Here is a 50,277-nt window from a genome sequence, read left to right as displayed (position 1 = left end):
TCTTTTATCTTTTATCTTTTATCTTTTATCTTCGTGAAGCGTAGCGCTTCGTGGTTAATATCGTTTTAAATTAGTCATGGAAGGGTTAAATAAAGCCTAACATTGCACCAGCAACTGCAAATAACAGTACTAAAAACATAATTGGGCATTTTAAACATTTTAGTAAATAGAACCCGAGCAATACTAGCGCCATATCTATCCCATTAAAAACGGCACTCGTAAATACAGGTTGATAAAGCGCACTCAGCAACAACCCGACTACCGCAGCATTAACACCATTAATAGCAGCGGCTAGATTAGGTATTTTCGATAAGCGCTGCCAATGACTCAAACAACTTAATAACAATAAAAATCCCGGTAAAAATACAGCAATAGTGGCAACTAAAGCGCCTAAAATAGGCGAAGAGGGTAAAATAAAGTATCCAATATAAGTCGCAAGAGTAAACATCGGACCGGGTACTGCTTGTGCAATCGCATACCCCGTTAAAAACTGATCAGGAGTTACTTGCCCCTCGACAATATTCTGCAGTAAAGGTAATACCACATGCCCTCCACCAAACACTAAACTGCCCGCTTGAAAGAAGTCAGAAAACACAGAAAAGACTTGTGGCATAGAAGGCAGTAATACGGTCATAATTGGTAGAAAAAATAAAAGCAGCAAAAATAAGATCAGCGGAACATGGTTGATTGAGGAGGTTAGTACTTTCATTGCACTTTGTGTCCCCTTTTCAACACCTTCCATTTTATTCTCTTTTAATAAAAATCCCCCCACTAACGCGGCAATAATTAAAACCAAAATTTGACTTAATAATCCCGGTATTATTAATAAAGTGGCTGCGGTTAATAGGCATAAAAAAATGCGCGTTTTATCTTTACAGAAATTTTGATACATCATGAAGACAGCATCAAAAACTACCACCACGGCTAATAGCTTAAGGCCATGCATAACAGACAGAAAAAGCTGATCGCCAGCTAATTGTCCCGCACTTATTGCCAGTAATAACATGATAATAATGGAAGGTAAGGTGAACCCTAAAAAAGCACAACAAGCTCCAGCTAATCCCGCGCGATGATAACCAATAGCAAAACCGACTTGGCTAGAGCCCGGCCCGGGTAAAAACTGACTTAACGCTACGAAATCAGCATATTGCTTCTCACTTAACCAAGCTAAGCGTTGTACAAAGGTTTGTCTAAAGTAGCCAATATGAGCGGCTGGACCACCAAAACTAATACAACCTAATACAAAAAAAGTTTTAAATATTTCCCACATACTTTTATATCCTGATACAAAGGGGTAGCAATGACTGATATTTTAAAATAGTCGAAAATACAGGAGCAATATGACAAGAGAATGACACGAAGGTAACTAGGTAAACAGTTTTTATTACCGTCTCTAAATAGATTTTTTGTGTTTAACCTATTTCAGTTTTTTTAATGATAAGTGTAAATACTGCAAATCATTACTCCATAACTGTAAGAATTTTCGTGATTTATCTTTATTGCTCAAACATTTTGCAAATAGAATAATATTGGCACCAATCAAATCACTACTTTTTTGTATCGCATACTTTTTTAACAACGCCTGCTGAAAAGGTTTAATTGGAATAGCAAGATCCTTAGCCTCTGCAACATTCAACCATAAAAGATCTTTATCGGCATGACTTATTGCTCCCCAGTACATACGAGGTGCAAAATTTTCTAGTACTTCTACCTTAGTTAAAGACACGAACAAATTCTTTGCACGCCACTTATGTTTATCACTGGTATAAACCCACACATCAGAAGCAGCTAAAGAGCTATTATTTAACAAGCTCTTTAATAACTTAGGCAATGTTTGTTTAATGCTTTTTTTAACAACTTTTCTTGACGATAAATTCAAGTCAGCAATGTCTTCTAATTCAGTTTCTACTTCAGTTCCAGATTCAGATTCAGATTCAACCTTAATTATTGAAGTTGTTTTCAAGCTGGCGCTTTTAGTTGTTTGATTACGCAAAGGCTCTATCTTGGCTGAAAACTTGCTGGAAAAATCGATTGTAAATCCATCTTCAAATTCAATACTTTGTTGTAACTTTTGTTGCCCTTCATGCTTATGTTTAGTGACAGATTGTGTCTTATCTTTATCGTTTTCCAGTAAGCTTGTTTTGGGGCGGCTATTTAGCGCTGAGCAGGTTGGTAAATGATAACGAGAGCCAAAACAGGCTTGTTTACCATCTTTAGAAGCTCGCCTAAAATAAGCGTTCTGTAAACATTCAGGGCAAAATAATGAATGTCGGTATAGTGCAATTTTTTCATCCGACAGTAATTTAAATTCAAAAATAGAGAAAGTAGTTTGCGTTTGCATCTCATCTTCTATCGACAGAGGATCACGTTCAACGTCATCTTTCTTAGGTAAAATGCAAATGGCATCCAACATCAACTTCTCTCTATAACGTTATAAAATAAAGCACTCATAAAAGCACAGCTGTAAAACCACAATAATAACTATCTTAGCAAGATATCTCATCAATAAACTTTGCTAGTGCGCATTAAATGATGGTTATCTTTAATTCACTTTTTTAAGTCAATGTTTTTTAAGTCATGTTTATAACTCTATCTTTTTAAACCAGTGTTTTTAAGTCAAATCACAACGACTATCAATACTGTTAAATAAACACGTTAATGTATTGCATCCAAATGATTAAACACGATAATGTGATACTAATTCTAATCTAATGATAACGTTGGTTTTTTATGTCTTTTATTAATGAAAATAAATATACGTTTTATGGCATTGTTGCGATCCTGCTTTGGAGTTCTGTCACTGCCTTGATCAGAGACTTATCAGAGTTATTTAGCCCTATCGCAGGGGCAGCCATGATGTATAGTGTCAGCGCTATTTTTTTAATGTCTGTTATGGGCGTACCTAAAATAAAAGACTATCCGATACGTTACCTGTTGATCGGTGGGGTTTTATTTGTCACCTATGAAATCTGCTTAGCACTGTCTTTAGGCATGGCAAATAGTCGACATCAAGCGATGGAAATGTCTATTATCAATTACCTATGGCCTGCATTGACCATATTATTGAGCGTGCTAATCAGCCCTAAAAAAGTAAATATATTAGTATACCCAAGTATTCTTATTGCTTTTACGGGTGTCGGATGGTGTATTGCCGGCGACCAAGGTATTTCATTAAATACCTTAATGAATAATATTTCAGGTAATCCAATAACCTACTTAATGGCCTTTTCAGCCGCTTTCATTTGGGCTTTCTATTGCGTAATTACTAAAAAAATCAGCAACGGAAAAAATGCTATTGTGCTATTTTTTGCGGCTACCGCGATAACGTTATGGGTAAAATACTTTTTCAGTAATGAACCCAGCTTGCACTTTACACTTCCATCAACGCTAACATTAATTATTTCAGGCATAGTAATAGGAACGGGTTATGCTTTATGGAATCAAGCAGTAATAGGCGGCAATATCATTTTATTAGGTACCATCTCCTATTTCACCCCTGTCTTCTCTACGCTTTTTGCTTCTGTTTATTTATCAATTTCACTAACAAGTTCATTTTGGAAAGGTGTCGCTTTAGTGACCTTAGGGTCATTGATCTGCTTTTTAGTGACAAGAAGCAAACCTACTGCGAATAATACAACCGAGACAAACGGTAGCAACGCCATAAAGTAAAGGTTTGATCATCGACAGATTACCTCGATTGACGTACTAGATAGCGGTACGTCGACTGTTTATCAAAAAGCAATTGATAATATTTCAAATCAATTGCATTTTTTTAGCTGTAAAAAACGCTAGTAATCTTAGTCCATCTAAAGACATAGACGCTACAATATTCGATGTTAAAACCTTTAAAGAAGCGCATCCGCTTATTGATATAGCTTAGGCCACAAGCGACCTTTTAATTTGAAAGACCGATAACATTAGGCATGGCTACAATCACTATTTATTAACATCGGCTTTTCCCTTGTTTGAGTGCTTTTTCAAAGACAACTTTCTAGGCATCCCTTTCTATGTGTTTTTTAAACAGGCGACAAGCCTACTTGAATGAATGGAATCACGAGAATGCTTTATTGGATACAACAATGCCGAGAATAGTTGACGGCATTGTTGTATGAAGGCTTATAAGCAGCACATTAACCTTGCAAAGCAAGCGCATGATATGGGCTCTAGTGGAGAGGGCTAACGCAGAGGATTATGAGTGACTTAAGAAGAATGACTTAAGAAGCCATTCGCCACTAACCAGTCATGAGTCACTTGATCTTGAGCCTGCCCTTCACGGCAAACTTTGTGATCCAACTCTGCAATGATATCGTTAGAGAAACGTAGAGAGTCTAGTTTTTTAATTTGCAGCTCAGTGAACAACCCTTTTTTATCATTCCTTAATAACAGAACCGCTCTATCTACAATACCTAACAGTCCTTTAGGCTCTTTAATTTCACGAATATTATAACGGTAATGTAGAAATTGAGGTTTCCATAATGGAACAATAATCCATTCTTTATTCGCCACAGCTTGCTCATAGGCATTAAAACAATCGTCTTCTGTTCCTGTGAAAAACTCATAACCAGCATTGCTTAAGCCATAGTCTTCCATCATTTGAATAGAAAAACGAGTAATCCCCGCCCCTGCGTTGATCCCTTGAATTTTTTTACGCATTTTATTGGCAACGTCGAGCTTTAATAAATCAGCAACCTCTGAAACTTGATCTGCAGGTATATAGTCTGGCACTCCCCAATGCGCATAAGGTTGATAGTGCAACCCCAACTCAATAAGTGGTTGAATCTCTTCAACATCAGCTTTATAGAGCCCATGGCTTGAAGGTAACCAGGCAGAAGCAAGCATATCAACCTCTCCTGATTTTAGTTTTTTGAAGTTTTCTTGATGAGGAGAAAAGATTCGTTCAACCTCAAATCCCATATCAGTCAATACATTAGCCACTAATGACGCGGTTGTGTGATGGAAAGATAAGTCAGTCACCCCCATTGTAATTTTTGTTGTCATTTTAAATTTCCTCATATTAATAAGATGAGTCACATCATATTGCTAAACAACAGAGTTAAAAACAGCTTTAAAAGCGAATTATTTTCAAAATAAATTTGATAGTTATTGCTGAGTAAAAAGGCCATCATTATATTGCTATTAACACTTATTTTTGAAGAAACGCCTGCAGAGTTAAGGATAAGCAAGCACTCGCAAGTGTATTGAATCAATGATTTATATTTATGCTAAAGAAATACATATTGTAATTAGCAGCTTTGTTGATAAAACGGCCAATTAAAGGCAAGTTGCTTTGCTCATGCCCCCATTACCAAGCATGATTTAAAAATCAGCAAGCCGTAAGGTGAGCAGGTTCTACGTATAAAGGTAAAGACATAAAGGTGAAGGTCTAAGGGGTTAAATCGAGATTTTATTCCCATTTCACAACAGGAACGAAATGATTACCTGCGATTTAGCCTCAGGGTCGCTAACTCGAAATTCAATACTGCGTTGTAGCATTCGATAAGGACGAGTCATTTAAGGGGTAACGACTTTTTTAACCACCTACCGATAGAGAATTAACGAAGTTAATTGCTCCAAAGGTCATAGTGCTACACCTTGTTATGAAGTCCGAGTAAGCGACTGAGTAATACATCTTGATTGGTAACGGGTATAGATTACTAAATAATGACGGTTACTCTAAAGCAAACATAAAATCACTTTAATAGTGGAATACTAGTGTCTTTACTTATCTTATTCAGCCAAGTTTGCAGTTGCACTGGCCATTGAATTGATGGTTCACAACAGTAACCACGTAATAACGAGAAATAAATAGCTTGGTCAACTAAAGATAGTTGTGCATAACCTACTTTAAATGTTAATTGCGCTTCAGTCTCTTGTAAAAAAGCATTGCTATCAATCACTGCCTCTTCGGTTTTCTCAATAAGTTCAGTAAAGTTCACCGTATCAGTTTGTTTACGATCCAACCAAGCTTGACGAGCTTTCTCACTAGAAAACTCCTCAAGGTCAAGTGAATACCAGCGAGGGTAACCAATGCGAAGTAAAGAATTAAATGAGCGAGACTGCCAACCTAATGCTTGTTGACTCACTTCTCGCACTTCATCACTACCTGCTAACTCTATTAAATAGGCAATGATAGCATCGCTTTCGACCATCACTTGTTCGTCATCTTTAACTAAGATAGGCACCATTTTTTTGCCAATGAGTGTGTTAGGTGTTTGAGTATCGTCGTAGGCAAGCACAACCGTCTCCAGTTTAATCCCCAAGCTCTTTGCAACATATTGCACACGAGAACAAAAAGGACAGTGTTCATAAATATATAATTTCATTCGCTACTCCATAATAAAGGCATAATGTTGCATTACAACCAAAGTAAGACAACCAGATCAATGCTACCTTAGCCTATCGAGCCGCCTCCAAATAGCATCTAATACTAGAAACAGTTTCCTGTTTAAATTGAAAATATCGTGTAGTGAACACTCAGAAAATAATGACATTCGCTGAATTAAAATAGATTACCAAATATTATTGGACAATCTTTCAAATATTACCCTGTTTATAAATATTTATTTAATTTCTATAATGGTCGCATCTAAACAGTTAACCCAAACAGGACGTCATACTATGAAACAGTTAAAAACGCTTCTTGCACTAAGCACGGCACTTATTTTAAACACAGCATCTGCTGCGACCAGCGATTTAGAAATCGTTGCTAAATTTGATGGTAGCCGTCCGGGTAATCCGACAGTGACATCAGAAGGACGTATCATTCTTTCAATGCAACCTTTAGATGGACCGGAATTTCGAGTTGTAGAACTAATGGCAAATGGCGATCTTAAACCATTTCCAACGGTTGACTGGGCTGATGGACCAGAGAAAGGTGAAGTGGGCTTAGCGTCAGTGATCGGGGTCGACTCAACTGCTGATGGTGTTGTTTATATTCTAGATATGGGCAGCCAAACTTCAGCTCCACAAATCCTAGCTTGGGATAGTGTGAACAATAAACTGGTTAAAAATATCAAAATTGATAAAGAAGCAATAGTGGCTAACTCTTTCCTTCAGGATTTCGCGCTAGATAGCAAGCGTAATATGATGTACATAGCCGATACAACTTTAGGTAACTTAGTCGGTGAATCAAAATCTGCATTTGTTGTGGTTGATTTAGAAACCGGTAAAGCGCGTCGTGTTTTAGAGTCTCAGGCTGAATTGATGTCACCTAAGCATAAAGTAGTGATCAACGACTCTGTCATGGGTACTAAGCGTGAAGATGGCAGTAAAGATGCCCTTTACCTTGGTCTTAACCCAATTACTATCGACGCAGAGAATGAGTGGGTTTACTTTGGTTCTGTGAATGGCGATAAAATCTATCGTATTCCCGCAGCAGTGCTCGCTGATCAGAAAGTTTCAAAGCAAAAACAAGCTGCGAGCATTGAATTTTACAGTGAGAAAAGACCAAGTGATGGCATGATCATTGATTCTAAAGGCAATATTTACGTTGGCGATGTTGAGAAAAATGCCATTGCGGTGTCAAATAAAGATGGATACAGTATTCTAGCGCAGGATAAACAGTTACTTGATTGGGCTGATGGTTTTTCAATTGATAAGAAAAACGGTTATCTATACATGACACAAAATCAACTGCACCTTCATCCTGCTCTAAACGAAGGTGAGGAAGGTAGCAGCAAGCCTTATCATATTTTGCGCATTAAATTGCCAGAGTAATAAAGGATTTATATTTTTTAAATTGTTATAACCACTTAAATTACCAATAAGGAATAACGCATGACTCAACTCACTATTATTGCCAATATTATTGCTAAAGAAGACAAAATTGAATTAGTAAAATCTGAGCTACTTAAACTTATCGACGTGACTCGTGCAGAACAAGGGTGTATTAATTACAACTTGCATCAGGATAACGAAAATCCTAAGCACTTCTTATTCTATGAAAACTGGGAGTCACGTGAACTGTGGCAAACTCATATGGATAACCAACACCTAAAAGATTACTTGGCGGCAACAGAAGGGGCAGTCGATAGTTTTACGCTCAATGAAATGACCAGCATCGCTTAATTTCATAACATGACAACTATCACCAATACAAGCTGACTCTTAATGAGTCGGCTTTTTTAGTTTTTGCTAGATCAAAAAGAAGGAGACGCTTATGCTACTGGAAGACTTACAAGTTATACTTAAAGTCGCTGAATTTCGCAGTATTACTGGAGCAGCGACAGCCCTAGATATGCGTACTGCAACAGCAAGTGCAGCTGTAAAGCGAGTAGAGGCATCGCTGGGAACAGAGTTATTTATTCGTACTACTCGGCAGCTACGATTATCCAGTGCAGGGGAACGTTACCTACCTGAGTGCGAAAAAGCCTTGTTGGTGCTGGAACTCGCCAAGCAGAATATGCAGGAAAGTTTAGAGTTTATCGAAGGAAGTATTCGCATCGCCCTTTCCTCTGACTTAGGCCGTAATTTAGTGACTCCTTGGCTTGATGAATTTATGGATGCAAACCCTAAGGTGACGCTAAGAAGTAATATCAGTGACAGTAATATCGATTTTTACCGCGACTCGATAGATATGGCACTTCGCTATGGTTCCCCAAATGATTCTGGCATGGTCGGCTTTAAGATATGTGATGTGCCACGCGTATTATGCGCAACTCCTGAATACCTAGAAAAAAATGGCACGCCAAATCACCCCAATGATTTATTGACTCACAATGCGTTGTTCTATCAATTGCATGATATGTTGCAGAACACTTGGAAGTTTTCTAACGGTGAACAAGACTACAAAATAAAGTTAACTGGAAATCGTGCTTCTAACGATGGTGACTTAGTGAGACGTTGGTGCGTTTCAGGCAAAGGTATCGCCATTAAATCCTGTTTAGATATGTCTGAAGACTTGCTTTCCGGCAAGGTGAGCAGCTTAATGCCAGAATATAAAACCACAGCAACAGAATTGTGGTTGGTTTGCCCAAGTAAACAATCAATCACACCAAGTGTTAGATTATTACGCGATCTCTTTAGACAAAAAACGGGTGAAATTTTAAGTAAATTATCTACCAGGGGGATTATTAAATAACCTAATTGGCGGTAATAAAATGCGAATAGTTGATCATTGCTAGAGCATTAAAACGGCAAAACTGTGTCCGTACTCGTGCGAATAATGCTGTAATTAATGGTTCAATTAATGATGCAATACCCTATGACTTATTTTGAGGTGAAGCGTAATAACCATTTCATTCATTAAGTACATTATTTAATCGGTTAAAAAACTATTTCCACTAATAAATAGTTGCTAAACCTGAGTAAAGCATCTTACAACCTGTAATAAATAAAACTGAGTAGCTTATTTTATAAATTAACTCCTGTGAAATAATGTTAACTAACCACACACCCGTTCTTACTCCTAAAAAAGCAACGGGTATTAACACTAACGATGTTTTGAGGTTTTCTGCATCAAGCTGTCCTAGGTAACTATAGGGAATTAACTTGATAAAATTAAGCAGAGCAAAAAAGACCACACTGGTACCAATTAGTTGCTCTTTTGGTAACTTTTTAGGTAACAAGTACATACTTGCAGGTGGCCCACCAGCATGAACCAGTGTGCTTGAAAACCCAGAAATCATACTGAGTGCATAACCTCTTTTTGCAGAGGTTGATTGGGTTTTGCCAAGTAAAAATTTTTGGGCAAGAAAAGTTAAAGCTAAACCACCAATAATTAATTCCACAATATGCGAAGGCAAGCTGCCCATAAAGTATGAAGCAATTACCACACCGACTACCGCATAGGGAAGCATGTTTTTCAATTCAGCATAATTACAATTTTCTCGATGATAAATAAGCGCCATTAAATCCATAATACACAGTAATGGAAGTAAAACCGCCGCAGCTTGGATTGGCGAGACAGTCATTGCCATCAATGGCACTGAGAGCATGCCTAATATGCCACCAACACCACCTTTCCCCATGCCATAGAAAAAGACAGCAGGAATGGCTGCAATATAAAACCAAATATCAGTGATCATTTTTTACTCTCAAAATTATTAACATGGGTGCAATCGAAAAAATGCTATCGAAAAAGTACTATCTAAAAAGCGTTGTAGAGATCCCAGCAAGGAAACTTAGGTTTCATTCAAAACTTACTGTAATTAAAGCAACCGTAATCATTTGCTACACCTTGATATCAGTAATAGTTAGCGCTAAAAATAGGTTTGTATTCTGTTATCAAATAAAGACAACTGAATTAAAGATAACTGCTATTAAGACGATTGGTATAGGTAATTGTAAAGCGGCATCTACTAACGATAAACAGGCTAATAATTGAATTTCTTTCCACAATTAATTGATAATTAAAGTTTTCATTTGCAATTTAGACTTAATTTCACGCAGAAAAGATGACTTTATTTGAGGAGTAAATTAATAAATATGTTTTTATTTTTAAGCCAGTTACAACGATATAACAAGTGGCAGATTTAACGATAAAAATAGCCTATAACCCATTACGTCGTTTTGCATATACGAGAAAATCTCCCACTTAAGAAAATCCTCCACTTAAAATAAGCCCCATATAAAGTGGTTACTTAAAGGTGCTTGTTAACGAAACTCAGCCAACACTTCAATACTCACTTTCTAGAGCACTATTGATGACATAATTTGCTATAAAAAGGTTACAAAGTAGACATTATTTTGCATCCCATAGATTAAGAAGTAGTTATAGTTTTTTTGCTTTAGTAGAAAAATGATATGTGTAGATCTTACAACTCCCCTGTACTTATTGCATATTTTTTATAGAAGAAAATATTTTCCCCTTATATAACCAAGCATTACAGAAGGCATTACAGCTGGCATGATAGTTGCTATTTTACTGTTATTGAATTTATAAAAGGAAAATAAAAATGAACGAAGTTGCCTACTCAGGATATATAGCGTTTTATTTGTATTTAGTGATGCTACTCATTCAGTGGATAGTTGCCACCTTTAGTAAATCTAAGCAACCAGATGCTGTGCCAGGGAAAATTAATGAAAACCTATCTCACGATAGTTTTGTTTTTAGAGCACATCGCACCTTCCACAATACGTTAGAAAACAGTGCTCTATTTGCGGGGACGGTTCTCTTAGCATTTGTGCTCAACGTTCAAAGCCCTATCTTTGCTATTTTCATATGGACTTACCTTATTGCCAGAATTGTGCATATGGTTTTGTACTATGTAATTGCAACAGAAAAAAATCCAAGTCCTCGTACCTACTTCTTTTTGATTGGCGTTGTGGCAAATATAGCCATGTTGGTGATATTGGGATTAAGGCTTATCTAGCACTAAGAAACAAAGAAGCAATCTATAACCTATTCAGTGAGCAATACCAGTTAACTATTACACCTAACTGTATAAATTTAACTACATAAATCTAACTACATAAATCTAGAGGGAGATAAAATGAAACAAACATTAATTATTGGAGCAAGTGGACAAATTGGTAAACAGCTTACCCAATTAATGCTAGATAACAACCAGCATGTAGTAGCGCTAGTGCGTGATAAAAGTAAGTTATCAGATATCCATAATGACAAACTATCAATTATTGAAGGTGACCTGAGCAAAGATTTTGAACATGCTTTCAAACATTGTGAAAATGTTGTTTTTGCGGCTGGTTCTGGCGGCCACACAGGTGCAGATAAAACCATACTTATTGACTTATGGGCAGCATGCAGAGCAGCTGATTACGCCAAAAACAATGACCTGAAACACTTTGTAATGGTCAGTTCAATAGGTGCCGACATGCCATCAAAAGGATCTGAGAGTATGCAACCATACTTAGTTGCTAAGCATATGGCAGATGAACATCTAATACGCAGTGGTTTACATTACTCTATTATTCGCCCAGGAACGCTTACTAATGATCCAGAGAAAGGTAAGTTTACCGACCAACAACCAGAGCAAAAAGAGCAAGCGACAATAACGCGAGATGACGTTGCTAAAGCACTTTTATTTACGCTGAACAACCCACCTATAAAAAGTACTATTACCGAGATCTTTAACGGTAGCAAACGTATTTCTGAAGTATTGCCATCATAAAGCATTGATTCCTATGACGGCTCAACATGCATTATTTTGTCAATAGCAGGCAGCAAACTCAATATGATAGCATTCTGAGGGAGTAACCACATTAACACTCCCTCAGTCGTTATAAAAAAATGTGTCGCCTGTTTCATCGCTACAACTGAAGTTGTACTGAACAGTACCAACACAACAGTACCAACACTTTATCTCAGATGGTCTAGCTTATTTTACAGCAGTTACCGAGGCAAAATGTAAACATTTTGGTGCTGCTACTGGCTACTGGTGGTATCTCCGAAGTGTTACCTGAGAACAGTTTATTTGAGTTAACACTATGATTGCTAACGTAAAAACCAATAACTGGCACTTACCACTAAATTAAAGCAAAGCATTTACCAAGGTAATTAGCTGAATATTGTTATAGGTTCAATCGGCGTTTTATTCTTAAAGATATGCTACCTAGGTTTAGTAGCTAGGTTTATGTGCGTTGCTTTACGTACTCCACCGATGCCACAACACCATTTAAGCATGGCTGAACTTTATGGGTAAAAAGGATGATTTAAGATCTGTAATAGGATCAAAAAAGCGAACTATTTTCAGTTCGCTTTTTGTTGCTTATTTGCTCTAATTTTCCAACTTAATTGTCGTTGATCAGCTATTAACCAATAACACTGCCTAATTGGAATATAGGTAAATACATGGCGACTATCAGTCCCCCTACTACTACACCTAACACCACCATGATCATTGGCTCTAATAAACTGGTGAGACCATCGACGGCATCATCAACTTGTTGCTCATAAATATCGGCCACTTTACTCAACATACCATCTAGATCACCAGATTCTTCACCAATCATGACCATTTGTGAAACCATATCCGGGAAAGCGGCGGTGGTTTTCATGGCGACATTAATTTGCATGCCGCCCATCACTTCAGAGCGCATTGTATTCACAGCCGTTCGGTAAACATAGTTACCCGATGCACCCGCAGCTGAGACTAACGCATCCACTAGGGGAATACCGGCAGCCGAGGTAGTGGATAACGTACGTGCAAAACGTGCTACCGCGGCTTTATTGAGGATCGTTTTAATAACAGGAATTTTAAGTACAAACTTATCCGTATTATTACGTACTTTTTCATTACTGCGATGCGCCCTTTTAAACAAAAACACCGCTAATATACAAGCGCCAATAATGATGTACCAATAGCTTTGTACAAAATCAGAAATACCTAATACAAATAAAGTAAATGCAGGTAACTCTGCACCAAATCCAGCAAAAATATCTTGGAACTGTGGAATAACAAATAGTAATAAAAGTAATGTAACGACCCCTGCAACCACTAAAACCGCAGCGGGGTAAAACATAGCTTTTTTAATTTTAGACTTTAGCGCTTCTGACTTTTCTTTATAGGTGGAAATTCGGTCGTAGATGGTATCTAAGGAACCAGACTGTTCACCAGCCTCAACCAAATCACAATATAAATCATCGAAATTTCTCGGGAAAGTACGTAAAGCTTGAGACAGTGGAGTCCCCGTTGATACATCGTTAGCTATAGAAGTCATTAAGGTTCTTAAGGAGGCTTTTTCATTGCTCTTTGCTATCAACTCCAAGCTTTGAACTAGAGGTACGCCGGCACTCAGCATGGTGGCAATTTGTCGAGAGACAACGGCGATATCCATAGGTTGAATTTTATCACCAAAGGAAAGCAGCGACTTCGCTTTCTTTTGTGTTTTGGTTACACTCACGCCCTGTTTACGTAACTCAGACTTTATTTCAATCGCACTTTCTGCTTGTAATTCACCAGATACTTTTGCCCCTTTACGGTTAATTCCCTGCCAGGTAAAGGTATGTATATCGGCGACTGTCTTTTTCTTCACCATTAAAAATCCTTTAAATAATTACTGAACTGCACTATTACTAACGTTTTGAGTGAAAAGAATTAAGACTATATGTATGAGTATTAGAAGTTATTGCAGTCAGGGACTTCAGCTAATTAATACAACCTCTGGAGCAATACGAGTGTTAATTAATGCTATCAGTCAGTTTTATGCTTCTAATTTAAGTGACGCGGGTAACTTCATTTAAACTGGTAACACCATTTAACGCTTGTTTAATCGCAGATTGACGTAGGGTATGCATACCTTCATCAATGGCGGCATCAGCTATTTGCATAGCATTACCATCATTTAAGATAATACGACCCAGTTCATCTGACATCTCCATCACTTCATAAATACCTACACGGCCTTTATAACCATCGGTGCATTTACTACAGCCCACGGGTTTACATAAATGTTGTTTTTCAGCCAGATGTTCAGGTTTAAACCCTAATTCAATTAACTCGGGATCAGACATTTCCAATGGTGCTTTGCAGTGCTCGCATAAACGACGCGCTAAACGTTGCGCAATAATCAATGAAACTGAAGACGCAATATTAAAAGCAGGTACGCCCATATTTAATAAACGCGTAAGGGTTTCTGCTGCTGAATTGGTATGCAAAGTCGATAATACTAAATGCCCGGTTTGAGCGGCTTTAATACCAATTTCTGCGGTTTCTAAATCTCGAATCTCACCGACCATAACAATATCGGGATCTTGACGTAAAAATGAGCGTAAGGCAGAAGCAAAAGTTAGACCTGCTTTGTTGTTGATTTGTACCTGATTAATACCGGTTAAATTGATTTCTACCGGATCTTCTGCCGTAGAAATATTACGCTCTACGGTGTTTAAAATATTTAAACCGGTATACAGTGAAACCGTTTTACCACTTCCTGTCGGCCCAGTGATCAATATCATGCCCTGTGGTTTAGATAAGGCATTCATGTATTTGGCTTTTTGCTCATCTGTATAACCTAGTTTATCAATATCTAAACTGGCGGCAGAAGAGTCCAAAATACGCATTACAATTTTTTCACCCCACATAGTGGGTAGCGTACTGACACGTAAATCAATATTACGTTTATTAGAAATTTTTAGTTTAATACGGCCATCTTGCGGCAAGCGCCTTTCTGCAATATCTAACTTAGACATAACCTTTAAACGCGCGGAAAAACGGTTAGCTAAATTAACTGGGGGAGAAGCCACCTCATGCAAAATGCCATCTACGCGAAAACGAATTCGGTATTTTTTTTCATAGGGTTCAAAATGTAAATCCGATGCGCCTTTTTTTACCGCGTCACCTAATATGCCGTTAATATATTTAACTATCGGTGCATCATCGTCAGCTGCCTGCGCTTGGTCTAAGCGAGATTCTGTTTCGTCAATTTCAATATCATCAATGCTGCCGATATCTTCTAATGAGCTAGTGCCATCGTCTAATAAAGTTTCAATCGCCTCATTCAGTTTACTTTCTTCCACCAATAACGCTTCAGTGTGCATACTAAAGCTAAAGCCAAAATCCTCTAGGGCTGACACATTGGTGGGGTCTGACATGGCAATATAAAGTGTATTTTGCTGCATATACACAGGCAGGGCATGATGTTTCTCTATTAGTTTTTGGTTAATAAACTTTTCAGGAATATTATCCAGCTCTAATGCATCGCTATCTAATAGAGGAATACCATATTCAGCTTCGCAGAATTCTGCTAAGGCTAAACTTGCAATAAAATTATTTTCAACCAGGTAGGAGACAAGCGCTTTCTGTTCAGAAGCAGCAGAGGTACAAATTTGTTGTAGTTTATCTTGGTCAAGTAAACCACGAGCGGCCAGGCTAGAAGCCAAGCCGCTAATATTATGGATTGCCATTACTTATTAACAGATTGCATTATTAGTACAAGTGCCACCATCCACCCATTTAACAGCACCATTTGTAAGAGTACCTGTAAGTGTATAAGTAGAGCCTGCTGCTGATACAGCACTATCTATACCTTGTGAAGTTGCTGTTATGGTTGTTGCGGTTGCTGAACTAGCAGTAATTGCTACACTATTAACATATGTAGATGTAGCTCCACTTGTAACAGCATCCGCCTCAGCGCATCCTACAAAGGTACGGTTAATTTGAGCACATACATCCATTGCTTGTTTAGCAGAGCTTGTTGCTAAAACCACTTCTGAGAATTTTGCTTTTTGTGTATATGTTTGATAAGCAGGCAATGCTACCGCGGCTAGAATACCGATGATCGCGATTACGATTAATAGTTCGATTAATGTAAAACCTTGTTGTACTTTTTTCATTTTTTTATCCTTAACTTTGTTAAACCATTATTTATTTAAATAGGCTTAAACAATCTTTTTTATGAACATACATTTTCTAACCATTCAGTTTTACATTAGCACCAGCATCTGCGTTGACAAGAATGATAGCAATATAAGTTTAGCGTGACAGGCTGTTATCAGCCGCCTTATTTTATTACCTCATTTAGAGTAGTTCTTTTATAATAAAAGAAAAGAAATAAACGCATATTTTTTTAAAAAATCTTTCAAAGCCCATGAATTCGCAAGAAAATTATAAAAAAACCAAATGAAATAGATTTTATGTTGACCTTTATTTCCATTGTTTTTTTATTTTTCAAAAACAAACTTCATTTTGTCATTTATTCTCTTTTCTTGTCAAAAAACTAACCAAGCAGTCAGTATCATTTGCTATTAACACTAAACTAACTTTTAGCTTAGCTTTGCAGTTAATAGTAGACCTAAATTAATTTTGTACTTAACGATTAACAATTCACAATTAATAATTAATAATTAATAATTCCTAAAAAGTAAGTAGCAAAGTAAGTAGCATTTCGCATTAGGTCACACTACTCAAAACTATTGTAAGTTAAAGCCTTTACAGGAGTACATATTAATAGGTGTTAATTTAACTTTTCTTTGATTTAGATTAAACAGGGCTTAATTAAAATAAACGGCATTGAACCATAGGTGCGTGTAAATACTGGCGACATAACCTAATGCAATTACGGGAGCCCACTTTAGATGCACACCAAAGGTATAGATCCCTCGTGCTTGCCCCATTAATGCAACCCCTGCAGCACTACCTATCGATAACATGCTGCCACCAACACCTGCGGTTAATGTAACAAGCAACCATTGCCCGGTATTCATATCAGGCTCCATACTTAATACCGCAAACATCACCGGAATATTATCTACAATCGCTGACAACACACCTACGGTAATATTGGCATAAGTAGCATCCCAGTTGCTGTACATCGCTTCGGAAATCATGCCCAAGTAACCAATGAAACCCAACCCTCCCACACACAATACAACCCCGTAAAAGAATAACAATGTGTCCCATTCTGCTTTAGCCACTTTATGAAATATATCAAAGGGAGCGCCATCCCCTAAACCACGTAGACGTTCATGCTCTTTTTTATCCACGGTATGCTCAAGTGCAAATTCATAATGATTTTTTTGTGTTTTACGTAAAAAGAAAGCAAAGAACTGCAATACCCCTAACCCGGTCATCATACCTAACACGGGTGGCATACCTAAGAATGAATGCCCTGCTACGGCAAAGAAAATAGTCACTAAAAACAAACCAACGATACGTCTAGCACCGCGCTTCATATGCACAACCTCACCATCTCCCTGCGCCACTTCTTTAGAGATAAAGAAACTCATGATCACAGCGGGGATCAAGAAATTAACTGCGGACGGAACAAATAATGCAAAGAATGTGGTGAACTCAACCATGCCTTTTTGCCACACCATTAACGTTGTAATATCGCCAAATGGGCTGAATGCACCACCAGCGTTAGCTGCAACCACGATATTGATACAGGCTAAGGCGATGAATTTTGTATTTTTACCACCCACTTTCATTACGATCGCACACATTAATAATGCGGTGGTTAAGTTGTCTGCAATAGGCGAGATGAAAAAAGCTAAGATACCTGTTAACCAAAAAATCAAACGTAAAGTGAACCCTTTATTAACCATCCACGCACGTAGTGAATCAAATAACTTACGCTCTTCCATGGCGTTAATATAAGTCATCGCAACTAATAGGAAGAAAAATAACTCTGCGTATTCTAATAGATTATGGCGAAATGCCGCTTCAGCTTCATGACTCATGCCATTTTGAGAATAATAAAAACCAATCATGCCCCAAATAATACCTGCAGCAACCAGCACAGGTTTGGACTTACGAAGGTGGATCACATCTTCCAACATCACTAAGCAGTAGGCGATAGCAAAAAATAAAACAGCTGCATAACCAATACCATGTGAAGTGAGATCTATATGATCTCCAGTACTCGCTAATAGGGAGGAAGAAAATAAGACAGTACAAAGCATCAATATGACACTTAAGACCTTAGGCAGCTTTAACATTACATTTTCCTTAAAGTAATTAATAAATTGAAGCGATAAATTTTTTGCGCGATTCTAGCATATGCCCCACTCAGCCAACCTATAGTTAGCGAAGCTTTAGCACAAAAGTTTGAAGGCTGAAGCAAGATGACATAAAAAGTCTTGTAATTTTAAGTACTCATAAGTATTTATAAGCACTTAGAAGCAATAACTGGCTTGCTTAATAACAGACAGCAGAAGCAAGTCATGCATTTAAAGCTGATGATTAATACCAATACAACGTGATAATGCGCTTTGGTTCGGGAAAAGCTTAAGACTGGAGACACTCATTTTATCTATTTGTAATGTTAATGAATGTTGTAGTGGGATTTGCAAGAGATCAGATAAAATAGAGCGAATAACGCCAGCATGACAAATAATGATAATCTGTTGGGTTTTAGTTTGCTGTGCGAGTTGTTGCTGTAATACTTGCCAGGCGTTGACAACTCGTTGATCAAAGCCACTTGCATTTTCTCCATTTGGAAAAGTAAAGTTCAGTAAATCATTATTCCACTCTTCTATTTTTTCTTGTCCAATGGATTGCCAATTTAGCCCCTCCCATTGTCCAAAGTTGATCTCTTTAAAAGCTTGGTTTATCTGTACAGGGCTTTTTGACGGTATATTTTTAGGTGATGACGCATTTGATGTTAAGTCTTTTGATACTGCATCTTTTGATCCAGAGTATTTGTTATCAAAATAAGCTTGTAACCCTTCAGCTAATTGAGCGCAGCGTTTTAATGGGCTAGTGATAATTATTGGAGAATCTAGTTCTTGTTGATATGGCAGCTCTTGTGGATATTGCTGCTGTTCTGGAAACAAGCAATGTGTTTGAAAGTAATCAATGAGCTTTTGCACATCTTTATTAAATGAAGACGTGACTGCGCAATCTAACTGCCCATAACAAACACCAGATGGAAGATCAACATCCCCATGGCGCACAAGGAAAATGCGATGATTAATTATTGTCGCACTAGAGGCCGATGTTGAATTAGAAACTTGAGCAGTAGATAGCGACGAATCAGAAGTTAGGCCTTCAGACGTTAGTGATTGCTTACTGTTTGTTTCTTTTTTCATTCTCGCTTACCCTTGTTTTTTATGCTTTGTTTTATTCTTTACTCTTTACTCCGTAAAAGCACTTATTTTTATGGGCTTTTTTGACCGCTTTACATTCAGAAATAGCAGGTTTGAAAACAGGTCATTTAAACATAAGCCACCAGCATTAATAAAATAAGTAGTTCGTTTAACTGCTGCACAAAACCAAGACAATCTCCGGTATAACCTTGTATTTTTTTCTGAAAATAAGTGCGACAAGAGATTGTGCTAATAACAACCACAGTGAAAACTAATAATAAGCAAAAAAACGGCATCCATAGTATTGAAACAACGCTGGTCAATAGAGCGGCCAGCAAGTAGCGTTGAGGTAAGCGTTGCGAGGATCGCGTTGATTTACTGATCGATTCTTCGCGAGCATAGTCTGTACTTTGCATTAAACACAGTACACTGCATCGACTTAATACAGCCGCACTTATAAAACTCAAAGCAAAAAAGCTAATGCTATGATTTATAAGCAGGCCTAACACATGGATTTTCAACACCAATAACAGAATTAGACCAATAACTCCGTAGGTGCCTATTTGGCTATCTTTCATAATAGCTAAACGTTGTTGTTTGTTATAACCGCCACCAAAACCATCACAACTATCGGCAAAACCATCCTCATGGAAAGCGCCTGTTAATAGCACACCTGTTAACAACATTAAAATAATGCTGATACTAGGGTCAAACACCAACTGGCTAAGGGCATACGCAAGTAAACAAATAAGCGCATAAATCAATCCTATAATAGGTAAATACACATTACCTAGATGAAAAGGATAAGCAGTAAAATCCAATTGTTTAGAAGTAGGCAAACGAGAAAAAAATGATAATGCGTAACAAAATAAAACCCATTGTTTTTTTAAAAATAGCGTCATACTTTTCTCATCTGCATATTAGGTTTAATGATTAATTGGTTTGTTTCTCTTAACGATAATTGATCTGTTTTTATTAACGATGATTGATCTGTTTCTGTTAACGATAATTGCTCTATTTTTATTAACAGCGACTACTCACTATCACTGACACCTGCATCGGCAAAAGAGGCCATCTCATTTAAAAAAGCTAATGCAGAGACTAATAGCGGGTAAGCAACCGCAACACCGGAGCCTTCCCCTAAACGCATTCCTAAGTGTAATAAAGGTGTTGCTCCCATTTCAGTTAATAATAGTTGATGCGCTTGCTCTTCTGATTGATGGCAAAATTGTGTGTATTGCAAAAAGTCATCGTGCATCTCACTGGCAACTAAGGCGGCACTAGAAGCAATGAATCCATCAACAAGTACCAACATAGAAAGCTCTGCTGCTTTTAACATCGCACCAACCATCATAGCGATTTCAAAACCGCCAACACTTTGTAATACAGTTAATGGATCGGCATCATTTAATTGATATTTAGCAACAGCATGGTCGATGACTTTTGCTTTTATGGCGATGGTTTGTTGATCAATCCCTGTTCCCTTGCCCGCACATTGCTGACCAGTTAGGTTCATAATGGCAGCCATAATAGCAGCCGCAGAGGTAGTATTAGCAATCCCCATTTCACCAAAACCAATGACATTACACCCTTGCAGATGTTGCTGCTTAACAAGTTCAGCACCTTGCTCGATTGCTTGTAAACATTGTTCTTTAGTCATGGCCGCTTTTTTCGAGAAATCTTTTGTCCCTAACGCTATCGGCGCATTAACAAAGTGTGTTGCTGTTATATGCGAAAAATCAGCTTTAACCCCTGCATTCACAATTTTCAATTCAATATCATGTTGTGCAGAAAAACAGTTGATTGCCGCGCCACCCTGTAAAAAATTTAATACCATCTGTTCCGTCACTACCTGCGGAAATAAACTTACACCTTGCTCAGCAACGCCATGATCTGCGGCAAAAACAATAATGCTCGGTTTGCTAAAAACTGGCGTTAAGCTTTGTTGTAATAAAGCGACTTTAAATGCAATCGATTCTAATAAACCTAAACTCCCCTGAGGTTTGGTTTTAAAATCAATTTTTTCTTGCAATGTATTAACGAATTCAGAGGTGACTTTATCTAGCGGAGCAATAATATTAAACACTGACAATCCTTACCTTAATATAAAAGAAAACAAACAATTCAAATAGCGCTTATAAAAACACAAAGCTTACACTGTTTTTAAACCAGTCTCGCGAAGTTTGATCAGAATAATAAACAGTTAATTACTTAATAGTATTAATTTTAAATTATAAAGTTAGTTTTATATGGCAGCCTAACAACAATCCATCAACGCCTTAATAAAGCAGAAAAGTGTCAACATCACCTTTGCAAAGTGACTCATACCGTTAATTCAAACTCCATTACAGAGATATTTAAATCAATAAGCACTATTTTCTCCCTGACATAAGATTGAATTCAACTATTAAGTTAATTAATAGACAATTTCCCCCCTAAACATGATCTTTGCTTTATAATGCGCTTTTTGTTTTATTGTATTGGAAGTATTCATGTCATTTGCATCACTCGAGCTTGATCAGCATTTATTAAACGCCGTTGCTAAGATGGGCCACACACGCCCTACTAGTATCCAGAAGTTGGTTATTCCACCAGCCATGGATGAACGAGATATCATGGCGAGTGCACCTACAGGTACGGGTAAAACCTTAGCCTTTTTATTACCTGCGATACAACGCTTAATCGACTACCCACGTCGTAAAGGTGGCTCTGCACGTATTCTTGTTTTAACGCCAACGCGTGAGCTAGCAGTACAGATCAGTGAAGTTGCAGAACAATTAATCGCTGGTACACAGCTGGTTGCAGGTAATATTATCGGTGGTATTTCATACCAAGATCAAGAAGATATCATTATGGGTTCAGTGGATATAGTGATTGCCACACCGGGACGTTTAATGGAATACATCGATGCAGAAGCATTTGATTGTCGTGAAGTTGAATGCCTGATCCTTGATGAAGCGGACAGAATGTTAGACATGGGATTCATTGCAGAAATGGACCGCATTGCTGGTGAAGCACGCTGGCGTAAAATGACCGCTTTATTTTCAGCAACACTTGAAGGTAAAGGGTTACGTGAATTCGCCCGTGATGTATTAAATAATCCAGTGCAATTAAATGCGGAAGTAACACGTAGAGAAAGTGGTAAGATTTTACAATATATCCACCTTGCTGATAACCCGGAGCACAAATTACAATTATTAGCGGCACTGTTACAACAAGAACCAGAACACGAACAAATTAACAAGATGATTGTATTTGTAAAAACACGTGATCGTCTTGCTCAGTTAGTAGCTCAACTTGCTGAATTAAATATTCGCTGTAACTATTTACGTGGTGAAATGGATCAAGAAAAACGTAACCTGTCATTACGTCAATTTAAAGAAGGTACGACGAATATCCTGATTGCAACAGACGTTGCAGCTCGTGGTATTGATGTGCCTGATATTACGCATGTAATTAACTACGATATGCCACGTAGTGCCGATGTTTACGTACACCGTATTGGGCGCACAGCACGAGGCGGTAAAAAAGGAACTGCAGTGTCAATTATCGAAGCACATGATATTGATATTCTTGCAAAAGTTGAACGTTACACGGACCAAATATTAAAGCGTCGTGTGATTAAAGGTTTACGCCCACAGAATAAAGAAGCGAAAGCCAGTGTGCGTAAAACTAAAAAGCCAATTACTAAAAAAGGCAAAGCACGCGAAGAAGAAGTAAAACGCCTACAGAAAGAAAAACGTCAAAAGAAAAAACTAGAGGTAGGTAAACAACGTCATCGCACGATTAAAGGTAAAGGCAAGCCAAGCTGGGCCGGAAAGGGTAAAAAAGAAGACGACACTACTCCCTCAAAGTAGCAAGTTAGAAATGACTCACCTAACTTAACTGCTACTTAACTGCTACTTAACTGACCAGTTAAGATAACTTTCTAGCACTCGACAATTAACTTCTCTATAAAATGCGAAGTTAATTACAGAGTGCAGATAACATCCTGTTATAGTATGCATTGTTTATTTTTATCAGCAGGTGCTGTCAGAGGTCAATTATGCGTTTTTTCCTGTCTTTATTGTTTACCGCTTCTTTTGCGCTCATTTTATCTGCATGCACTATTACTCAGCCGCAAACTCAAAATACAACACAAACAACCACACCACAATCTACGCAAGAAGTCGTACATAAAGCATTTTCAAGCATATTAGAAAATAGCTTTCGAGGAAAACTCACTACACAGAATGATCAATTTTATTTTCAGGCCTGCGCAGATGATCAGCAATATACTATTGTCACAGATACCGAATTGGCGACTATCTATAAGAAAATAAGTAACAATACACAACAGCCCGTTTATATTGAATTTGCAGGTGAAATCAATTTTACGACGAATAAGCGTTCGAAGGATCTCGTTCAATTACGTGTGGATAGAATACACCATATGGCTTTAGCGCAGTCATCATTACAGTGCGCTAAACCACTGAATACCTTTCGTTTTAAAGCAAAAGGAGAAGATCCTTACTGGCGTATTAATATGCATGACAACCAACTATTTTTTGCCACAAAAGCCAGTAATCAATCTTATCTCTTAGGCAACGCTAACTTTGAAGCGACACAAATTAACCATTTAAAAAGCAGCAATGATGAAGGCCAACAGCTGGCTTTGCATATTCAGCCTGGGCATTGCTACATGTCTGACGATAAAGAATATTGGGGATATATCACTGAAGCAGAGACCGTATATGGACATTTTAGTGGCTGTGGACAACCGGGTTGGCTAGAAACTTCAGCCTCCTTTGCAGGTTATTATTTAAAAGCGGCAACTAATCAATCCCCAGAAGTTAATTTGACGTTAAATGAAAATCATAGCGTTGAATACGTACAAGGTAATGAACCTTACCAAATTATAAAAACAGGTTATTGGAAAAGTAATACGCCAGATAGCGTTGTAGTAATGCTCACACAGCAAAATGATCAATCGATACAAGAAGAAATTATCTTCAAACAAAGCGGTTTAAGCATTTCAAGCAATGCGATTAACATCAGTAATATACTAACTTCATTTGCGACTCCTTTAACCTTTAAAAAAATGAACTTGCAAGCAGGTTTATCAGAGGAGGAGGCAGTACAAATTACGCGTCAATTTAACACCCAAAATATTGCACCTAAAATACAAATAGATACAGAAGTGCAGGCAGCATTACGTCAATATTTTAAAATTCATAGAACCGATCCTAAACAAACTAAATTTAGTTCAGTTAGATTCGATTTAAATGGAGATGGACAAGATGAAGCGATCGCCTTTTTAGATTGGTGCTCTAGTACTGGTTGTGAAATGATAGTGTTTGAAGGAAAGAACGATAGTCTTGTTTTTTCAAGTAGAATATCAAGAGTTTATGCGCCGATCACCGTTGCTAAAAGCCAACATTTTTCATGGCAAAGTTTAGCCTCGAAAAACAATCAACAATGGTTACAGTTAGACTTTGATGGTTTAAGCTACCCATTACAAACACATAAAATAGCGAATTCAGAACCGAAACCAGAGCCCACTGGGGTGGTTTTATTTAGCCAAGGTAAACCAAATAAATGGTTCCCAATTAAATAATTCCCATTAAATAGTTCCCATTAAACAGAGATATCTAGGTAACTTGGAATGGCACGAATGAAAGCCTTAAATTCCTTTCTTCATGCCTGATTTAATAGGTTGAATAGATTGAATAGGTTACTCGCTGTAGATGATTGAGTAACCCACTGTAAAAGTACATTTACATATTAATGAAAAATGCGCTCAAAAAAGGCTTTTTCAAATAAATACACAGAAGCTTTTGGGTGACGAGGAATATTAGCATCTACAGCGCTATTTTCTGGATTATAACCATTAAGCATTAGCACAAATAACTTGTCTCCCGTTTTCCCTTTCACGAGCCCTACTAAATTAGCAACGCCCTTTAGAGATCCTGTTTTAGCAATCACCTTGCCTTTTAAAGCAGCCGTATTCACGCCACGGTGATACTTTAAAGTGCCGTCGATACCGGCAATGGCAAAACTACTTATCAAGCCTAATTGCTTATCCTGTGTATAAACAAATTTCATCACAGACATAAACAATTCAGCACTCATTAAGTTGTGTCGAGATAAACCTGAACCATCTGCTATATAAGCATTTTCAAGGTCAATACCATGTTCTTTAAGGATCGCTTTCATCGCCTGCGAGCCATTACGAAAGTTACCAGGTTGCTGAAAATATTGAGCACCGATGGTTTTGAATAAGCTATCGGCAATCAAGTTATCGGACTCTTTCATCATTTGTTGCAATAACACATCTAATAATGGTGATTGATAAACCGCTAACGTTGATGCGGGATCTTGTTTCAGCGCAGGAGTTATCGGCTGAGAATCAATTTTTACTGTTCCCGATACAGCGATCCCCACTTGCTGTAATTCACTTGCAATGATCCGCTGTGCATAAGTATTAGGATCTGTAACCGCAAATGCTAAAGGGAAAGCGCGTTCCCTAGGTACCATACATCCCCATAGATGATAATTATTATTGCTATTTCGAGTCACTTCTAAGGCACAAAATTGCTCTGCACGTTGTGCTTTAGAAACCACTGACACATCACTACTAATATCTACCGGCTCATAGCTTGGAATGTACAGCGTTGCTTTGGTGGCATCTTCACTGGCTAAACTTAAATTGCCTAACACACAGTTTCTATTCACAATAATAGCATTAGCCGGCGCTGTATAACATACACCTAAGTCATTCCATGCTTGTCCATCACTCCATTGATAACCATTAAATTGGCTATTATTAAGTAAGAAGTCTCCCTTAATACGATTAATCCCCTGTGCTTTAAGATTACGTAATAATTGTCGAATATTTTTCCGTGTTAAAGTTGGGTCGCCACTAAAATATAAACTAATATCACCTTGATATTGGCCTTTCTTAATGGCTTTTTTATTGCCTTTAATAACCGTTTGGTAACGATATTTTTCACCCAAATACAACTTGGCGGTGGTAGCAGTAAGCAGTTTTTGTACGCTAGCCGGCGTTCTTAATGATTCTTCTTGAAAAGAAGCGACTTTAATTTTTGTTTTAGCATCAATCACTAAATATGAAACCTGTGTCCCCTTTGGCAATAATGCCTGTAAATCCTGCCACTCTTGTGCGATAACACTTGTACAAAAAAGACTACTTATAAATAATAAACCAACTTTTAACATCTCAAACCACTCAACCAGAAAATCAATTTTGAGGATAACCTTTATCAGCGCCCCATGCGATCAAAATTTAGTAGGATTAATAACAACAAAAGCAATTGATAGTGATATAATTTTTGCCATTATCTGCTTCACTTATCCGAATAACATGGCCGACAACATGAGTGTGAAAAAATGAATAATCCGTTATACCAAAAAAATATTATCTCCATTGCTGATTTATCACGTTCAGACCTAGAACTAATCCTTCAAACCGCTCACTCCTTAAAACAAACTCCACAACCTGAACTGTTAAAAAACAAAGTGGTCGCAAGTTGCTTTTTTGAAGCTTCAACGCGTACCCGTTTATCCTTTGAAACAGCAGTACAACGTTTAGGTGGCAGCGTCATTGGATTTGATAGTGGAGGTAACACGTCATTAGCTCAAAAAGGTGAAACACTGGCTGATTCGGTAAAGATCATCGCTTCCTATGCGGATGCTTTTTTCATGCGTCACCCACAGGAAGGCGCAGCACGTCTAGCCTCTGAGTTTACTGAGATCCCGGTCATTAATGGTGGTGATGGTTCTAACCAACATCCAACGCAGACTCTATTAGATTTATTCACCATTTATGAAACACAGGCGACATTAGATAACCTAAACATAGCCTTTGTAGGCGACCTTAAATATGGACGAACAGTTCACTCTTTAGCACAAGCATTGTCCCTATTTAATTGTAACTTCTACTTTATTTCGCCGGAAGCGTTAGCAATGCCGGACTATATTATCGAAGAGCTGAATGAACGTAATATCAACTTTTCTCTGCACAGCAGCATTGAGGAAGTGGTCGATGACCTTGATATTTTATATATGACCAGAGTGCAAAAAGAGCGCTTTGATGAAACAGAATATCAGCATATGAAGTCAGCTTTTCTATTAAACGCCAGCATGCTGGGTAATGTTAGAGACAACCTGAAAGTCTTACACCCATTGCCACGCGTTGATGAAATCAATATAGATGTCGATGCCACACCTTATGCGTATTATTTTCAACAAGCGCAAAATGGGGTGTATGCACGCCAAGCATTACTTGCTTTATTATTAAGCAATCATTTTCAAGCAAACGCTTAAGGTTTTATGATGCAAAAGAAATTACAAGTAGAAGCAATTGAACACGGGTCGGTGATTGACCATATTCCAGCACAACAGGGTGTGAAAATATTAAAGTTTTTCAAATTTACACAGACCAATGAAAAAATAACCATTGGTTTAAACCTTGCAACTCATAATGGTCAGGGTAAAGACTTAATTAAAATTGAAAATACATTTTTTAATGATCAACAAGCGAATCAATTAGCTTTATTTGCCCCTAATGCAACCATTAATCAAATCAAAGATTTTAAAGTGGTTAATAAATTTCAGGTGCAATTGCCTAGCTCATTTATTGGTGTACTTGCCTGCCCTAATAGCAATTGTATTAGCCACAATGAACCGGTTCAAACACGCTTTTACGTCAAACAAAAAAACACCTTGAAGCTCAAGTGTCACTACTGTGAGAAGTCCTTTGAACGCAGTACTTTTGACGAATTAGACTAACTTAAAGGATTGCTCTAATTTTCGACAAATATCAGAGAATAAGATTGAAATAGAGTGTGTTACGTTTATACTGAACTTATACTTCATCATTAAAAGTGAGCATGCATATGCAATACAATACTTCTGTTTTATGTGATATCTACGCGGATACCATTGACGTCGCAGAACCACTATTAACTAACTTTGGTGGGCGTAACTCCTTTGCGGGAGAAGTGGTAACCATTAAATGCTTTGAGTCAGTTGGTTTAATATATAAAGCATTAGAAGAAAATGGTGCAGGTAAAGTATTACTGATTGATGGTGGTGGCTCTTTACGTCGAGCCCTAATTAATGCTCACATTGCCGATTTAGCGGTTGAAAATGGTTGGGAAGGTATTGTAGTTAACGGTTGTGTACGTGAAGTCGACGCGCTAGAAGAATTAGATATTGGCATTCAAGCGATTACCGCGATGCCAGTAGGTGCTGATGATAATGAAGTGGGTGAAATTAACTCGCCGGTAAACTTTGCTGGAGTGACTTTTTTACCTGAAGACTTTTTATATGCCGATAGCACGGGTATCGTTATTTCTCCAGAGCCCTTAGTATTAGACACTGAAGATGCCGATGAAGAAGATGTGTTCTAATGCGCTTAGTTAATGCTCTCAGTTAATGGAATTAGTGTCTCGTATGCCAATTTGCAGTAATTAGCATTTATATCAATTAGCTATTTTTAATCATTAACAAATGTAATAGACACAAAAAAGCCCAATTTATTTGGGCTTTTTAATGCTTCTTTTTTACGTTTAACTTGTCGTCACTTATTTAATCAAACCATTTTTCATTTTGAAATAGAATTTGATAAAAATCTAATATCGATTAGTCAACATTCTCTTCAGCTTGTTCAATCTTACCCACTAAAGCACTTAAGCGATCCTGCCATTGTTGATGCTCAGCATTTAAACGTTCGTTGTCAGATTGTAGTTGTTCTGTTTGGTTTGCTAGATTAACTTTATCTTCTTTAAGTTCTTCAATTTCCATTTGCAGTAGTGCAATTGTCTCTACAGCTTGGTTGATTTTGTTTTCTAATTTTTCTAATAGCTCAAATGTCATTTGGAGTCCCTTAATACAAAGTAGTTGTTAACTGGAATGCAACGAGAATAAGCATTCCAAGACGCTTATTCAACCTTTGTTTTGATTTTTATGGAAAAAACCGCCAATTCCTCTTTAAAGTTGAAGTATGTTACTCTAATCTGCAATTTTTTTAATTTTTTAGGTAACAAAATGTCAAAACAATTACAAATGGGTAAATACCAACATTATAAAGGCAGCTTTTATCAAGTTGAAGGAATAGCTTTTCACAGCGAAACTGAAGAAGAGATGGTTATTTACCGCCCTTTATACGGGCAAGGCGATTTATGGGTAAGACCCTTAGGAATGTTTGTAGAAAATGTCGAGATAGAGGGAAAAAGCCAACCACGCTTTGCGTATATTGGCTCAAAATAATGAGTGTTTTATAAAAGCTAGCATTATAAAGTCCGTTATTTATAACGGATATGGTTTATGAAGCTAGCTATTCACAAACACTGTTCCATGGATAACGACGGCATATCACAAGATGGCCTGCCAACGATTTTAGCCGGTACGCCTGCTACTGTGGTATGAGCCGGCACCGCTTCTAAAACAACACTACCCGCCCCTACTTTTGCACCGATACCGATTTCAATATTACCTAATACTTTTGCGCCCGCACCAATCATAACACCTTGGCGAATTTTAGGATGACGATCACCGCTCTCCTTACCGGTCCCCCCTAAGGTAACTCCTTGTAAGATTGAAACGTTATCTTCAATAACCGCTGTTTCACCCACTACTACACCAGTAGCATGGTCAAACATAATACCTTTGCCAATAGTGGCTGCAGGATGCACATCGACACCAAAGATAACTGAACTACGATTTTGTAAGTACAATGCTAATGCAATGCGGTTTTGTTGCCATAACCAATGCGCAACACGATGGATTTGAATCGCATGAAAACCTTTTAAATATAACAACGGAATAGAATAGTCTTCCACGGCAGGGTCACGATCTTGTACAGCAATAATATCGGCCATCGCACTTTCTAAAATAGTTGGATCATGCTCAAATGCTTCATCAATCACTTCTCGTACTAATATACCCGGCATAGTTCGGCTATCTAAGCGATTAGCTAATTGGTAACTTAATGCTGACGATAAATTTTTATGGTTTAAAATGGTAGAATGGAAAAAGCTAGCCAAAATAGGCTCACTTGATGAACTAGCCCATGCTTCTTCCCTGATTTTTTCCCATAGATCTCTAATTTTCTCTTCCATTATTTTACCCTTAAACTATCAAATCAATGTATATCCATGCAGCGCCATATCGATATCATCTCTATGCCATACCACAGCTATATCAACTATATCAACTATATATTGGTACTAGCTTATATCTTCATTATACCGGTGCGTCGATGTTTACTGCTTCGTTACGTTTCTCTATCGGCACCACGGAAATAGGATCAAGATGGATCAATATATCTGCACCAGGGAAAGCTGCTTGTAAGCCAAACTCAAGTTTGTCTGCTTTGTTATGTGCATCATATAAGCTTTGTCCATCATCTAACTCTAGATGTAATTGTATAAATTTAACGTAACCGGAAGAACGTGTTCTTAAATCATGTACACCACGCACTCCTTCTACTTTATAAGCCAATTTAAGGATTAGCTCATTATCTTCTTGAGGCAATTGTTTATCCATCAAAGCATCAATTGATTGCGTACCAATTTCCCATGCGCCGTGTAAAATATAAAGACTGACTGCAATGGCAAAAACACCATCAGCCCAACCCCAACCATACCCAGCTAAAACAATCGCCAATAACACCGCACCATTCAGCACAATATCAGTTCGATAATGCAAAGAGTCTGCTTTTATCGCCATACTGTTAGTTTTTTTCACCACATAACCTTGATATAAAACCAAGGCAAGGGTCACAACTAACGATAAGATCATCACTGAAATCCCTAAATTAGTCGCGACAATTTGATGATTGTTAATCACCGCTGAAATACCATTAATCATCAGGAAAACTGAAGACCCAGAAATAAAGGCGGCTTGCACTAACCCGGCTAAGCTTTCTGCTTTGCCATGACCAAAACGGTGCTCTTTATCGGCAGGCTGCAGGGCAACCTTAATTGCAAAAAGGTTGATAATAGAAGTGGTTACATCCATTAATGAATCGGTCAACGCAGCAAGAATACTTGATGACCCCGTCACCATCCAAGCAATAAGCTTCACAATAATCAATAAAGAGGCGGCAATAATAGCTGCTTGACCCGCTCGTTTTACTAAGTATGCATATTCTTCAGGTTGTTGTGTTTGTTTCACAATATTACAGCTCTAAAAAGTGTTGGTTGGCTATTATACCCGTTAAGATTTAATAAACAAAACACAGTGACAACACAATGAAAAGGCAGCACACATAACTCAATTTAAACAATTAACTTTAGGTCTTATGCTTTTAACTTTAGATATTGCACTTAATAGCATCGGTAAAAATCATGATTGAGCAGGCACATTAACAACGAGAATATATTGTAGTTTATTAAATCCCCCCCTATTTATGAGTGCAACTATGTTGACCTACTTCAATAGATAATCATTTATTCAATCATTTACGTGCAAGATATAAAATAGAGACCTACAATATACCTCTTTATAGGGTATATTGTAGTCAATCTATTGATTTACCTAAATATGCAGTGACAAGTTTAAGATTCACTTTTACAGCAATCTTAATAAAAAACGCTAAACATAGCTTACTTTTCCCTGAAACAACAATAATTCCACTTCAAGCAGAATCGCTACTTGAAATTGGTATTCACACGCTTTACATAGGCTATATATACAATGAAAAATTTATTATTAATCGATGATGATAAAGAGTTAGTTTCATTACTCGATAAAAATTTAACTTCCGAAGGTTTCATTGTTGAAACAGCCTACGATGGCGAGGAAGGCTTAAACAAATTCTTAATAAAAGATTACGACTTAATCATTTTAGATGAGGTGATGCCACGTATGTCTGGCTTTGAGGTGTTAAAATTAATAAGACAAAAAACGGACATCCCAGTATTAATGCTGACAGCAGAAAACGATCAAACCAAACAAGTGATCAGCTTAGGAATGGGCGCAGATGATTATTTAACCAAACCTTTTAGTGAGCGTGATTTATCCGGTCGAATTAAAGTGATGTTACGTAGAGTTCAATACAAAAAAGGCAATGCAGAGAATAAAATATCACATTTAGATATTGAGTTATTTCCTAGTCAACAACAAGCCTTATGCCAAGAACGTACCATCGAACTCACTAATACTGAATTGCTATTATTAGAAAAATTCTTAACCAATCCCGGTCAGTTATTGGAAAAATCTGCATTGAGTGAACAGGTTTTAGGTAAAAAACTACAAAAATTTGACCGCAGTATTGATATGCATTTAAGTAACTTACGTCGTAAATTACCTACTCGTTTAGATGGTCAAATTAGGGTAAAAAACTTTCGAGGTCGAGGTTATATGTGGTTAGATAACGACTCTCTTCAATAAATGAGCATTAACATAATCAGCGCCAGCAAAACTCTGGAACAAAGCCGCTGTTAGGTCATATTCTAACAAGGCGAATGCCTGTTGCGATATAGCAGTTATGGAACAACAGAAATCTTTCATTAATCTTGTCTAATTATTCTCAGTAAAGTGGTACACTTTTTATTTGAATTGAAGTTTAGATAAATAGCGTTCTTATCGTATTTATCACTGCTCATAAAATTTCGTTAGGTTAAAAAGTGATCACTTATAGACTGTAAAATAGTTAGCGACGAACAGAAAACCTTTAAACATAAATCCCCTCTTTTTTGTGGCATTTTATGGGGGTTTCTCACCATCCTTAACTATATTCAAATAAATTGATCAGTTATTTATCGGCATTAATATCAATAACAGTAGAGTAAAAAAATGATTGAAGTTGCATTGTACGAACCAGAGATCCCACCTAACACTGGCAATATTATTCGCCTATGTGCCAATACAGGATGTGTATTGCACTTAATTGAACCGCTCGGTTTTGACTTAGATGAAAAAAAAGTAAGACGTGCAGGGTTAGATTATCATGAAATGACCAATGTACATTTGCATAAAGACTTTGATAGTTTTTTAAAGGTAGTTGAAGGTAAACGTTTATTAGCCTGCACCACTAAAACAACCACCTACCATCATAATGCAAACTTTCAAGATGGTGACGTTTTGTTATTTGGCCCAGAAACACGAGGATTACCATCGTCGATATTAGATGCTTTACCCCTACAGCAAAAATTACGTATTCCAATGAAGGCTGATAGTCGCTCGATGAATCTATCCAATGCTGTATCTGTATTTGTTTATGAAGCGTGGCGCCAACTGGATTTTCCGGGGGCAGTTTAAGATTTTCTAGGCTCTGTATAGGTTTTCTTGGCACAATTTAGATTTTGGAGGCTCAATTTAGATTTTGAAGGCACAGTATAATAGTAAGTTAACACCTTCATTCCTGCGAAATTTTTAAAACATTTAAGATAAGAATCAAAAGGTAATGACTTACTTTTTGATTCTTATCTTTTAAACCTTACTAAAACTGGTTAAATGAGTAATGGCATTATCTTGACTGTAATAATTGTACTAATAACTGCACAGTTCTCTGCCCTCTAAATTCATTAACATCTAGGCTATAAACACAAAAGACTTCTTTCACTGATAAATCAGGCCAAGCTTCTGGGTCAATATTAAAAGCAATGGCATCAATTAATTTATCACCTTGTTGCAATACCATTTTTAAGTGTTTTTGCCCTACAATTCGCTGTTGTTTTAATGCAAATACACCATCAAAAATGGGCGCAGGGAATCCTTGTCCCCACGGTCCAGCATCACGTAGTTCTTGGGCAATACTCAAGTCAAACTGCTCAGGGGATAATTGTCCGTCGGATAAAATGACGTTATTTAATAAGTCCTCATCCACTTGCGCTTTTAAAATGGCATTTAATGTATCATTAAACAGAACAAAATCTTTTTCTAACAAACTCAAACCGGCAGCCATCGCATGACCACCAAACTTTAAAATAACGCCAGGAAGCGTTTTATCGACTAAATCCAACATATCGCGAATATGTACACCCGGAATGGATCGCGCAGAACCTTTGATTTCCCCCCCATTTGCACGCGCAAAAGCAAAGGTTGGTCGGTAATATTTTTCTTTGATGCGAGAAGCCACCAGCCCAATAACACCTTGATGCCAGTCGGCCTCAAACAAACATAATGCTAAAGGTAAGTTATTTTGATCAATGGATAACTTTTGTAAGCTCAGCATCGCTTCCTGCTGCATGCTTTGCTCTATTTCTCTGCGAGACAGATTTAGCGCATCTAACTCAGAGGCAAGCGTATTTGCATGTAAATAATCATCGCATAATAGTAATTCAACGCCGTGGCTCATCTCATCTAAACGCCCTGCTGCGTTAAGCCTAGGTCCTAATGAAAAGCCTAAATCCGTGGCAACTAATTGTTGTTGATTCCGTTTTGCAACTTGAATAAGCGCACTAATACCTGGTCGGCAGAATCCAGCACGAATACGCGCTAATCCTTGATGCACTAAAGTGCGGTTATTTGCATCTAATTTTACGACATCAGCAACGGTGCCTAGTGCAACAATATCTAGAAAGTTAGCTAAATTAGGTGCAGCAAAGTCAGTAAAACAGCCTTTTTCTTGCATTAAAGAGCGCAACGCCAGCATCACATAAAATGCGACACCCACGCCTGCTAAATTTTTACTGGGGAACTGACAACCTATTTGATTCGGATTAACAATAGCATCAGCAACTGGTGTTTCCTCTCCAGGGAGGTGATGGTCAGTCACTAATACTTCAATGCCTAACGCTTTGGCATGGGCAACACCGCTAATACTAGAAATGCCATTATCCACAGTCATTAACAATTCAGCACCTTGTTGCGCGGCGAGATCAACAATTTCAGGGCTTAATCCATAACCATAGTCAAAACGGTTAGGGATTAAATAATCAACATGTTGATACCCTAATGCACGCAGCGATAAAACACTCAGCGCCGTGCTCGTTGCACCATCAGCATCAAAATCTCCGACAATAATGATCTTCTTACCTTTTAAATAAGCTTGATATAGCAACTCACAAGCTTCTCCCATACCTTTCAATTGATTGGCATGAATTAAGGTTTTAGTACTGTTATCTAATTCACTGTCGGCAGTAATGCCTCGATTAGCATAAAGCTTAGTCAATAATGGGGAGCAAGATAATGACAATAAACTAGTATCATATTGAAGACGTTGCTGTACTTGTGTTTTAGGTGTTTCTGAAGACATAAAAAAACTGCACGATATAGGATTATCAATGCAGTTTATTATGAATCAGACAATAGCAGAAGACTTAGTCTATATTTTTTCTTCTAATACTTGAATTAAACGGTCTGCAGGTAAATAACCAGGCATCGCAGTACCATCTTCTAAAAACATCGTAGGCGTACCAGTGATACCCAATGCAATACCTAACTTATATTGCTCTAATACATTATTATCACAGGTCATTGTTTTGATTCCACGACCTCTTTTTGCATCATCCATCGCTGATTTAGGGTCATCCGAACACCAGACCGATACCATATTACGGTAAGCATTCGATTTTTCACCACCACGAGGGAAAGCAAGGTAACGAATAGTAATACCTAATTTATTATAATCAGCCATTTCTGCATGTAGTTTTTTACAATAAGCACAAGTAATATCAGTAAAAGCAGTAATGACATATTTTTCATTGTCTGCTTTATAAATAATCATGTCTTTTTCAAAGCTTTTAATTTTTGCAAAATGCTCTGCAGAATTCGCTTTGCGTACTTCAGCCACTTTTGTGCTGGTAATATTTTTCATGCCATTATTAGTATCATAAATATTACCACTGATTAAAAATTGTCCATCTTCACTAAGGTAATAGATAGCACCTTCACTTAAAACTTCATATAAACCTTTAATCGGTGACTCTTCAATCGATTGCGCACTTACTTTTAAGTCATCAAGCTTTTTAGTTAATAACTCATTAACTTCTTTTGAAACAGCGGCAAAGCTACTTGAACTAACCAACATGCCCACAACGAATGCGATCACATTTTTTTTAACATTTAATATGGACATCATAAATTCCCAAAAAATAAAATAATAGTACCTGATTATGCCTATCTTAAAACATAAAGTGAATGCTAATAATAGCCATTCCTATAGTGTTTAAGTAATGCTGTGACTTAACCCTGTGATCATGCGCTTTTAACGCTATGTTCATGATAATTAAATGATCAGCAGGTGATAAAACGCTAGGCTCGTGGGTGGTGCTCACTGTGTAAGCTTTTTAATCTATCTTGAGCAATATGCGTATAAATTTGAGTAGTTGATAGGTCACTATGCCCTAATAGCATCTGTACGACCCGTAAGTCAGCCCCATAGTTCAATAAATGTGTCGCAAATGCATGACGTAATACATGTGGTGATAAAGCCTCTTTATCAATATGAGCGAGTTGAGCATAGTGTTTAATGCGATGCCAAAATGTTTGTCTGACCATTTGATTTCCTCGGCGACTAGGGAATAAAACATCACTACTTTGGCCAGATAATAAAGCCGGACGCATCTCTTCAATATAGCGCTCCAACCAATACACAGACTCTTCCCCTAATGGCACTAAACGGGTTTTATTGCCTTTACCGGTGACTCTGATCACTCCCTGTTGTAAGTTAATTTCTTCCATAGTCAAACCAACTAATTCGGTGACGCGCACCCCTGTTGCATATAAAACCTCCAACATCGCTTTATCGCGAAATTGCACAGGGTCACCTAACTCAGGAGCAGAAAGTAGCGCATCCACTTCAGACTCTGATAGCGATTTAGGCAAAGGTTTAACAATTTTAGGACTTTCTAATTTTGCACTTGGGTCGTCCTCGCGTATTTTTTCTCGGCACAAGTATTGATAATAACGTCGAATTGCACTCATTAATCGAGCGGTTGAAGTGTTTTTATAATCAATTTCCCCTTGTAAACGAGCATCAAAATAATCACTCAAATCAACTGCAGTGGCTTCGCTTAAGGCGATTTCTTGTTGCTGTAAATAGTCCTCAACTAAACTTAAATCATGGCGATAAGAGTCTAAGGTATTTTTTGATAGGCCACGCTCTAACCAAAGTGAATCTAAAAATTGTTCGATGCTTAATACTTCCATTCCAACGGCCTTAACGGTAAATTAGCGCCTCTTATATTTTTATTTAAAGGTCACTTATGAAAATCGGTTTATTTTATGGTTCTAGTACTTGTTATACAGAAATTGCTGCAGAAAAGATTCAAGCAGAGCTAGGTGAATCATTAGTAGACATATTTAACATAAAAGATGACGGCTTAAACAAGATAAATGATTATGACATTGTTATTTTGGGTATTTCTACTTGGGATTACGGCGAACTTCAAGAGGATTGGGGCAAATTATGGGATCAAATTGATGGTCTTAATGTTAATGGAAAAATAGTTGCATTGTTTGGTTTAGGCGACCAAAACGGTTATAGCGAATGGTTTATTGATGCAGTTGGTATGTTGCACGATAAATTATTACCTCAAGATCCTAAATTCATCGGTTATTGGCCCGTTGAAGGTTACGACTTTGAGGCTTCTAAAGCATTGACTGAGGATGGACAATATTTTGTCGGACTAGCAATTGATGAAGATACTCAATATGAACTGAGTGACCAACGTATCAGTGATTGGTGCCTACAAATACTAGAAGAGATGCAAGATCTACTCTAGTCTTTTTCTAAAGACAAACCCTCGCAATATAGTTACCGAACAAGCATAGAAGTTGTTAAAGCCCGCATTTTTATAACTTCTATGCATGTTGACTTCTGCACCTCTATTTCTTACTCTTTTCCTCTGTCACGTAAGTTAAATACGCAATTAATTATCAAAAATACTGCTATTAGTAAGTTATTAGCAGGTTATTAATGGAAATACCTCATTTTTTTGTAATTTAATTTCAGCATGATAACTCTTCTGATCCAGATCAAGCGATTTTTTACTCACTTTGGTTAAGCTACGCTATATTAAATTATCGATGCATAATTAACTCATTCTATAGTCGTTGGCAAAATAATATCAGCGCCTAGTTAGCACAAAATTAACTAATTTTAAATTTAACCAGAGTAAAGGAGTACCTCCTCAATGCCAACTGATAAACAAACTAAAAGCTATAGTGAGTTGCATAAACCCGCTAGCGAGTTTGCAACACGGTCTGATTATTTAGATCACGAATTACAGATAATGAAACCTCGTCGTTACGGGTTAAACCTACCAGGTCGAGATTTTCGCTTCGAATGGGAGGATTTAGTCCCCGCTGTAGCAGGTACCATCGGCATTATCGCAATGTACTCTGCAGTAATGATGTCTTGGGCAGATGGTTTAACAGAACAATGGGCGCACATTACTTTAGGTAAAGATTTTGCTATCGAAGTGGCCCGAGTTGAAATGCTTATTCCGGCCTTCCTATTCTGTATTGTTGCTTCGGGTTTTGTTAACCCTAAAGCCAACCTAGCAGGCAACCATGGCCCAATGATCCCGTTAATCGGTGCGATTGCATTAGCGGGTGCTCACCCTCTTGCTCTAGCTATCTTGCTTGGTGTATTTGGTTTATTACTCAGCTACTTTAAAGGTGGGTCTAAGCTAGTTAATTTAACCGGAGAAGGCGTAGCAGGCGGATTGCTAGTATTCCTTGGTTTTACTGGTGCATTCAGTCAAATAGGCCAAATTCAAGACTGGGCTAAAGGACTGCAATCAGCAGATGTCGCAGCAGGCAGTATGGGATATGTTGGCTTAGTTGTATTAGCAACAAATATCATTCTTTATGCTTTCCTTGCAAAAATTAACAAACGCTGGTTGGCTATCCCGGCTTGTGCGATTACAGGGTTATTAATCGCGCTAGCACTTGGCGCGGGTTTTAACCTAACATTCGAAACTGAAATGGGACTACCTAATTTAAATCCTGTTTACTGGTGGGGAAGCACTACTGAAGGCTGGATGTTAGGTTTGCCAAATCTTGAACATTTCATTGCCTCATTACCTTTTGCAATTTTAGCCGTAGCAATGTGGTCACCGGATTTCTTAGGGCACCGTATTTTCCAAGAATTAAACTACCCCAAAAATACTGAAAAAGTATTAATGGATGTGGACGATACAATGACCATGTGCTCAGTTCGTCAAATGGTAGGTACTGCAGTGGGTGGTGGTAACATCACTTCTTCATGGGGAACTTATATGATCCCTGCAGCGATTGCTAAACGTCCTATTCCAGCGGGTTCTATTATATTAGGCTGCTTGGTAATGTTAATTGCTTTTCTAGGTTTCCCAATGGATATTGCAGTATGGCCGCCAGTGATGCGTATTGCCTTATTAGTTGGTGTATTTTTGCCCTTACTAGAAGCTGGTATGCAAATGATTAAAAACACCAAAGATTCACAAGCAGCTGGTATTTGTATCTTTACTGCGGCAGTGTTTAATCCTGTACTTGCTTGGGCATTAACCATGTTATTAGATAATAATGGTTTAATTGGAGATAAGGAACGCGCTAAACGTCTGTCATTTTTAGATAAGGTTATTATACCGGGTTCAGTATTAGTGGTTTGCTTTATCGCTATGTTAGCAGTAGGCATGTTCGAAAAACAATACGGTCTACCCGCTTTATTATAAGCAAGCTTAGGCAACTGATAGTATTAGCATTTATTTAACATACTCGCTTTATTAAACAAGATTAAACAAAAAGGGCGCTAATCATAGCGCCCTTTTTTATACTGAAAGTTCTGTTTATATTGAAGACTATTGCAGTGAGTTGATAGTAAGGTTTTATTAAAGTGATTTAACCCAACCTAAACTTGTATAACCAACCTAGATTTGTATAGCCAACCTATATAGCCAACCAAGACTCGCATAAAAGCTTCAATTGCAGCTTTGAAGCTATTTATAAGCCTTTAATATCGATAATGAGATCATTAGATATCTCTTGTAATGATGCAATCAACAGGTTCTGGTCAAAAGCATCGGATACCGCTATTTCGAAATGGCTAGTAAACACTGTTCCACCAATATCAGGCACACCAATTCGGTTGCACTCCATATTTTCAACCTTAACGCTATTCTCACTTAACACTTGTGAAATATCATTCACTAAACCAGCACGATCTCGAGCATCAATGGATAAGTTTAAATGATTAGGTTTCTCTTTTGGTAAGCGCTTCAGTTCAACCCAATCAATATGAAGAGGTAAAGTTTTAAAACCATTTAAAAGCGTTTCAACTTTTTCCGGCTCTAATTCAATCTTAATTAACCCTGCCATATAGCCTTCTATATGGTTAATTTTGCTGGTTAGCCATTTACCGTTTAATGCATGTGTTTTTTCTGCAAGACATTTAACTAAATCAGGTTGGTAAATGCCGGTGATCGTAATTAATATTTGTACGTTCATAAACTAACTCCTTCTTAGTGAGATATAAATTAGTGCAATCCTATTAAAATAATTATACCTTAACTGACTTACCCTTTGGCTAAAAACCATACAAAAACATGGGCTATATACTATTTTTTGTATTTATTAGAAGCATCTAAAAAAGATGATAAAAATATATTTTAGATTCATTTGACTGAGTTATAATTGATCACTAATAAAAATAAATAATTGAGCTAAATTTTAATAAATATTCAGCAGTTTATTTATGTAATAATTTTTTAGTAAGCGATTAATTTTCTTAAGATAACAGCGTCATATAGCAAGGAAGCCCTAGGAGGAATTGAAATTAAATTACCTTTACGAGGTTAAATTTAAACAACTTAATGAATAATAGTGACATTAGCATCACTTTATCCTGTACATTACTTGAGCAAAAAAGGTTTTTTAAAATAAAAATGTAATTTTATTACGAGATCGTTGTGCAACTTGATATGAATCAATTTTTGTACAAAAGCATTTGTTAAACTAAGCACTAATCCATCACGGGGTAACTTCTAAGATGCAAATAGACAATAGCGTTAACGAGTATTTAGCTTACCAAATACCAAGCCAAAGCAATCGTATTGCTAACAGTAAAATAAGCAAAGCTATTTTGCCTGTGTCTCTTCTTTCAAACAATACAAGCATACTTATTGCACTCCGTATTATTTTCTATTTTGTTATTGCCCCACCTGCGCTTATCGCATTTTTAACACTACTAAGTGCGCATGCATTAAGTGCGGTACATAGGATGTACCAAACATATTCACAAACAACTAATTTATACACATTTTTTAATCACTAACGGTAAAGGTAAATCTTTATGACTAAATTAAACGAAGCATTTGCATCAGCATGGGAAGGTTTTGCTGGCGACACTTGGAAAACAGAAGTTAATGTTCGTGACTTCATCCAAAAAAACTATACCCCTTTTGATGGAGATGAAAGTTTCCTAGCTGACGCGACTAAAGCGACTGACGAGCTATGGGAAAATGTAATGGTGGGTATCAAACAGGAAAACGCAACTCATGCACCTGTTGATTTTGATACCGATGTGGTTTCGACTATTACTGCACATGATGCAGGTTACATCAACAAAGACTTAGAAACGATTGTTGGTCTACAAACAGAAAAACCATTAAAACGTGCGCTTATCCCTAACGGTGGTATTCGTATGATCGATGGTTCTTGTAAAGTATACGGTAAAGAATTAGACCCAACTATCCGTAAAACTTACTCAGAATACCGCAAAACACATAACCAAGGTGTATTCGACGTTTATACTGGCGACATTCTTAAATGTCGTAAATCAGGTGTATTAACAGGTTTACCTGATGCTTACGGTCGTGGTCGTATTATTGGTGATTACCGCCGTGTTGCTTTATACGGTATCGATTATCTAATGACTGAAAAAGCAGCTCAGCATAAAGGCTTAGAAGCTGAATTAATCGCAGGTACTTCATTAGAAGATACAATGAAATTGCGTGAAGAAATTTTTGAGCAATATCGTGCACTTGACCAAATGAAAGTGATGGCAGCTAAATACGGTTATGATATTTCTGGACCAGCATCAAACGCTAAAGAAGCAATCCAATGGACTTACTTTGGTTACCTTGCGGCAATTAAATCACAAAATGGCGCAGCAATGTCATTTGGCCGTACCGCTTCTTTCTTAGATATCTACATTGAAAAAGATCTAAAAGCAGGTCTGATTACTGAAACTGATGCACAGGAATTAATCGACCACTTAGTAATGAAATTACGTATGGTTCGTTTCCTACGTACACCTGAATATGATGACCTATTCTCTGGTGACCCTATCTGGGCTACAGAATCTATTGGTGGTATGGGTGTTGATGGACGTACGCTAGTAACTAAAAATAGCTTCCGTTTCTTACACACACAATACACTATGGGTCCATCTCCAGAGCCAAACATTACTGTTTTATGGTCTGAAGCTTTACCAATTAACTTCAAAAAATATTGTGCAAAAGTATCTATTGATACTTCATCTATCCAGTACGAAAATGATGACTTAATGCGCACTGACTTCGATAACGATGACTATGCGATTGCATGTTGTGTATCGCCAATGATTGTTGGTAAACAAATGCAATTCTTTGGTGCACGTGCCAACTTAGCAAAAACATTATTGTACTCCATCAATGGTGGTGTAGACGAAAAATCAAAAATGCAAGTAGGTCCTAAAACATTACCTGCTATTACGTCTGAAATTTTAGACTACGATGAAGTGTACTCAAACCTTGATCACTTTATGGACTGGTTAGCAGAGCAATACGTGACAGCACTTAACTGTATCCATTACATGCATGACAAATACAGCTATGAGGCTTCATTAATGGCGCTTCATGACCGTGACGTTGAACGTACAATGGCCTGTGGTATTGCAGGTCTTTCAATTGCAGCGGATTCTTTAGCAGCCATTAAATATGCAAAAGTTCGCCCTATTCGTGATGAAGATGGTATTGCGACTGACTTTGAAATTGAAGGTGATTACCCTAAATTTGGTAATAACGATTCACGTGTTGATGATATTGCTTGTGAACTTGTTGAAACGTTCATGAAGAAAATAAAATCACGCCCTATGTACCGTAATGCACGTGCTACACAGTCAATTCTTACTATTACATCTAACGTTGTATACGGTAAGAAAACAGGTAATACACCAGACGGTCGTCGTGCAGGTATGCCATTTGCGCCAGGTGCAAATCCAATGCATGGACGTGATGAGAAAGGCGCAGTTGCTTCATTAACATCAGTATCTAAACTACCGTTTGCTTACGCACAGGATGGTATTTCTTACACATTCTCAATCGTACCAAATGCACTTGGCAAAACAGATGATTCTCAAAAATCTAATTTGGCTGGTCTAATGGATGGTTACTTCAAGCACACGCCAGATATTGAAGGTGGTCAACACTTAAACGTTAATGTAATGAACCGTGAAATGTTATTGGATGCAATGGAAAACCCAGATAAGTACCCACAATTAACAATTCGTGTATCGGGTTACGCAGTACGATTTAACTCGTTAACTGCAGAACAAAAGCAAGATGTAATCACACGTACCTTTACAGCGACGCTATAAAAAACAGACGATAACAGGTTCACTTTTATATTAGCCTGCTATAATAAAAAAGGTTTCATTCTTCGGGATGAAACCTTTATTTTTATCACAACAAAAGTAATTATTTTTATCAGTTGTTATGGCACTGTATCCATTGTTATAACGCAGTCATGTTCTATTAATAGTTGATACAAATAATTAGTTTTTATGAGGTTATAAGATGTCAGTTACTGGACGAGTACACTCAGTAGAAACCTGTGGCACCGTAGATGGTCCGGGGATCCGCTTTATTATCTTTTTACAAGGCTGCTTAATGCGCTGTCAATATTGCCATAACCGCGATACTTGGGATACTGAAGGCGGTAAAGAGATGACCGTTGATGAATTAATGAAAGAGATGCTTCAATATCGTCATTATATGGACGCGTCCGGCGGTGGTATTACTATTTCAGGTGGTGAAGCGATGCTACAACCAGAATTTGTACTGGCAATGTTTGAAGCGTGCCATGCAGAAGGTATTCATACTTGTTTAGATACCAATGGTTTTGTGCGAAAAATTGACCAGACAACACAAAATATTCTTAAACACACTGACCTAGTCTTATTAGATATTAAGCAGATGGACAATAAGAAGCATATCGACTTAACCCATGTTAGCAATAAATATACCCTAGAATTTGCCAAGTATTTAGCCGAACATAATCAAGCCGTCTATCTGCGCTATGTGGTTGTTCCAGGGATCACCGATAGCCTTAATGATGCTCATTCATTAGGTCAATTTATTCAACCAATGAAAAATATCGAAAAGATTGAAATGCTACCTTATCATGAACTTGGAAAGCACAAATGGATAGCAATGGGCGAAATATATCCTCTTGATGGCGTTCACCCACCATCAAGAGATACGATGCTTGCTGTTCAGAAGGTGCTTCTTGAATACCATGACAATGTTATTTTTTAATACCTTTGTTCAGTGAAACCTTCTCAATAAGTACTTAGCTAAGTATACTTTACTTAGTTTAATGTCCTCTATTCTTAATAAAGACAGTTTTTACTGTCTTTATTTTTACTTCTTACTAAATAGCAGCTTCTATGACTCTTTTTATTTGCCCGCTTTGCCAAGCTTCATTTAATCAAATCAATAACACCCAAGTGTGTGAAAATAATCATCATTTTGATATTGCTAAGGAAGGATATTTAAATTTATTACCGGTGCAATCAAAAAGCTCTAAAAATCCCGGTGATAATAAAGAGATGATGGCCGCTAGACGTGCATTTTTAAATACCAGCGGTTACTTACCACTCGCAGAAAAAGTAGCACAAATAAGCAAACAATATTTAGCTGGCACCGAACAAGCACAGATTCTTGACTTAGGTTGTGGTGAAGGTTATTACACCGACATTATCAATCAACAATTGCCACAGCACAATATCTGCGGCATTGATATTTCTAAAGTAGCGATTCGTTATGCCGCTAAACGTTATAAAAAGATTGATTTTTGTGTCGCCAGTGCCTATCAAGTTCCGTTAAATGCACAAAGCATTGACCTAATGATACGTATCTATGCGCCATCAAAAGCGGAAGAATTGTTGCGCCTAATTAAGCAAAGCTGTTATTTAATTACAGTAACACCTGCGCCACGTCACTTATTTCAATTAAGAGAGTGTATTTACGATCAAGTAAATAACCATGCGCAGGAGAATGAAGCAGTCGAAGGTTTCAGTAAAGTGGAGCAAGTAAATCTCAGTTATGAACTAGATATTGATTCACCTCAGCAGTTAAAAGATCTCATTAACATGACCCCTTTTGCGTGGAAGTTTACACCAGAAAAGCTAGCTAAATTACTTAGCCAGCCACACTGGAAAATTGAATGTGATTTTAATATTGAAGTATTTCAAAAAAACTAACTTATATTAGTTCATTGTTATATAAAAAGTTATCCCCTCCTTTTTTGAAACCTTTATTCAACAACTTAGCAAGGTCGATAAAGCGCAACTGATCGACCATGGTTCGTTGCCCATTACCTTTTCCATGTAAGGCCTCACTTACCTCAAGATACCAATTAAATAGGGCAGGTGAGAGTGTTTGTTGCGAACGTTTTCCTAGCCATAATAAACAATGAGCAGGTAATCCGATTAAAAAGAGAATAAATGTAGCGGTACTTGGCCAAGAAAAATAAGTTGGAAAAAACATGTACAAGGAAGCAACAAGGACAATAAAAATTGGGAATACTTTAATTAATAATTGTGTATAACAGACCATTTTACTTTCAATAAATAAAGAATACAGGCAATTTTGTTTTGGCCATATTTTTAAATAATGGTCGCCTTTTTTTAATAGCTCAAAAAAATTAAACAAATTAATTCTCCTTTAAAATTGATAGATCAATCACAACAATACAAATCATGCCTAATAAATGAAAATGTTGCGACTAAAATTGATTTCGAATAATTTTTATCAATTTGATATTTGTAATTTTATTACATAAAGGTAAAATTGATAATATAGCTTAATATGGACAATGCCGCCAAACGCTACGTTCTTATTCAGTTATATCTCACTATTATACCCTAGCTTAATATCAAAAATTAGAATTGATATTTATATACTTATTATTTACTGACTGGAATTTTTTCATGAGCAATAAATTAGTCCTTGTACTTAACTGTGGTAGTTCTTCGCTTAAATTCGCTGTAATCAATGCAAACAATGGAGATGAAATAATCAGTGGTTTAGCTGAATGTTTTAATCTTCCCGATGCTCGTATTAAATGGAAGTTTGACGGTAAGAAAGAGTCAACTAACTTGCCTGAAAATAGTGCTCACTCTGCAGCCATTTCATTCATTGTAGAAGATATTATTAAAAAAGTTGAGGGTCTTGAGTCTCAATTTATTGCTATCGGCCATCGCATTGTTCATGGTGGTGAAAAATTTACTAAGTCAGTCATTATTGATGAAGAAGTGCTTGAAGGTATTGAAGAATGCGCTTCACTTGCACCATTACATAATCCTGCACATATTTTAGGTATTAAAGCAGCACAAAAAGCGTTCCCATCATTAACACAAGTTGCCGTATTTGATACTGCTTTCCACCAAACTATGCCAGCAAAAGCTTTCCTATATGCGTTGCCATATCATTTATACAAACAATATCATATCCGTCGTTACGGTATGCATGGAACAAGCCACTTATTTGTTACCAATGAAGCTGCTAAAGCATTAGGTCAAAAAGTAGAAGAAACAAACATTATCTCTGCTCATTTAGGTAATGGTGCATCGGTTGCAGCGATTAAAAATGGTCAATCTGTTGATACAAGTATGGGTATGACTCCGCTTGCAGGCTTATTAATGGGCACTCGCTGTGGTGATATAGATCCAAGTATTATTGAACACCTTGTTGAACGTGAAGGTTACAGCCTGAAAGGTGTAATGGACATGCTACAAAAACAAAGTGGTCTCTTAGGTATCTCTGGCATTTCAAGCGATTGTCGAGATATAGAAGAAAACTACCAAAAAGGTCACCAAGGCGCTATCCTTGCTATTGATATGTTTGCTTACCGTTTAGCTAAGTATATTGCATCTTACGCCGTACCACTTGGTCGTATTGATGCAATCGTATTTACCGGCGGTATTGGAGAGAACTCTGAACGTATTCGTACGAAAGTATTAGAGAACTTAACTATCTTTGGATACCAAGTAGATGCTGAGAAAAATAAAGCTGCAAAACTAGGTAATTCAGGCGTGATCACAACCGATAGTTCCCCGATTGCAATGGTTATACCAACCAATGAAGAATGGGTTATCGCGCAAGATTCCGCTGCACTTGTTGGTGCGTAATTTATAATAATTTTTGAGGGAGTATTTACTCCCTTTTTGTCATCTATTAAAAAGGAATAGTCATGGCTCGTACAATAATGCTGATCCCTATTGGCGCTGGTGTTGGTGTCACTTCGGTTAGTCTCGGAATGGTTCGTGCAATGGAACGCCAAGGTGTTGCCGTTAATTTTTTCAAACCAATTGCACAACCACGCCCTGGTGATGCAGGTACAGAACGCTCAACTACGACATTACGTAATTCAAGTAACATTCTTCCTCCTGAACCCTTTGCGATGAAATATGCTGAAACGCTTATTTCATCAGGACGTACTTCAGAATTACTAGAAAATATCGTAGAGCGTTTCCGTGAAGGTACTAAAGACAGTGATGTGATCATTGTTGAAGGTTTAGTCCCTACCGATAAGCATCAATTTGCTAATAACATCAACTACAGCATCGCTAAAGCATTAAGTGCTGATATGGTATTTGTTACCCATCCAAGTAACGATACGTCACAACAATTAAAAGAGCGCATGGAAATTGCTATCTCTTCATTTGGTGGCAAAGAAAATAAACATATCTCTGGCTGTATTATTAATAAAGTGGGCGCTCCTGTCGATGAGAATGATAAAACAGGTAACGATTTAACTGAAATGTTTGATATTCCAGAAGGTAGTATTAATAACAACCTTGAAGTATTACAAATGTTCAGCAAAAGCCCATTACCAATTTTAGGCTGTATTCCTTGGAGTGCTGATTTAATCGCACCGCGCGTTAAAGATCTAGCGATCCATTTAGAAGCTAAGATCCTTAATAAAGGTGATCTTGACAACCGTCGTTTACAATCTGTTACTTTCTGTGCTCGTTCTATCCCTAATATGGTTGAGCACTTTAAAGCTGGTTCAATGCTAGTAACATCAGGTGATAGAAGTGATGTGATCATTGCCGCTTGTTTAGCAGTGATGAATGGTATGAAGATTGGTTGTTTATTATTAACCGGCGATTATCCACCTGAAGATGAAGTGATGAAGCTTTGTAAAAGCGCAATGGATGCAGGATTACCAGTACTACTGATCAAAAGTAACACATGGCATACAGCGCAACGTTTACAAAACTTCAACATGGAAATCCCTGTTGATGATTTAGAGCGTATTGAAAAAGTACAAGAATACATTGCTAGCCATATCGATAAGCATTGGTTAAATACATTAACTGAAGATTCTTCACTATCGCGTCGTTTATCGCCACCAGCATTCCGTTATCACTTAACGGAATTAGCACGCAAAGCAAACCAACGCATTGTATTACCTGAAGGTGAAGAACCTCGTACGATTCAAGCCGCTGTTATTTGTGCTGAACGTGGTATTGCTAAACCAGTATTATTAGGTAACCCTGAAGAGATCTACCGTGTTGCAACGCAACAAGGTATTATTTTGACTGATGAAGTTGAAATTGTTAACCCTGTTGATGTGATAGAGCAATACGTAGCACCAATGGTTGCTCTACGTAAAGGTAAAGGCTTAACAGAAGTTGTTGCACGTGAGCACCTACAAGATACCGTTGTATTAGGTACGATGATGCTAGCTGAAAATGAAGTAGCCGGTCTAGTTTCTGGTGCAGTTCACACCACTGCTAATACGATTCGTCCTGCATTACAGTTAATTAAAACTGCACCTGGTGCAAGTTTAGTTTCTTCAATCTTCTTTATGTTATTGCCTGACCAAGTATTAGTTTACGGTGACTGTGCAATTAACCCAGATCCAACAGCTGATCAGCTAGCAGATATCGCAATTCAGTCTGCTGATTCTGCAATTGCTTTTGGTATTGACCCTAAAGTAGCCATGATCAGTTACTCTACTGGTGATTCAGGTGCGGGTTCAGATGTTGAGAAAGTACGTGAAGCAACTAAAATTGCGCAACAACGTCGTCCTGACTTATTAATCGATGGTCCATTACAATACGATGCAGCTGTAATGGAAAATGTTGCGAAGAGTAAAGCACCAGACTCGAAAGTAGCAGGTCAAGCAACGGTGTTTATCTTCCCAGATTTAAACACGGGTAACACTACTTACAAAGCGGTACAACGTAGTGCAAACTTGATCAGTATTGGTCCAATGCTGCAAGGTATGCGCAAGCCTGTTAATGACTTGTCACGTGGCGCACTAGTAGACGACATCGTTTACACTATCGCACTAACAGCAATTCAAGCAACACAGGCAGCAGAAAAAGCCGCTCTAAAAGGCTAACAGCTAATGTTGTAAAAAAGCCCTATTTGACAGCAATGTTAAATAGGGCTTTTTTGTCTAATGATGTTTTTGCAAAAATGGAAGTCTTAAGCTACCTTCGTTTCTTTTTAACGACTTATTTCCTTATTTATTAATTAGGTATTAATTGGATATTAATGGCAGTCTAATGCTAATTTTATTGTAACTACTCAGCACTCATTAAAACTGAGTGCTTTTTACCAAAATAAAAACGTAAATGCTCAGGGCTAAGCTATTTATGCTTAGTTCAAGGCGAAAAAGCGCAGTTTAGTGGTTTAAATGAG

43 protein-coding genes and 1 pseudogene are annotated in these 50,277 nt (G+C 37.4%); 23 read left to right on the top strand and 21 right to left on the bottom strand.

What is annotated here, in order from left to right; genetic code table 11:
• Window positions 1–85 precede the first annotated feature (85 nt).
• Window positions 86–1,270: a chromate efflux transporter gene (gene chrA, locus H5084_RS14155; RefSeq protein WP_182690927.1), complete on the bottom strand. Its 1,185-nt coding sequence runs from the start codon at window positions 1,268–1,270 to the stop codon at window positions 86–88.
• Between the two features lie 147 nt (window positions 1,271–1,417).
• Window positions 1,418–2,413: a hypothetical protein gene (locus H5084_RS14150; RefSeq protein ID WP_182690925.1), complete on the bottom strand. Its 996-nt coding sequence runs from the start codon at window positions 2,411–2,413 to the stop codon at window positions 1,418–1,420.
• Between the two features lie 317 nt (window positions 2,414–2,730).
• Between H5084_RS14150 and yddG the strand changes: the two genes are divergently transcribed.
• Window positions 2,731–3,669 (top strand): aromatic amino acid DMT transporter YddG, encoded by a 939-nt coding sequence (gene yddG / locus H5084_RS14145; RefSeq protein ID WP_028869067.1) that lies wholly within the window; start codon window positions 2,731–2,733, stop codon window positions 3,667–3,669.
• Between the two features lie 531 nt (window positions 3,670–4,200).
• On the opposite strand, the gene H5084_RS14140 is transcribed toward yddG, so the two are convergent.
• Window positions 4,201–4,998: a glycine betaine ABC transporter substrate-binding protein gene (locus tag H5084_RS14140; RefSeq protein WP_220485973.1), complete on the bottom strand. Its 798-nt coding sequence runs from the start codon at window positions 4,996–4,998 to the stop codon at window positions 4,201–4,203.
• Between the two features lie 692 nt (window positions 4,999–5,690).
• The gene (grxB, locus tag H5084_RS14135; RefSeq protein ID WP_182690923.1) at window positions 5,691–6,323 is read right to left on the bottom strand and encodes a glutaredoxin 2; all 633 of its coding nucleotides are present in this window, start codon (window positions 6,321–6,323) and stop codon (window positions 5,691–5,693) included.
• Window positions 6,324–6,618: 295 nt separating this feature from the next.
• On the opposite strand from grxB, the gene H5084_RS14130 reads away from it, so the two are divergent.
• The 3 genes from H5084_RS14130 to H5084_RS14120 all read left to right on the top strand — a co-directional run bounded on the left by H5084_RS14130 (window position 6,619) and on the right by H5084_RS14120 (window position 9,079).
• Entirely contained in the window at window positions 6,619–7,716 is a 1,098-nt protein-coding gene (locus tag H5084_RS14130) for an L-dopachrome tautomerase-related protein (protein ID WP_028869070.1), read from the top strand.
• A 60-nt stretch (window positions 7,717–7,776) separates the two neighbouring features.
• On the top strand, window positions 7,777–8,067 hold the full coding sequence (locus H5084_RS14125; RefSeq protein ID WP_182690921.1) for a putative quinol monooxygenase: 291 nt from the start codon (window positions 7,777–7,779) through the stop codon (window positions 8,065–8,067).
• 91 nt (window positions 8,068–8,158) lie between these two features.
• Window positions 8,159–9,079 (top strand): LysR family transcriptional regulator, encoded by a 921-nt coding sequence (locus tag H5084_RS14120; protein ID WP_182690919.1) that lies wholly within the window; start codon window positions 8,159–8,161, stop codon window positions 9,077–9,079.
• Window positions 9,080–9,281: 202 nt separating this feature from the next.
• On the opposite strand, the gene H5084_RS14115 is transcribed toward H5084_RS14120, so the two are convergent.
• Window positions 9,282–10,025 (bottom strand): sulfite exporter TauE/SafE family protein, encoded by a 744-nt coding sequence (locus H5084_RS14115; RefSeq protein ID WP_182690917.1) that lies wholly within the window; start codon window positions 10,023–10,025, stop codon window positions 9,282–9,284.
• 870 nt (window positions 10,026–10,895) lie between these two features.
• Between H5084_RS14115 and H5084_RS14110 the strand changes: the two genes are divergently transcribed.
• The 3 genes and pseudogenes from H5084_RS14110 to H5084_RS19785 form a co-directional block, all read left to right on the top strand.
• Window positions 10,896–11,312: an MAPEG family protein gene (locus tag H5084_RS14110; RefSeq protein WP_182690915.1), complete on the top strand. Its 417-nt coding sequence runs from the start codon at window positions 10,896–10,898 to the stop codon at window positions 11,310–11,312.
• 120 nt (window positions 11,313–11,432) lie between these two features.
• Window positions 11,433–12,071, top strand: a complete 639-nt coding sequence (locus tag H5084_RS14105) for an NAD(P)-binding oxidoreductase (RefSeq protein ID WP_182690913.1) — start codon at window positions 11,433–11,435, stop codon at window positions 12,069–12,071.
• A gap of 307 nt (window positions 12,072–12,378) precedes the next feature.
• Window positions 12,379–12,602 (top strand): annotated as a pseudogene (locus H5084_RS19785) (IS1595 family transposase); the annotation flags it as partial.
• Window positions 12,603–12,711: 109 nt separating this feature from the next.
• Here the strand turns inward: H5084_RS19785 and H5084_RS14100 are convergent.
• From H5084_RS14100 to cobT, 7 genes are all read right to left on the bottom strand, one after another.
• Window positions 12,712–13,938 carry a type II secretion system F family protein gene (locus H5084_RS14100; protein ID WP_182690911.1) on the bottom strand — a complete coding sequence of 409 codons (1,227 nt, stop codon included), beginning with the start codon at window positions 13,936–13,938 and terminating at the stop codon, window positions 12,712–12,714.
• Between the two features lie 178 nt (window positions 13,939–14,116).
• Window positions 14,117–15,802 (bottom strand): type IV-A pilus assembly ATPase PilB, encoded by a 1,686-nt coding sequence (gene pilB, locus H5084_RS14095; RefSeq protein WP_182690909.1) that lies wholly within the window; start codon window positions 15,800–15,802, stop codon window positions 14,117–14,119.
• A gap of 6 nt (window positions 15,803–15,808) precedes the next feature.
• A complete protein-coding gene (locus H5084_RS14090; protein ID WP_182690907.1) occupies window positions 15,809–16,231 on the bottom strand; it encodes a prepilin-type N-terminal cleavage/methylation domain-containing protein in 423 nt (140 codons plus the stop codon).
• Window positions 16,232–16,888: 657 nt separating this feature from the next.
• Window positions 16,889–18,334, bottom strand: a complete 1,446-nt coding sequence (nhaD, locus tag H5084_RS14085) for a sodium:proton antiporter NhaD (RefSeq protein WP_182690905.1) — start codon at window positions 18,332–18,334, stop codon at window positions 16,889–16,891.
• A 231-nt stretch (window positions 18,335–18,565) separates the two neighbouring features.
• The gene (locus tag H5084_RS14080) at window positions 18,566–19,426 is read right to left on the bottom strand and encodes a histidine phosphatase family protein (RefSeq protein ID WP_182690903.1); all 861 of its coding nucleotides are present in this window, start codon (window positions 19,424–19,426) and stop codon (window positions 18,566–18,568) included.
• Between the two features lie 125 nt (window positions 19,427–19,551).
• Complete coding sequence (locus H5084_RS14075; RefSeq protein WP_182690901.1) at window positions 19,552–20,325, bottom strand: adenosylcobinamide-GDP ribazoletransferase; 774 nt, start codon at window positions 20,323–20,325, stop codon at window positions 19,552–19,554.
• 131 nt (window positions 20,326–20,456) lie between these two features.
• Window positions 20,457–21,509: a nicotinate-nucleotide--dimethylbenzimidazole phosphoribosyltransferase gene (gene cobT / locus H5084_RS14070; protein WP_310735757.1), complete on the bottom strand. Its 1,053-nt coding sequence runs from the start codon at window positions 21,507–21,509 to the stop codon at window positions 20,457–20,459.
• Window positions 21,510–21,915: 406 nt separating this feature from the next.
• Between cobT and srmB the strand changes: the two genes are divergently transcribed.
• A complete protein-coding gene (gene srmB / locus H5084_RS14065) occupies window positions 21,916–23,280 on the top strand; it encodes an ATP-dependent RNA helicase SrmB (protein WP_182690896.1) in 1,365 nt (454 codons plus the stop codon).
• A gap of 188 nt (window positions 23,281–23,468) precedes the next feature.
• Complete coding sequence (locus H5084_RS14060) at window positions 23,469–25,019, top strand: hypothetical protein (protein WP_182690894.1); 1,551 nt, start codon at window positions 23,469–23,471, stop codon at window positions 25,017–25,019.
• Between the two features lie 167 nt (window positions 25,020–25,186).
• Here the strand turns inward: H5084_RS14060 and dacB are convergent, their stop codons facing one another.
• Window positions 25,187–26,641: a D-alanyl-D-alanine carboxypeptidase/D-alanyl-D-alanine-endopeptidase gene (gene dacB, locus H5084_RS14055; protein WP_182690892.1), complete on the bottom strand. Its 1,455-nt coding sequence runs from the start codon at window positions 26,639–26,641 to the stop codon at window positions 25,187–25,189.
• A gap of 171 nt (window positions 26,642–26,812) precedes the next feature.
• Between dacB and pyrB the strand changes: the two genes are divergently transcribed.
• The 3 genes from pyrB to rraA all read left to right on the top strand — a co-directional run bounded on the left by pyrB (window position 26,813) and on the right by rraA (window position 28,836).
• Entirely contained in the window at window positions 26,813–27,748 is a 936-nt protein-coding gene (pyrB, locus tag H5084_RS14050) for an aspartate carbamoyltransferase (protein WP_028869085.1), read from the top strand.
• Window positions 27,749–27,757: 9 nt separating this feature from the next.
• The gene (gene pyrI / locus H5084_RS14045) at window positions 27,758–28,213 is read left to right on the top strand and encodes an aspartate carbamoyltransferase regulatory subunit (protein ID WP_028869086.1); all 456 of its coding nucleotides are present in this window, start codon (window positions 27,758–27,760) and stop codon (window positions 28,211–28,213) included.
• A 107-nt stretch (window positions 28,214–28,320) separates the two neighbouring features.
• The gene (gene rraA, locus H5084_RS14040; protein ID WP_028869087.1) at window positions 28,321–28,836 is read left to right on the top strand and encodes a ribonuclease E activity regulator RraA; all 516 of its coding nucleotides are present in this window, start codon (window positions 28,321–28,323) and stop codon (window positions 28,834–28,836) included.
• 232 nt (window positions 28,837–29,068) lie between these two features.
• Here rraA and H5084_RS14035 read toward each other — a convergent pair whose 3' ends face one another.
• Window positions 29,069–29,302 (bottom strand): cell division protein ZapB, encoded by a 234-nt coding sequence (locus tag H5084_RS14035; protein WP_028869088.1) that lies wholly within the window; start codon window positions 29,300–29,302, stop codon window positions 29,069–29,071.
• A gap of 171 nt (window positions 29,303–29,473) precedes the next feature.
• Between H5084_RS14035 and H5084_RS14030 the strand changes: the two genes are divergently transcribed.
• Window positions 29,474–29,695 carry a DUF1653 domain-containing protein gene (locus H5084_RS14030; protein ID WP_182690890.1) on the top strand — a complete coding sequence of 74 codons (222 nt, stop codon included), beginning with the start codon at window positions 29,474–29,476 and terminating at the stop codon, window positions 29,693–29,695.
• A 71-nt stretch (window positions 29,696–29,766) separates the two neighbouring features.
• Here the strand turns inward: H5084_RS14030 and cysE are convergent, their stop codons facing one another.
• Together cysE and H5084_RS14020 are read right to left on the bottom strand one after the other, a co-directional pair.
• A complete protein-coding gene (gene cysE / locus H5084_RS14025; protein WP_028869090.1) occupies window positions 29,767–30,546 on the bottom strand; it encodes a serine O-acetyltransferase in 780 nt (259 codons plus the stop codon).
• A gap of 124 nt (window positions 30,547–30,670) precedes the next feature.
• A complete protein-coding gene (locus H5084_RS14020; RefSeq protein WP_028869091.1) occupies window positions 30,671–31,603 on the bottom strand; it encodes a cation diffusion facilitator family transporter in 933 nt (310 codons plus the stop codon).
• Window positions 31,604–32,125: 522 nt separating this feature from the next.
• On the opposite strand from H5084_RS14020, the gene H5084_RS14015 reads away from it, so the two are divergent.
• Together H5084_RS14015 and trmL are read left to right on the top strand one after the other, a co-directional pair.
• Window positions 32,126–32,821 carry a response regulator gene (locus H5084_RS14015; RefSeq protein ID WP_028869092.1) on the top strand — a complete coding sequence of 232 codons (696 nt, stop codon included), beginning with the start codon at window positions 32,126–32,128 and terminating at the stop codon, window positions 32,819–32,821.
• A gap of 405 nt (window positions 32,822–33,226) precedes the next feature.
• The gene (trmL, locus tag H5084_RS14010; protein ID WP_028869093.1) at window positions 33,227–33,691 is read left to right on the top strand and encodes a tRNA (uridine(34)/cytosine(34)/5-carboxymethylaminomethyluridine(34)-2'-O)-methyltransferase TrmL; all 465 of its coding nucleotides are present in this window, start codon (window positions 33,227–33,229) and stop codon (window positions 33,689–33,691) included.
• Window positions 33,692–33,899: 208 nt separating this feature from the next.
• On the opposite strand, the gene recJ is transcribed toward trmL, so the two are convergent.
• The 3 genes from recJ to xerD form a co-directional block, all read right to left on the bottom strand.
• Entirely contained in the window at window positions 33,900–35,630 is a 1,731-nt protein-coding gene (gene recJ / locus H5084_RS14005) for a single-stranded-DNA-specific exonuclease RecJ (RefSeq protein WP_182690887.1), read from the bottom strand.
• A 69-nt stretch (window positions 35,631–35,699) separates the two neighbouring features.
• Window positions 35,700–36,452, bottom strand: a complete 753-nt coding sequence (gene dsbC, locus H5084_RS14000; protein ID WP_182690885.1) for a bifunctional protein-disulfide isomerase/oxidoreductase DsbC — start codon at window positions 36,450–36,452, stop codon at window positions 35,700–35,702.
• A 176-nt stretch (window positions 36,453–36,628) separates the two neighbouring features.
• The gene (xerD, locus tag H5084_RS13995; protein ID WP_182690882.1) at window positions 36,629–37,525 is read right to left on the bottom strand and encodes a site-specific tyrosine recombinase XerD; all 897 of its coding nucleotides are present in this window, start codon (window positions 37,523–37,525) and stop codon (window positions 36,629–36,631) included.
• Between the two features lie 56 nt (window positions 37,526–37,581).
• Here xerD and fldB point away from each other — a divergent pair, with 56 nt between their 5' ends.
• Entirely contained in the window at window positions 37,582–38,100 is a 519-nt protein-coding gene (fldB, locus tag H5084_RS13990; protein ID WP_182690880.1) for a flavodoxin FldB, read from the top strand.
• Window positions 38,101–38,511: 411 nt separating this feature from the next.
• Complete coding sequence (locus tag H5084_RS13985) at window positions 38,512–40,032, top strand: DUF3360 family protein (protein ID WP_028869098.1); 1,521 nt, start codon at window positions 38,512–38,514, stop codon at window positions 40,030–40,032.
• A 268-nt stretch (window positions 40,033–40,300) separates the two neighbouring features.
• Here the strand turns inward: H5084_RS13985 and H5084_RS13980 are convergent, their stop codons facing one another.
• Window positions 40,301–40,804, bottom strand: coding sequence for a glycine cleavage system protein R (locus H5084_RS13980; protein WP_028869099.1), 504 nt, complete (start codon window positions 40,802–40,804; stop codon window positions 40,301–40,303).
• A 541-nt stretch (window positions 40,805–41,345) separates the two neighbouring features.
• Here H5084_RS13980 and H5084_RS13975 point away from each other — a divergent pair.
• The 4 genes from H5084_RS13975 (at window position 41,346) to rlmA (ending at window position 45,821) form a co-directional block, all read left to right on the top strand.
• Window positions 41,346–41,630: a hypothetical protein gene (locus tag H5084_RS13975; protein ID WP_182690878.1), complete on the top strand. Its 285-nt coding sequence runs from the start codon at window positions 41,346–41,348 to the stop codon at window positions 41,628–41,630.
• Between the two features lie 18 nt (window positions 41,631–41,648).
• Window positions 41,649–43,934, top strand: coding sequence for a formate C-acetyltransferase (gene pflB, locus H5084_RS13970; protein WP_182690876.1), 2,286 nt, complete (start codon window positions 41,649–41,651; stop codon window positions 43,932–43,934).
• A 199-nt stretch (window positions 43,935–44,133) separates the two neighbouring features.
• Window positions 44,134–44,874, top strand: coding sequence for a pyruvate formate lyase 1-activating protein (gene pflA / locus H5084_RS13965; RefSeq protein WP_182690874.1), 741 nt, complete (start codon window positions 44,134–44,136; stop codon window positions 44,872–44,874).
• Between the two features lie 131 nt (window positions 44,875–45,005).
• A complete protein-coding gene (rlmA, locus tag H5084_RS13960; RefSeq protein WP_182690872.1) occupies window positions 45,006–45,821 on the top strand; it encodes a 23S rRNA (guanine(745)-N(1))-methyltransferase in 816 nt (271 codons plus the stop codon).
• A 1-nt stretch (window position 45,822) separates the two neighbouring features.
• Here the strand turns inward: rlmA and yfbV are convergent, their stop codons facing one another.
• Window positions 45,823–46,272, bottom strand: a complete 450-nt coding sequence (gene yfbV, locus H5084_RS13955; protein ID WP_220485972.1) for a terminus macrodomain insulation protein YfbV — start codon at window positions 46,270–46,272, stop codon at window positions 45,823–45,825.
• A gap of 278 nt (window positions 46,273–46,550) precedes the next feature.
• On the opposite strand from yfbV, the gene H5084_RS13950 reads away from it, so the two are divergent.
• Together H5084_RS13950 and pta are read left to right on the top strand one after the other, a co-directional pair.
• Window positions 46,551–47,750 carry an acetate kinase gene (locus tag H5084_RS13950; protein WP_028869105.1) on the top strand — a complete coding sequence of 400 codons (1,200 nt, stop codon included), beginning with the start codon at window positions 46,551–46,553 and terminating at the stop codon, window positions 47,748–47,750.
• A gap of 62 nt (window positions 47,751–47,812) precedes the next feature.
• A complete protein-coding gene (gene pta / locus H5084_RS13945; protein ID WP_182690870.1) occupies window positions 47,813–49,975 on the top strand; it encodes a phosphate acetyltransferase in 2,163 nt (720 codons plus the stop codon).
• Window positions 49,976–50,277 lie beyond the last annotated feature (302 nt).

The organism is Psychromonas sp. SR45-3 (assembly GCF_014163575.1).
Classification (GTDB): Bacteria; Pseudomonadota; Gammaproteobacteria; order Enterobacterales; family Psychromonadaceae; genus Psychromonas; species Psychromonas arctica.
This window is presented reverse-complemented; position numbering and strand designations above follow the sequence as displayed.

Excerpts from the sequence above, each read along its gene's own strand:
- H5084_RS14060 (WP_182690894.1), top strand. The coding sequence starts at position 23,469 with ATGCGTTTTTTCCTGTCTTTATTGTTTACCGCTTCTTTTGCGCTCATT.
- grxB (WP_182690923.1), bottom strand. The coding sequence starts at position 6,323 with ATGAAATTATATATTTATGAACACTGTCCTTTTTGTTCTCGTGTGCAA.
- rlmA (WP_182690872.1), top strand. The coding sequence starts at position 45,006 with ATGACTCTTTTTATTTGCCCGCTTTGCCAAGCTTCATTTAATCAAATC.
- H5084_RS14110 (WP_182690915.1), top strand. The coding sequence starts at position 10,896 with ATGAACGAAGTTGCCTACTCAGGATATATAGCGTTTTATTTGTATTTA.
- H5084_RS14015 (WP_028869092.1), top strand. The coding sequence starts at position 32,126 with ATGAAAAATTTATTATTAATCGATGATGATAAAGAGTTAGTTTCATTA.
- H5084_RS14030 (WP_182690890.1), top strand. The coding sequence starts at position 29,474 with ATGTCAAAACAATTACAAATGGGTAAATACCAACATTATAAAGGCAGC.
- recJ (WP_182690887.1), bottom strand. The coding sequence starts at position 35,630 with ATGTCTTCAGAAACACCTAAAACACAAGTACAGCAACGTCTTCAATAT.
- H5084_RS13950 (WP_028869105.1), top strand. The coding sequence starts at position 46,551 with ATGAGCAATAAATTAGTCCTTGTACTTAACTGTGGTAGTTCTTCGCTT.
- H5084_RS14090 (WP_182690907.1), bottom strand. The coding sequence starts at position 16,231 with ATGAAAAAAGTACAACAAGGTTTTACATTAATCGAACTATTAATCGTA.
- srmB (WP_182690896.1), top strand. The coding sequence starts at position 21,916 with ATGTCATTTGCATCACTCGAGCTTGATCAGCATTTATTAAACGCCGTT.
- H5084_RS14080 (WP_182690903.1), bottom strand. The coding sequence starts at position 19,426 with ATGAAAAAAGAAACAAACAGTAAGCAATCACTAACGTCTGAAGGCCTA.
- H5084_RS13985 (WP_028869098.1), top strand. The coding sequence starts at position 38,512 with ATGCCAACTGATAAACAAACTAAAAGCTATAGTGAGTTGCATAAACCC.
- yddG (WP_028869067.1), top strand. The coding sequence starts at position 2,731 with ATGTCTTTTATTAATGAAAATAAATATACGTTTTATGGCATTGTTGCG.
- H5084_RS13980 (WP_028869099.1), bottom strand. The coding sequence starts at position 40,804 with ATGAACGTACAAATATTAATTACGATCACCGGCATTTACCAACCTGAT.
- dacB (WP_182690892.1), bottom strand. The coding sequence starts at position 26,641 with ATGTTAAAAGTTGGTTTATTATTTATAAGTAGTCTTTTTTGTACAAGT.
- H5084_RS14115 (WP_182690917.1), bottom strand. The coding sequence starts at position 10,025 with ATGATCACTGATATTTGGTTTTATATTGCAGCCATTCCTGCTGTCTTT.
- fldB (WP_182690880.1), top strand. The coding sequence starts at position 37,582 with ATGAAAATCGGTTTATTTTATGGTTCTAGTACTTGTTATACAGAAATT.
- H5084_RS14140 (WP_220485973.1), bottom strand. The coding sequence starts at position 4,998 with ATGACAACAAAAATTACAATGGGGGTGACTGACTTATCTTTCCATCAC.
- pflB (WP_182690876.1), top strand. The coding sequence starts at position 41,649 with ATGACTAAATTAAACGAAGCATTTGCATCAGCATGGGAAGGTTTTGCT.
- chrA (WP_182690927.1), bottom strand. The coding sequence starts at position 1,270 with ATGTGGGAAATATTTAAAACTTTTTTTGTATTAGGTTGTATTAGTTTT.
- pilB (WP_182690909.1), bottom strand. The coding sequence starts at position 15,802 with ATGGCAATCCATAATATTAGCGGCTTGGCTTCTAGCCTGGCCGCTCGT.
- nhaD (WP_182690905.1), bottom strand. The coding sequence starts at position 18,334 with ATGTTAAAGCTGCCTAAGGTCTTAAGTGTCATATTGATGCTTTGTACT.
- dsbC (WP_182690885.1), bottom strand. The coding sequence starts at position 36,452 with ATGTCCATATTAAATGTTAAAAAAAATGTGATCGCATTCGTTGTGGGC.
- H5084_RS14075 (WP_182690901.1), bottom strand. The coding sequence starts at position 20,325 with ATGACGCTATTTTTAAAAAAACAATGGGTTTTATTTTGTTACGCATTA.
- H5084_RS14105 (WP_182690913.1), top strand. The coding sequence starts at position 11,433 with ATGAAACAAACATTAATTATTGGAGCAAGTGGACAAATTGGTAAACAG.
- H5084_RS14125 (WP_182690921.1), top strand. The coding sequence starts at position 7,777 with ATGACTCAACTCACTATTATTGCCAATATTATTGCTAAAGAAGACAAA.
- pyrB (WP_028869085.1), top strand. The coding sequence starts at position 26,813 with ATGAATAATCCGTTATACCAAAAAAATATTATCTCCATTGCTGATTTA.
- trmL (WP_028869093.1), top strand. The coding sequence starts at position 33,227 with ATGATTGAAGTTGCATTGTACGAACCAGAGATCCCACCTAACACTGGC.
- H5084_RS14120 (WP_182690919.1), top strand. The coding sequence starts at position 8,159 with ATGCTACTGGAAGACTTACAAGTTATACTTAAAGTCGCTGAATTTCGC.
- pyrI (WP_028869086.1), top strand. The coding sequence starts at position 27,758 with ATGCAAAAGAAATTACAAGTAGAAGCAATTGAACACGGGTCGGTGATT.
- rraA (WP_028869087.1), top strand. The coding sequence starts at position 28,321 with ATGCAATACAATACTTCTGTTTTATGTGATATCTACGCGGATACCATT.
- H5084_RS14035 (WP_028869088.1), bottom strand. The coding sequence starts at position 29,302 with ATGACATTTGAGCTATTAGAAAAATTAGAAAACAAAATCAACCAAGCT.
- xerD (WP_182690882.1), bottom strand. The coding sequence starts at position 37,525 with ATGGAAGTATTAAGCATCGAACAATTTTTAGATTCACTTTGGTTAGAG.
- H5084_RS14100 (WP_182690911.1), bottom strand. The coding sequence starts at position 13,938 with ATGGTGAAGAAAAAGACAGTCGCCGATATACATACCTTTACCTGGCAG.
- pflA (WP_182690874.1), top strand. The coding sequence starts at position 44,134 with ATGTCAGTTACTGGACGAGTACACTCAGTAGAAACCTGTGGCACCGTA.
- cysE (WP_028869090.1), bottom strand. The coding sequence starts at position 30,546 with ATGGAAGAGAAAATTAGAGATCTATGGGAAAAAATCAGGGAAGAAGCA.
- H5084_RS14130 (WP_028869070.1), top strand. The coding sequence starts at position 6,619 with ATGAAACAGTTAAAAACGCTTCTTGCACTAAGCACGGCACTTATTTTA.
- pta (WP_182690870.1), top strand. The coding sequence starts at position 47,813 with ATGGCTCGTACAATAATGCTGATCCCTATTGGCGCTGGTGTTGGTGTC.
- H5084_RS14150 (WP_182690925.1), bottom strand. The coding sequence starts at position 2,413 with ATGTTGGATGCCATTTGCATTTTACCTAAGAAAGATGACGTTGAACGT.
- H5084_RS13975 (WP_182690878.1), top strand. The coding sequence starts at position 41,346 with ATGCAAATAGACAATAGCGTTAACGAGTATTTAGCTTACCAAATACCA.